The organism is Streptomyces mesophilus, assembly GCF_040300965.1.
Classification (GTDB): Bacteria; Actinomycetota; Actinomycetes; order Streptomycetales; family Streptomycetaceae; genus Streptomyces; species Streptomyces mesophilus_A.
In genome coordinates this window covers 1-56,123 of sequence record NZ_JBEPEW010000019.1, presented here as the reverse complement: position 1 = coordinate 56,123, position 56,123 = coordinate 1, and the positions used below count along the sequence as shown (strand labels likewise).

59 protein-coding genes, 1 tRNA gene and 1 pseudogene (1 of these 61 running past the window's edge) are annotated in these 56,123 nt (G+C 68.3%); 32 read left to right on the top strand and 29 right to left on the bottom strand.

The genetic code is table 11. The features are described 5' to 3' along the window. The 21 genes from ABT367_RS10140 to ABT367_RS10040 all read right to left on the bottom strand — a co-directional run. A protein-coding gene (locus tag ABT367_RS10140) for a F0F1 ATP synthase subunit delta (protein WP_352251501.1) crosses the window boundary here: on the bottom strand, positions 1-336 show its beginning. The gene continues 486 nt to the left of window position 1, outside the view; 336 of the gene's 822 nt are visible here — the first part of the coding sequence; its start codon is at positions 334-336; its stop codon lies beyond the left edge, outside the window. Continuing rightward, a complete protein-coding gene (locus ABT367_RS10135; RefSeq protein WP_165331956.1) occupies positions 333-893 on the bottom strand; it encodes a F0F1 ATP synthase subunit B in 561 nt (186 codons plus the stop codon). Before ABT367_RS10135 ends, ABT367_RS10140 begins: the two co-directional genes overlap by 4 nt. A 41-nt stretch (positions 894-934) precedes the next feature. Next, the gene (atpE, locus tag ABT367_RS10130; RefSeq protein ID WP_352251499.1) at positions 935-1,180 is read right to left on the bottom strand and encodes an ATP synthase F0 subunit C; all 246 of its coding nucleotides are present in this window, start codon (positions 1,178-1,180) and stop codon (positions 935-937) included. Between the two features lie 75 nt (positions 1,181-1,255). After that, positions 1,256-2,026: a F0F1 ATP synthase subunit A gene (gene atpB, locus ABT367_RS10125; RefSeq protein ID WP_165331972.1), complete on the bottom strand. Its 771-nt coding sequence runs from the start codon at positions 2,024-2,026 to the stop codon at positions 1,256-1,258. Between the two features lie 273 nt (positions 2,027-2,299). Next, on the bottom strand, positions 2,300-2,737 hold the full coding sequence (locus tag ABT367_RS10120; protein WP_352251497.1) for a hypothetical protein: 438 nt from the start codon (positions 2,735-2,737) through the stop codon (positions 2,300-2,302). A gap of 296 nt (positions 2,738-3,033) precedes the next feature. After that, positions 3,034-4,344 (bottom strand): MraY family glycosyltransferase, encoded by a 1,311-nt coding sequence (locus tag ABT367_RS10115; RefSeq protein WP_199545924.1) that lies wholly within the window; start codon positions 4,342-4,344, stop codon positions 3,034-3,036. A gap of 129 nt (positions 4,345-4,473) precedes the next feature. Continuing rightward, entirely contained in the window at positions 4,474-5,739 is a 1,266-nt protein-coding gene (glyA, locus tag ABT367_RS10110) for a serine hydroxymethyltransferase (protein ID WP_352251495.1), read from the bottom strand. A 218-nt stretch (positions 5,740-5,957) separates the two neighbouring features. Further along, on the bottom strand, positions 5,958-6,635 hold the full coding sequence (locus tag ABT367_RS10105; protein WP_165331960.1) for a protein-tyrosine-phosphatase: 678 nt from the start codon (positions 6,633-6,635) through the stop codon (positions 5,958-5,960). Beyond that, positions 6,632-7,279 carry an L-threonylcarbamoyladenylate synthase gene (locus tag ABT367_RS10100; RefSeq protein ID WP_352251493.1) on the bottom strand — a complete coding sequence of 216 codons (648 nt, stop codon included), beginning with the start codon at positions 7,277-7,279 and terminating at the stop codon, positions 6,632-6,634. Before ABT367_RS10100 ends, ABT367_RS10105 begins: the two co-directional genes overlap by 4 nt. Positions 7,280-7,334: 55 nt before the next feature. Next, entirely contained in the window at positions 7,335-8,180 is an 846-nt protein-coding gene (prmC, locus tag ABT367_RS10095) for a peptide chain release factor N(5)-glutamine methyltransferase (protein ID WP_165331962.1), read from the bottom strand. A gap of 93 nt (positions 8,181-8,273) precedes the next feature. Then, positions 8,274-9,353: a peptide chain release factor 1 gene (gene prfA / locus ABT367_RS10090; protein ID WP_352251491.1), complete on the bottom strand. Its 1,080-nt coding sequence runs from the start codon at positions 9,351-9,353 to the stop codon at positions 8,274-8,276. 102 nt (positions 9,354-9,455) lie between these two features. Next, positions 9,456-9,677, bottom strand: coding sequence for a 50S ribosomal protein L31 (rpmE, locus tag ABT367_RS10085; RefSeq protein WP_352251489.1), 222 nt, complete (start codon positions 9,675-9,677; stop codon positions 9,456-9,458). A 209-nt stretch (positions 9,678-9,886) separates the two neighbouring features. Beyond that, positions 9,887-11,020: an LCP family protein gene (locus ABT367_RS10080; RefSeq protein WP_352251487.1), complete on the bottom strand. Its 1,134-nt coding sequence runs from the start codon at positions 11,018-11,020 to the stop codon at positions 9,887-9,889. Positions 11,021-11,377: 357 nt separating this feature from the next. Continuing rightward, on the bottom strand, positions 11,378-13,093 hold the full coding sequence (locus ABT367_RS10075; protein WP_352251555.1) for a trypsin-like serine protease: 1,716 nt from the start codon (positions 13,091-13,093) through the stop codon (positions 11,378-11,380). 163 nt (positions 13,094-13,256) lie between these two features. Then, on the bottom strand, positions 13,257-15,233 hold the full coding sequence (rho, locus tag ABT367_RS10070; protein ID WP_352251485.1) for a transcription termination factor Rho: 1,977 nt from the start codon (positions 15,231-15,233) through the stop codon (positions 13,257-13,259). A 374-nt stretch (positions 15,234-15,607) separates the two neighbouring features. Continuing rightward, positions 15,608-16,525: a homoserine kinase gene (thrB, locus tag ABT367_RS10065; RefSeq protein ID WP_352251483.1), complete on the bottom strand. Its 918-nt coding sequence runs from the start codon at positions 16,523-16,525 to the stop codon at positions 15,608-15,610. 294 nt (positions 16,526-16,819) lie between these two features. Next, positions 16,820-17,896, bottom strand: a complete 1,077-nt coding sequence (thrC, locus tag ABT367_RS10060) for a threonine synthase (RefSeq protein WP_352251481.1) — start codon at positions 17,894-17,896, stop codon at positions 16,820-16,822. A 6-nt stretch (positions 17,897-17,902) separates the two neighbouring features. Further along, positions 17,903-19,195, bottom strand: coding sequence for a homoserine dehydrogenase (locus ABT367_RS10055; RefSeq protein ID WP_165331970.1), 1,293 nt, complete (start codon positions 19,193-19,195; stop codon positions 17,903-17,905). 182 nt (positions 19,196-19,377) lie between these two features. After that, positions 19,378-20,769 carry a diaminopimelate decarboxylase gene (gene lysA, locus ABT367_RS10050; protein ID WP_352251479.1) on the bottom strand — a complete coding sequence of 464 codons (1,392 nt, stop codon included), beginning with the start codon at positions 20,767-20,769 and terminating at the stop codon, positions 19,378-19,380. A gap of 16 nt (positions 20,770-20,785) precedes the next feature. Beyond that, positions 20,786-21,829: an ArgS-related anticodon-binding protein NrtL gene (gene nrtL, locus ABT367_RS10045; protein WP_352251477.1), complete on the bottom strand. Its 1,044-nt coding sequence runs from the start codon at positions 21,827-21,829 to the stop codon at positions 20,786-20,788. Positions 21,830-22,376: 547 nt separating this feature from the next. Beyond that, positions 22,377-23,594, bottom strand: a complete 1,218-nt coding sequence (locus ABT367_RS10040) for an MFS transporter (protein ID WP_352251553.1) — start codon at positions 23,592-23,594, stop codon at positions 22,377-22,379. Positions 23,595-23,901: 307 nt separating this feature from the next. On the opposite strand from ABT367_RS10040, the gene ABT367_RS10035 reads away from it, so the two are divergent. From ABT367_RS10035 to ABT367_RS10025, 3 genes and pseudogenes are all read left to right on the top strand, one after another. Further along, positions 23,902-24,462: a CGNR zinc finger domain-containing protein gene (locus ABT367_RS10035; RefSeq protein ID WP_352251475.1), complete on the top strand. Its 561-nt coding sequence runs from the start codon at positions 23,902-23,904 to the stop codon at positions 24,460-24,462. Positions 24,463-24,794: 332 nt separating this feature from the next. Next, positions 24,795-25,196, top strand: coding sequence for a hypothetical protein (locus ABT367_RS10030; protein WP_352251473.1), 402 nt, complete (start codon positions 24,795-24,797; stop codon positions 25,194-25,196). Continuing rightward, positions 25,197-25,564, top strand: a pseudogene (locus ABT367_RS10025) (tyrosine-type recombinase/integrase); the annotation flags it as partial. A gap of 60 nt (positions 25,565-25,624) precedes the next feature. On the opposite strand, the gene ABT367_RS10020 reads toward ABT367_RS10025, so the two are convergent. Beyond that, the gene (locus ABT367_RS10020) at positions 25,625-26,110 is read right to left on the bottom strand and encodes a hypothetical protein (protein WP_352251472.1); all 486 of its coding nucleotides are present in this window, start codon (positions 26,108-26,110) and stop codon (positions 25,625-25,627) included. 80 nt (positions 26,111-26,190) lie between these two features. Between ABT367_RS10020 and ABT367_RS10015 the strand changes: the two genes are divergently transcribed. Together ABT367_RS10015 and ABT367_RS10010 are read left to right on the top strand one after the other, a co-directional pair. After that, positions 26,191-26,535 (top strand): hypothetical protein, encoded by a 345-nt coding sequence (locus tag ABT367_RS10015; RefSeq protein WP_352251470.1) that lies wholly within the window; start codon positions 26,191-26,193, stop codon positions 26,533-26,535. A gap of 1,350 nt (positions 26,536-27,885) precedes the next feature. Continuing rightward, positions 27,886-31,071, top strand: coding sequence for an NACHT domain-containing protein (locus tag ABT367_RS10010; RefSeq protein ID WP_352251468.1), 3,186 nt, complete (start codon positions 27,886-27,888; stop codon positions 31,069-31,071). 801 nt (positions 31,072-31,872) lie between these two features. Here the strand turns inward: ABT367_RS10010 and ABT367_RS10005 are convergent. Beyond that, positions 31,873-32,295, bottom strand: a complete 423-nt coding sequence (locus ABT367_RS10005) for a hypothetical protein (protein WP_352251466.1) — start codon at positions 32,293-32,295, stop codon at positions 31,873-31,875. Between the two features lie 226 nt (positions 32,296-32,521). Here ABT367_RS10005 and ABT367_RS10000 point away from each other — a divergent pair, with 226 nt between their 5' ends. Beyond that, complete coding sequence (locus ABT367_RS10000) at positions 32,522-33,085, top strand: HD domain-containing protein (protein WP_352251464.1); 564 nt, start codon at positions 32,522-32,524, stop codon at positions 33,083-33,085. Between the two features lie 23 nt (positions 33,086-33,108). On the opposite strand, the gene ABT367_RS09995 is transcribed toward ABT367_RS10000, so the two are convergent. Both ABT367_RS09995 and ABT367_RS09990 read right to left on the bottom strand, forming a co-directional pair. Next, positions 33,109-33,579, bottom strand: coding sequence for an NUDIX hydrolase (locus ABT367_RS09995; protein ID WP_352251462.1), 471 nt, complete (start codon positions 33,577-33,579; stop codon positions 33,109-33,111). A gap of 34 nt (positions 33,580-33,613) precedes the next feature. After that, entirely contained in the window at positions 33,614-34,345 is a 732-nt protein-coding gene (locus tag ABT367_RS09990) for an XRE family transcriptional regulator (protein ID WP_352251460.1), read from the bottom strand. 156 nt (positions 34,346-34,501) lie between these two features. On the opposite strand from ABT367_RS09990, the gene ABT367_RS09985 reads away from it, so the two are divergent. The 14 genes from ABT367_RS09985 to ABT367_RS09925 all read left to right on the top strand — a co-directional run bounded on the left by ABT367_RS09985 (position 34,502) and on the right by ABT367_RS09925 (position 41,953). After that, positions 34,502-34,849 carry a hypothetical protein gene (locus ABT367_RS09985; protein WP_352251458.1) on the top strand — a complete coding sequence of 116 codons (348 nt, stop codon included), beginning with the start codon at positions 34,502-34,504 and terminating at the stop codon, positions 34,847-34,849. 5 nt (positions 34,850-34,854) lie between these two features. Next, positions 34,855-36,192 (top strand): FtsK/SpoIIIE domain-containing protein, encoded by a 1,338-nt coding sequence (locus ABT367_RS09980; RefSeq protein ID WP_352251456.1) that lies wholly within the window; start codon positions 34,855-34,857, stop codon positions 36,190-36,192. 82 nt (positions 36,193-36,274) lie between these two features. Continuing rightward, positions 36,275-36,448, top strand: coding sequence for a hypothetical protein (locus ABT367_RS09975; protein ID WP_352251454.1), 174 nt, complete (start codon positions 36,275-36,277; stop codon positions 36,446-36,448). Positions 36,449-36,474: 26 nt separating this feature from the next. Continuing rightward, entirely contained in the window at positions 36,475-36,642 is a 168-nt protein-coding gene (locus ABT367_RS09970; RefSeq protein WP_352251452.1) for a hypothetical protein, read from the top strand. Next, positions 36,639-36,818, top strand: a complete 180-nt coding sequence (locus ABT367_RS41440) for a hypothetical protein (RefSeq protein ID WP_434975438.1) — start codon at positions 36,639-36,641, stop codon at positions 36,816-36,818. The genes ABT367_RS09970 and ABT367_RS41440 overlap by 4 nt, the downstream gene beginning before the upstream one ends. 70 nt (positions 36,819-36,888) lie before the next feature. Beyond that, a complete protein-coding gene (locus ABT367_RS09965; protein ID WP_352251450.1) occupies positions 36,889-37,530 on the top strand; it encodes a DUF2637 domain-containing protein in 642 nt (213 codons plus the stop codon). A gap of 12 nt (positions 37,531-37,542) precedes the next feature. Further along, positions 37,543-37,731, top strand: coding sequence for a hypothetical protein (locus ABT367_RS09960; RefSeq protein ID WP_352251449.1), 189 nt, complete (start codon positions 37,543-37,545; stop codon positions 37,729-37,731). A gap of 24 nt (positions 37,732-37,755) precedes the next feature. After that, complete coding sequence (locus ABT367_RS09955) at positions 37,756-38,085, top strand: hypothetical protein (protein WP_352251447.1); 330 nt, start codon at positions 37,756-37,758, stop codon at positions 38,083-38,085. Between the two features lie 91 nt (positions 38,086-38,176). After that, on the top strand, positions 38,177-38,374 hold the full coding sequence (locus ABT367_RS09950) for a hypothetical protein (RefSeq protein ID WP_352251445.1): 198 nt from the start codon (positions 38,177-38,179) through the stop codon (positions 38,372-38,374). 5 nt (positions 38,375-38,379) lie between these two features. Further along, a complete protein-coding gene (locus ABT367_RS09945) occupies positions 38,380-38,625 on the top strand; it encodes a hypothetical protein (RefSeq protein ID WP_352251443.1) in 246 nt (81 codons plus the stop codon). Further along, complete coding sequence (locus tag ABT367_RS09940) at positions 38,622-39,032, top strand: hypothetical protein (RefSeq protein ID WP_352251441.1); 411 nt, start codon at positions 38,622-38,624, stop codon at positions 39,030-39,032. The genes ABT367_RS09945 and ABT367_RS09940 overlap by 4 nt, the downstream gene beginning before the upstream one ends. Beyond that, a complete protein-coding gene (gene repSA, locus ABT367_RS09935) occupies positions 39,025-40,401 on the top strand; it encodes a replication initiator protein RepSA (protein ID WP_352251439.1) in 1,377 nt (458 codons plus the stop codon). The genes ABT367_RS09940 and repSA overlap by 8 nt, the downstream gene beginning before the upstream one ends. Beyond that, complete coding sequence (locus ABT367_RS09930) at positions 40,398-40,583, top strand: helix-turn-helix transcriptional regulator (RefSeq protein ID WP_352251437.1); 186 nt, start codon at positions 40,398-40,400, stop codon at positions 40,581-40,583. Before repSA ends, ABT367_RS09930 begins: the two co-directional genes overlap by 4 nt. Beyond that, positions 40,580-41,953, top strand: coding sequence for a tyrosine-type recombinase/integrase (locus ABT367_RS09925; protein WP_352251435.1), 1,374 nt, complete (start codon positions 40,580-40,582; stop codon positions 41,951-41,953). Before ABT367_RS09930 ends, ABT367_RS09925 begins: the two co-directional genes overlap by 4 nt. Before the next feature lie 72 nt (positions 41,954-42,025). Here the strand turns inward: ABT367_RS09925 and ABT367_RS09920 are convergent, their stop codons facing one another. Both ABT367_RS09920 and ABT367_RS09915 read right to left on the bottom strand, forming a co-directional pair. After that, a complete protein-coding gene (locus ABT367_RS09920) occupies positions 42,026-42,325 on the bottom strand; it encodes a hypothetical protein (RefSeq protein WP_352251433.1) in 300 nt (99 codons plus the stop codon). A 218-nt stretch (positions 42,326-42,543) separates the two neighbouring features. After that, positions 42,544-42,615: transfer RNA gene (locus ABT367_RS09915), tRNA-Arg, on the bottom strand. A gap of 637 nt (positions 42,616-43,252) precedes the next feature. On the opposite strand from ABT367_RS09915, the gene ABT367_RS09910 reads away from it, so the two are divergent. Together ABT367_RS09910 and ABT367_RS09905 are read left to right on the top strand one after the other, a co-directional pair. Beyond that, a complete protein-coding gene (locus tag ABT367_RS09910; RefSeq protein WP_352251431.1) occupies positions 43,253-43,723 on the top strand; it encodes a response regulator in 471 nt (156 codons plus the stop codon). Between the two features lie 93 nt (positions 43,724-43,816). Beyond that, a complete protein-coding gene (locus tag ABT367_RS09905) occupies positions 43,817-44,806 on the top strand; it encodes a class I SAM-dependent methyltransferase family protein (protein WP_352251429.1) in 990 nt (329 codons plus the stop codon). A gap of 58 nt (positions 44,807-44,864) precedes the next feature. Here the strand turns inward: ABT367_RS09905 and ABT367_RS09900 are convergent, their stop codons facing one another. Next, the gene (locus ABT367_RS09900; protein ID WP_352251427.1) at positions 44,865-45,962 is read right to left on the bottom strand and encodes a Ku protein; all 1,098 of its coding nucleotides are present in this window, start codon (positions 45,960-45,962) and stop codon (positions 44,865-44,867) included. Positions 45,963-46,023: 61 nt separating this feature from the next. On the opposite strand from ABT367_RS09900, the gene ligD reads away from it, so the two are divergent. Beyond that, positions 46,024-46,923 carry a non-homologous end-joining DNA ligase gene (gene ligD, locus ABT367_RS09895; RefSeq protein ID WP_352251425.1) on the top strand — a complete coding sequence of 300 codons (900 nt, stop codon included), beginning with the start codon at positions 46,024-46,026 and terminating at the stop codon, positions 46,921-46,923. Between the two features lie 19 nt (positions 46,924-46,942). Further along, entirely contained in the window at positions 46,943-47,836 is an 894-nt protein-coding gene (locus ABT367_RS09890) for an ATP-dependent DNA ligase (protein WP_352251423.1), read from the top strand. A 181-nt stretch (positions 47,837-48,017) separates the two neighbouring features. Here ABT367_RS09890 and ABT367_RS09885 read toward each other — a convergent pair whose 3' ends face one another. Then, positions 48,018-48,821, bottom strand: coding sequence for a nuclease-related domain-containing protein (locus tag ABT367_RS09885; protein WP_352251421.1), 804 nt, complete (start codon positions 48,819-48,821; stop codon positions 48,018-48,020). A 114-nt stretch (positions 48,822-48,935) separates the two neighbouring features. On the opposite strand from ABT367_RS09885, the gene ABT367_RS09880 reads away from it, so the two are divergent. From ABT367_RS09880 to ABT367_RS09845, 8 genes are all read left to right on the top strand, one after another. Further along, positions 48,936-49,418, top strand: coding sequence for a protein-tyrosine phosphatase family protein (locus ABT367_RS09880; RefSeq protein WP_352251419.1), 483 nt, complete (start codon positions 48,936-48,938; stop codon positions 49,416-49,418). A 201-nt stretch (positions 49,419-49,619) separates the two neighbouring features. Then, complete coding sequence (locus ABT367_RS09875) at positions 49,620-49,862, top strand: hypothetical protein (RefSeq protein WP_352251417.1); 243 nt, start codon at positions 49,620-49,622, stop codon at positions 49,860-49,862. A 37-nt stretch (positions 49,863-49,899) separates the two neighbouring features. After that, the gene (locus ABT367_RS09870; protein WP_352251415.1) at positions 49,900-50,520 is read left to right on the top strand and encodes a class F sortase; all 621 of its coding nucleotides are present in this window, start codon (positions 49,900-49,902) and stop codon (positions 50,518-50,520) included. A gap of 62 nt (positions 50,521-50,582) precedes the next feature. Continuing rightward, the gene (locus tag ABT367_RS09865; RefSeq protein WP_352251413.1) at positions 50,583-51,335 is read left to right on the top strand and encodes a hypothetical protein; all 753 of its coding nucleotides are present in this window, start codon (positions 50,583-50,585) and stop codon (positions 51,333-51,335) included. Further along, on the top strand, positions 51,332-52,582 hold the full coding sequence (locus ABT367_RS09860; protein WP_352251411.1) for a HAMP domain-containing sensor histidine kinase: 1,251 nt from the start codon (positions 51,332-51,334) through the stop codon (positions 52,580-52,582). The genes ABT367_RS09865 and ABT367_RS09860 overlap by 4 nt, the downstream gene beginning before the upstream one ends. 116 nt (positions 52,583-52,698) lie before the next feature. Then, positions 52,699-53,079, top strand: a complete 381-nt coding sequence (locus ABT367_RS09855) for an SH3 domain-containing protein (protein WP_352251409.1) — start codon at positions 52,699-52,701, stop codon at positions 53,077-53,079. Between the two features lie 117 nt (positions 53,080-53,196). Then, positions 53,197-54,576: an FtsW/RodA/SpoVE family cell cycle protein gene (locus ABT367_RS09850; protein WP_434975437.1), complete on the top strand. Its 1,380-nt coding sequence runs from the start codon at positions 53,197-53,199 to the stop codon at positions 54,574-54,576. 28 nt (positions 54,577-54,604) lie between these two features. Beyond that, on the top strand, positions 54,605-56,123 hold a 1,519-nt coding region (locus ABT367_RS09845; protein WP_352251407.1), incomplete at its 3' end, for a penicillin-binding transpeptidase domain-containing protein.

Here is a 56,123-nt window from a genome sequence, read left to right as displayed (position 1 = left end):
AGCGGTCAGGTCCGCGGTGGCGGCGAGCTGCTCGAGCCCGTCGACCAGGTCGCGGGGGGATGACCAGCGGGACCGCACGAGACCCGCCACCAGGTCGGCGGTCTCACCGCTCACCTGGCCGCCGAGCAGACGCTCGGCGAGCTGGGCCTTGGCCTCACCGGACTGCGCCGGGTCGGTCAGGACCCGACGCAGCGAGACCTCGCGGTCGAGCAGCGCGGTGACCGAGGCCAGCTCGTCCGCGAGCTTCGCCGCGTCGACCGAGGTGTTGTCGGTCAGTGCGTCGAGACGCTCGCGTCCGGCGGCCAGTGCCTCGCGGCTGGCTCCGTGCGCAGTCATCGAGTCGCCTCTGCCTTCTCCTCGAGCTCGTCGAGGAAGCGGTCGATCACACGGCTCTGACGAGCGTGGTCGTCGAGGGACTCGCCGACCAGCTTGCCGGCCAGGGTCGTGGCGAGGGTGCCGACGTCCTGGCGCAGCGCGGACGAGGCGGCCTTGCGGTCGGCCTCGATCTGGGCGTGACCGGCGGCGACGATCTCCTCACGCTGCCGCTGGCCTTCCGCGCGCATCTCGGCGATGAGCGTGGCGCCCTGCTCCTGCGCCTCCTGGCGCAGCCGCGCGGCCTCGTGACGGGCCTCGGCCAGCTGGGCCTTGTACTGCTCGAGAACGGACTGGGCCTCGGCCTGCATGGCCTCGGCGTTCTCAATGCCGCCTTCGATCTTCTCGTGGCGCTCTTCCAGAACCTTGTTGATGTTCGGAAGGAGCTTCTTCCAGAAGAAGAAGAACACGATGGCGAAGGCGATGGTGCCGACCAGCAGCTCGGGGCCGGGCGGGATGAGCGGGTTCTGCTCCTCCGCGTGCCCGCCTTCCGCAGCCAGCTGCACAAGGGTGGCGATCACATCAGTGCCTTTCGTCGGGTGGGGCTGTTCGTCTCAGGCGATCAGGAGCCGTAGACGAACGGCATGACGATGCCGATGAGGGCGAGCGCCTCACAGAAGGCGAAACCGAGGATCTGGTTGGCACGGATCAGACCGGCAGCTTCAGGCTGACGGGCCAGGGCCTCGGTGCCCTTACCGAAGACGATGCCGACGCCGACGCCGGGGCCGATGGCGGCGAGACCGTAGCCGATGGAGCCGAGGGCCTTGATGTCACCCTGCAGAGCGGCGAGCTCAACGATCGCGGACATGCCGTTACTTCCTTCTCTTTCATGGACCGGTGGGGGTTGGCCACCGGGCGTCTAGGGGGTCGTGGTGGGGCTGGCTCAGTGGTGTTCGGAGACGGCGCCCTGGATGTACGAGCAGGCGAGGAGCACGAAGACGTACGCCTGGACGGCCTGCACGAAAAGCTCGAAAACGATCATCCCCATGGTCATGATGAACGAGACACCGGCGGCGGGGATGAGCCAGCTGTTCAGGAGGTACCAGGAGGCGACGGTGAACATCACCAGCATCAGGTGGCCGGCGAACATGTTGGCGAAGAGTCGGACCGCGTGCGTGAACGGGCGCACAAGCAGGTTCGAGAAGAACTCGATGAACGAGACCAGCCACTTGATCGGGCCGAGCGACGGGTCGTAACCGGTGACGTTCTTCCAGCCGCCCACGAAGCCGTGGCGCTTGAAGGTCAGCGGGACCCACACCAGATACACGATGGCCGCGAGGACCGCCGGGTAGGCGATGCTCGCCGCGACCGGGAACTGGGCCAGCGGGATCACCGACCAGATGTTCATGATCCAGATGAAGAAGAACAGCGAGACCATCAGGGGGACGAAGCGCTCGCCCTCCTTCTTGCCGAGGGTCTCGTACACGATGCCGCGGCGGACGAAGTCGTAACCCATCTCACCGAGCAGCTGAAGCTTGCCGGGGACGACCTTCGCCTTGCCGAAGGCAAGGGTGAAGAAGGTGACGACCACGAGCGTGCTGAGCAGCGCCAGCAGCATGATCTTGTTGAACTCGAACCCGCCGATCGTGAAGATCGGCTTGAAGAGGAACGAGTGGAGGCCCGGCGCCGGGAAGCCACAGCCGTTGTCGGCCATGATCCGACAGCTCCAGTCGAAGGCGAGCTGGGTCTGATCAGCACTCACCGCGGGCTCCTTCGGCGTGACGCATAGGTACGGCAACCTCGTTGTGTCGGCGCGGCGCGCAGCCGCGAGTCGGCACCGGACTGGTGTTTCGGATGTGGGGGCGGCAATCAGGCGTTGAGCCTCGCGATGGAACAGGCGTCAGCTCTAGTGCCCGCGCCCGCAGTGCCGCAGTTGGCACCGGACGATAGCAGGGTCTGCGACGGGTCCTTATCCCGGCCCTACCCCTCACGAGGAAGAGCCCGTCTTCTCACCCTTCGAGGCATCGGAGTGCCCCGGGTCGATGTAGAAGATCTTGGCCTTCTTGTGCGCGAAAGCCATCGCCACGACCCAGGTGAGGGTGCAGGCGACGATTGCGGCCGCGAAGACCTTGGGGTTGAACGCCGTGGTGTCCTTGAAGACCGCCACGAAGACGAACAGCACAAGCAGCAGCGTCACATAGAGCGCAAGACCCATTGCCTGGAACAGACTTGGCCAGTGTTTGGCCGTGTACTGCAGGCCGAGAATTCCGGCGCCCATGAAGACGATCACCACAAGCGCGCCGATGACACCGCCAAGTGCCCCCGTACCACCATCGATCACTCCACCGACGACCGCGGTGACTGCACCGACGGCGGCGGTTGGAAGGGCGATGGGCAGGAGGATGCGTGCGTCGAGAGACGGCATGGCGGCAGCTCCGCTTACTTGCTGGGGACGAGTGTCGTCATGGTCGAGCGTAGACCCGGGCAACGATCGAGCTTTCGGCCAACAGACCGTCGCACTACGGTCTTTCGGCTCTACCCCGGGATCTCGTGAACCGTATCACAAACTATTTGATGAGGTCTTTACCTGCGAAGTGTGCTGGCCGTCACACATGAGAGGTAACGCGCGCGTCTGGGCGGGACTTTGGGCCCAATGTCTGCTATTGCGCAAATTTCCATGACCGTTTTGCTGTGACTTCTGAGGCCGCTGTGTGGGATTCCCTACGTGTGCAGGCGGTCCTTGAAGCGGCTCCGGCCGCCCACCGCCGTCGCCCCGTTGACCCGGCCCACACCTGCGGCCACCGGCGTCGGCTGCTCCTCCTCGCCGGCCGGCCGCTCACTCTCGTATACGACGGAACCGGCCCTGCGGCGGCGGTAGCGCGGCGGTACGAAGGCCTCGGCCCAGCTGGGCGTCCTGGGCGTGAAGCGCGGCAACAGGAGCAGCACGAGACCGACCGCGCTCAGTGCCACGATCGCCAGGACAATCCACATGGACGCCGAGTGAACGGAGTAAAGGACCGCGCCGAAGGCGATCAGGGCCGACCAGAAGTACATGATCAGCACCGCGCGGCTGTGCGAATGTCCGATCTCCAGGAGCCGGTGGTGCAGATGTCCGCGGTCGGCGGCGAACGGCGACTGGCCGTTCCATGTGCGCCGGACGATCGCGAGGACGAGGTCGGCCATCGGCACCGCGATGATCGTGAGCGGCAGAAGGAGCGGGATGTAGACGGGCACCGTCTGGTGCACGGCCGCGCGCTCGGAGCCCGCGAACACCTTGAGGGCGTCCGGGTCTACCTGGCCGGTGATAGAGATCGCACCGCCGGCGAGCACGAGGCCGATGAGCATCGAGCCCGAGTCGCCCATGAAGATCCGCGCGGGATGCATGTTGTGCGGCAGGAAGCCCAGGCACATGCCCATGAGGATCGCGGCGAAGAGCGTGGCGGGTGCGGCGGCCTCGATGCCGTAGCCGTACCACATGCGATACGCGTACATGAAGAACGCGGTCGCCGCGATGCAGACCATGCCGGCCGCGAGTCCGTCGAGACCGTCCACGAAGTTGACGGCGTTGATGGTGATCACGACCAGGGCGACCGTGAGCAGCGTGCCCTGCCACTGGGTCAGCGAGACCGAGCCGATACCGGGGATGGGCAGCCACAGGATCGTCAGACCCTGCATGACCATCACGCCCGCCGCGATCATCTGGGCGCCCAGCTTGATCAGGGCGTCGATCTCGAACTTGTCGTCGAGGACACCGACCAGCCAGATCAGGGCCGCGCCGGAGAGCAGGGCCCTGGGTTCGTTGGAGTTCTCGAAGACCTCGTTGAGGTTCTCCAGATGATCGGCGACCAGCAGACCGGCGCACAGGCCGAAGAACATGGCGATACCGCCGAGCCGCGGCGTCGGTTCGCGGTGCACGTCGCGCGCACGGATCTCGGGCATCGCCCCGGCGACGATGGCGAACTTCCGCACCGGCCCGGTCAGCAGATAGGTCACCGCGGCCGTGACGCAGAGCGTCAGCAAATATTCACGCACGGGCTTCCCCACAGGTATCGCTGGCCATCTCAGCCCCACACCCTAGCTTCGGTGGCATACGGTTGGGGACTTTCGGGTAGCGACGATGGTTGCACGCTTGACTGTGTCTGGCCCCGCGTCTACCCCGTACTAGCCGGTGTAGGGCGGAAACCTCCGCACCAATTCCCGCACTTCTTCGCGTACGGTCCGGCCCTGCGGCTCCTGCGTTCCGCGCAGCGCGGCACCGAAGAACCCGGCGATCCGCGCCATCTCCACCTCGCCCATGCCCTGTGTGGTGACGGCCGCCGTGCCCAGGCGCAGCCCGCGTACCTCGCCGTGAGGCAGCGCACATGTGTCGAGGACGACGCCCGCGCCGGCGAGCAGCCCCCTGGCCTCTTTGGCGTCGAAGCCGAGCGGGGTCGGGTCGGCGATCACGAGGTGGGTGTCCGTGCCGCCGGTGGTGATCGCGAAGCCCTCGGCGGCGAGGCAGTCGGCGAGCACCCGGGCGTTGGCGACCACCTGATGGGCGTACGCGGTGAAGGCCGGTGTCGCCGCCTCGCCGAAGGCGACGGCCTTGGCGGCGATGGTGTGCATCTGGGCGCCGCCCTGGGTGAACGGGAACACCGCCCGGTCCACCCGCTCGGCGAGCTCCTCGCCGCACAGGAGCATGCCGCCGCGGGGGCCGCGCAGGACCTTGTGCGTGGTGGCACAGACGACATCCGCGTACGGCACGGGGTTGGGCGCCGCTCCCCCGGCGACGAGACCGATCGGATGCGCGGCGTCGGCGATCAGATACGCGCCCACCTCGTCGGCGATCTCGCGGAAGGCCGCGTAGTCGAGATGGCGCGGATACGAGATGGAGCCGCAGACGATCGCCTTGGGCCTGTGGGTGACGGCGAGCTCCCGTACCCGCTCGTGGTCGAGCAGTCCGCTCTCCTCGTCCACCCCGTATCCGATGAAGTCGAACCAGCGCCCTGAGAAGTTGGCGGGCGAGCCGTGGGTCAGATGGCCGCCGTGCGGCAGACCCATGGCGAGCACCTTGTCGCCGGGGCGCAGGAGCGCGGCGTACGCGGCGAGGACGGCCGAGGATCCGGAGTGGGGCTGCACATTGGCGTGCTCGGCGCCGAACAGGGCCTTCGCCCGGTCCACCGCGACCCGTTCGGCGACGTCCACCAGCTCGCAGCCGCCGTGGTGGCGGTTGCCGGGATAGCCCTCGGCGTACTTGTTTGCGAGCGGTGAGCCGAGCGCGGTGAGCACCGCGGGCGAGGTGAAGTTCTCGGCGGCGATCAGCTGGAGTCCGCTGCTCTGGCGCTCGAGTTCGGCGAGCAGGATCTCGGCGAGCTCGGGGTCCTGCCGACGCAGGGCGTCGATCCCCGTGGACGCTCCGCTGATGCTGGCTGCAGTGGTGACCGACATGTGCGGCTCCGGGCCCGAGGGTGGGGTGTGGCGGCACTTTCCAATGTAGGGGCGGGCGCGGGTGCTCGCGCGGTGTCTGCGGACATGCGGTCGACGCACGGGCGAAGTGCCCCTCGGGCTGCGTCAGGAGTGCGCCACGGCCGGCGTCCGGCGTACCCCGCAGCCGGCGTCCGGCGTTCGTCACGGCGTACGTCAGGCGAGCCGCCACGACGTACGTGTCAGGCGTGCGCCGTCAGCCCCGTGAGCGCCGTCACCACGGGCTCGAGCGCCTGGTTGATCTCGTCGCCCACCGAGCGGAAGTACGTCAGCGGCGCTCCGTACGGGTCGTGGACCTCGTCTGCCTCGATGGACGGGGCGAGGAGCCACCCGCGTAGAGCCGCGGCAGCACGGACCAGGGCACGGGCGCGTTCGACCACGCCTTCGTCGAGAGGGTCGGGCAGGGTCGCCGGATCTATGGCCCGTACGAGACGGGTGAACTCCTTCAGGGTGAAGGTCCGCAGGCCCGCGGAGTGCCCCATCGAGATGACCTGCGCGCGGTGGTCGCGCGTGGCCGTGAGCACCAGGTCGGCCCGGATGACGTGCTCGTCGAGCAGCTCGCGCCCCACGAACCCCGAGGCGTCCGCCCCGAATTCGCCGAGCACGGTCGCCGCGTTCGCCTCCATCGGGGCCCCTTCGTGGCCCCAGGTCCCCGCGCTCTCCACGATCAGGCCGCCGGCGGCCTCGGGCCCGATCCGGTGCGTCAGGGCATGCCGCGTCAGCCGCTCGGTCATCGGCGAGCGGCACACGTTGCCGGTGCTGACGTGGAGGATGCGGAAGGTTTCTGCAGGGCCTTCGACGGTCGAGAAGCCCGTGAAGCTCGAAGAAGCCGCTATGCCACGCCCCTCAGGGGCCGTCAATTCGCCACCTCGAGGTCGGGTACCACCTTGCGCAGCTCTTCGGCGCTCAGCGCACCGGCCCGCAGCAGCACCGGCGTCTTGCCGGTCACATCGACGATCGAGGAGGGCACGATGCCGGGCGTCGGCCCGCCGTCCAGGTACACGGAGACCGAGTCGCCGAGCATCTCCTGCGCGGCGTCGCAGTCCTCGGGCGCCGGGTGGCCGGTGAGGTTGGCGGAGGAGACGGCCATCGGGCCGACCTCGGTGAGCAGTTCGATGGCGACCGGGTGCAGCGGCATCCGGATCGCGACGGTGCCCCGGGTGTCGCCGAGGTCCCACTGCAGCGACGGCTGGTGCTTGGCGACCAGGGTCAGGGCGCCGGGCCAGAACGCGTCGACGAGCTCCCAGGCCTTCTCCGAGAAGTCGGTGACCAGGCCGTGCAGGGTGTTCGGGGAGCCGATCAGAACGGGCGTGGGCATATTGCGGCCACGCCCCTTGGCCGCGAGCAGATCGACCACGGCCTCCGAGCTGAACGCGTCCGCCCCGATGCCGTACACGGTGTCGGTGGGCAGCACGACGAGCTCGCCGCGGCGCACGGCGGAGCCGGCCTCGCGCAGGCCGGTGGCGCGGTCGGTCGCGTCGTTCGTGTCGTATCGCCGTGCCATTACTCCCCAGCCCCTTCGTCGTACGTACGCAGCAGGAATGTCAGCGGAACAGTCATCACGGCATCGCCTTGCGGGCGGTGGCGAAGCGAGGCCGGTTGTTGAGGTCGGGGTGGTCGGCCGCGTCCGCCCAGCCCCGCTCCTCGGTGAAGATCCACGGCACCTGGCCGCCCTGGGTGTCGGCGTGCTCGATCACGACGACGCCGCCCGGGCGCAGGAGCCGGTGTGCGGTGCGCTCGATCCCGCGGATCAGGTCGAGGCCGTCCTCGCCGGAGAAGAGCGCGAGTTCGGGATCGTAGTCCCGTGCCTCGGGCGCCACATACTCCCATTCGGTGAGCGGGATGTACGGCGGGTTGGAGATCACCAGATCGACCTGGCCGTCCAGGTCCGTGAAGGCGTCACGGGCGTCGCCCTGGCGCAGATCGACCCGGGAGCCCTCGACGTTCTTACGGGTCCACACGAGCGCGTCCTCGGACAGTTCGACCGCGTGCACGCGCGAGCGCGGCACCTCCTGCGCGAGGGCGAGCGCGATGGCTCCCGACCCGGTGCACAGGTCCACGATCAGCGGCTCGACCACATCCATCGCGCGCACCGCGTCTATGGCCCAGCCGACCACGGACTCGGTCTCGGGCCGTGGCACGAACACCCCTGGCCCGACCTGCAGTTCGAGGTAGCGGAAGAAGGCGCGGCCGGTGATGTGCTGCAGCGGTTCGCGGGCCTCGCGCCGGGAGATGACCTCCCAGTAGCGCGCGTCGAAGTCGCCGTCCTTGACGTTGTGCAGCTCTCCACGCTTGACGCCGTGCACATACGCGGCGAGCTCTTCCGCGTCGAAGCGCGGCGAGGGCACACCGGCGTCGGCCAGCCGCTGGGTGGCCTGGGCCACCTCGGCGAGCAGAAGGTTCACGCGCCGTCCTTCCTGGGATTCACAGCCGTATCGCGAAAGCCGTATGAGCCGTATGCCTGGTCTGAGCCGTCTGTCTGGTCCGCGTCGTCCGCGTTACGAGGCGTCGGCCAGCTTGGCCGCCGCGTCCGCGTCCACACAGGCCTGGATCATCGCGTCGAGGTCTCCGTCGAGCACCTGGTCCAGGTTGTACGCCTTGAAGCCCACGCGGTGGTCGGAGATCCGGTTCTCCGGATAGTTGTACGTGCGGATCTTCTCGGAGCGGTCCACGGTGCGGACCTGGCTGCGGCGGGCGTCCGCCGCCTTGGACTCGGCCTCCTCCTGCGCGGCGGCAAGCAGCCTGGAGCGCAGGATACGCATGGCCTGCTCCTTGTTCTGGAGCTGGCTCTTCTCGTTCTGGCAGGAAGCGACCACACCGGTGGGGACGTGCGTGATGCGGACGGCGGAGTCGGTGGTGTTGACGGACTGGCCGCCGGGGCCCGACGAGCGGTACACGTCGATCCGCAGATCGTTCATGTTGATCTCGACGTCGACCTCCTCGGCCTCGGGCGTGACGAGCACACCGGCCGCGGAGGTGTGGATACGGCCCTGGGACTCGGTCGCGGGCACGCGCTGCACGCGGTGCACCCCGCCCTCGTACTTCAGGCGCGCCCAGACGCCCTGGCCGGGCTCGGTCGCCCCGTTGCCGCCCTTGGTCTTCACGGCGACCTGGACGTCCTTGTAGCCGCCGAGCTCGGACTCCGTGGAGTCGATGATCTCGGTCTTCCAGCCCACCCGCTCCGCGTACCGCAGATACATGCGCAGGAGGTCACCGGCGAACAGCGCGGACTCGTCGCCGCCCGCGCCGGCCTTGATCTCCAGGAGTACGTCCTTGTCGTCCGACGGGTCGCGCGGGACCAGGAGAAGGCGCAGCTTCTCGGTGGTCTCCTCGCGCTGCTGCGTCAGATCCTTGGCCTCGGCCGCGAAGTCCGGATCGTCGGCCGCGTACTCCTTCGCGGTCTCGATGTCCTCGCCCAGCTGCTTCCAGGAGCGGTACGTGGCCACGATCGGGGTCAGCTCGGCATAGCGCTTGTTGAGCTTGCGCGCGTTGGCCTGGTCCGCGTGCACCGACGGGTCGGCGAGCTTCTTCTCCAGATCGGCGTGCTCGCCGATGAGGTCCTCGACCGCCTCGAACATCTCCGGGCTCCTGTTTTCGTGCGGAAAGTGGGCTGAGCGAGAAAAACGCCGGCCCCGGTCGCCCCCACGAGGGGTGCGACCGAGGACCGGCGCTGGGGCTCGCTACTTCTTGGCGGAGCCGGCCTTGCCGAAGCGGGCCTCGAAGCGGGCCACACGGCCACCGGTGTCGAGGATCTTCTGCTTGCCCGTGTAGAACGGGTGGCACTCGGAGCAGACCTCGGCACGGATGGTGCCCGACGAGATCGTGCTGTGCGTGGTGAACGACGCGCCACAGGTGCAGCTGACCTGCGTCTCGACGTACTCGGGGTGGATGTCGCGCTTCAAGGGTGTCTCCTAGTTTCGGGAGGGCACCGGGTCGCAGACGCGGGATGCGGGTGCGTGAACCGGGGCCGACGTACCAGTTTGCCAGGACTGGCCGTATCTCCCAAAACCGGGGCGGGGGCCCAGGTATTCCCGGGAGCGTTTTGGCTGGTCAGGCGGTCTTGACGGCAGTCGGTGCGATACGGGGATCAGGCACCGTCACAGGTCGCGGATCAGTTGCTGTTCACGTAGGACCCGGCATCGCCCTTGTCGCCGGCCGAGTCCTTGGTGGCCGCGGCGGGGATGGGCTTGTCGGCCTTGAGCGCGTCCCAGACCATCTGGGACTGCTTCTCGAGCGGCACCACACGGTTCGGGTCGGCCGGGTCGTAGATCACCGGCATCGTGACCATGTGCATGTCCTTGGCGTCGATCGTCTTCAGCCCGTTGGCGAAACCGATCAGACGGTTCACCGAGTCGAGGTCGGAGTCGACGGTGGTGGCCTTGGTGGCGGTGTCCGCGAGGTCGTACAGCTTCTTGGGGCTGGAGAACACCCCGACGTCCTTGATCTGGTTGATCAGGGCCTTGATGAAGGCCTGCTGCAGCTGTATTCGGCCCAGGTCTCCGCCGTCGCCGACGGCATGCCGGGTGCGGACCAGGCCGAGCGCCTGCTCACCGTCGAGCGTGTGCTCGCCGGCCGGGAGGTTCAGATGGCTGTCGGGGTCGGATATCGCCTTGGTGGTGGTGATGTCCACGCCACCGAGGGTGTTGATCAGCTTCTTGAAGCCGGAGAAGTCGACCTCGACGTAGTGGTCCATGCGGATGCCCGACATGGACTCGACGGTCTTCACGGCGCAGGCCGGGCCGCCGACCGAGTACGACTCGTTGAACATCTGGCGCTTGCCACCGGGGTCGGTGCCGCCGTTGTTCGTGGTGCACGCGGGCCGGGTGACGAGGGTGTCCCTGGGGATGGAGACGATGCTCGCCTTCTTGTGGCCCTCGTACACGTGCAGGATCATCGCCGTGTCCGAACGGGCGCTCTCGCCGTCGCCGCCGCCGTACTTCGCATTGTCACCGGCGCGGGAGTCCGAGCCGAGGACGAGAATGTCCATCGAACCGTTGTCGACGTCCTCGGGGCGGTCGGTGCCGAGCGCCGCATTGATGTCGACGCCGTGCAGATTCCCGTTGAACTTGTAATAGAGGTAGCCGAGCCCGGCGCCGCCGAGCACGACGACGCCCGCCGCGGTCCAGGCCGTGATCACCAGGGCCTTGCGGCGGGTGCTGCGGGGCTTGCGCCGACGCCCCTTGGCGCCGCGCCGGCCGCTGGCCGGTCCGGCGTTCTCGGGGGTGGTGTCGCTCGCGTCGGGCATGTGCTCCTCAGTCCTCGGTCCGCCATATGTCAGACGTCCTGTCCGCAAAAAGGGTTGCACAGGGTCATAAGAGGTTCTTAAGAGCGAGCCGTGAACGGGCTGTGCCGGGGCTCAGGGCCGAGTTCCCACATCACAGTCCGGAAAACCTGCGTTCACCTGCTATTTCATCCAGTTTCCCACAGCCGGCCGAAAGGACTAGCGGGGGCGGATTCTGTGGCGAAGGTCTCGCGGTGTGACCTCTCCGTGACCGCCGCGAAGGACCGAAGTCCCGGCCGCACACGCACCGGCGCCCCCGCCACGAGTCGTGACGGGGGCGCCGGCGGACGTGCTGTGTGCTGTGCGTTTCCGGCCTGAATGTCAGGCGACGGTGTACATCGAGCCCCAGCCGCTGTTGAGCTTCACCGACGGGGCGAAGATCTCCGTGGTGCCCTTTCCGGTGCCCTTCAGGAGGTACAGCGAGCCGCTGGTCGAGCGGGCGACGAGGTCGGCCTTGCCGTCCCCGTTCACATCACCGGGGGTGACGAGCAGGTTGTACGCCGCCCAGTTGGAGCGCACCTTCACGGGCGCCTCGAACGGAGCGGTGGACTTGCCGGTGCCCTTGACCAGGTACAGGTCGTTGGTGCCACCGCGCCGGACCAGCAGGTCGGACTTGCCGTCGTTGGTGTAGTCACCGTTGCCGCGGACCTGGTTGTAGACCTGGTAGCCGGTTGCCGCCTTGGTCGCCGTGGCGAACGTGCCGTTGCCGTAGCTCGGGTACACCATCAGGTCACCGGTCGACGTCACGGCGACGATGTCGCCCTTGCCGTCGCTGTTCACATCGCCAGGAGCGGCGAAGGCGCGCACCGTCTTCCAGCTGCTGAAGATCTTCGTCTTCACATACGTGGAGCTGCTGACCGAGCGGTGCAGCCAGTAGACGTTGCCCGTCGAAGCCTCACGCGCGATCAGGTCCTCGTAGCCGTCCCGGTTCAGGTCCGTCTGCACGATGAAGTTGTACGCGCTGTACGAGCCCGGGAAGGTCTTGCGCGCGGCGAGCGACTCACCGAGCGAGGTGTAGGTGTAGCCGGTGCTGCCGGTGGTGCGGGCGAAGATGTCGGCCTTCGTGTCCCGGCTGAAGTTGGTGTCGTTGATACGCGGCTGGATGGCCGGGGAGTACGTCGAGACCTTGGTGTAGGCGTCGTACGTACCGGTGACGTTGCATACCCGCGTTCCCTGGATCGGTCCCCAGGAAGTGATGCCGACGATGCGGCCGCTGACGATCAGGGGACCGCCGGAGTCTCCCTTGCAGGTGCCCGTGCCGGTCGTGTCATCGCCCGTGCCGCCCGCGCCGGCGCAGATCATGTGGCCGGGCTTGTACTGGACCGGATCACCCGGCCCAGTCAGGCCCGTCGCGCACTCGGCGTCGGAGCGCAGGGGCTGGTCGAGGCGCTGCAGGACGTTCGCGAGCCGACCGGTGTCCGCGTCACCCGTGGTCAGACCCCAGCCGTAGGTGGTGGCGGTGGTTCCGGCGGCGTAGCGAGCCGTGTCGCCGTACGAAGCGGGCTGAGCCGTCTTGTACGGGAGCGGCTTCGACAGCGTCAGCACCGCGACGTCGTTGTCGATCGTGGCCGGGTTGTAGGAGCCCGCACGGTACACGCGGGAGACGTTGACCGCCGTCCCTTCGCGGTCACTGCCGGTCCCGCCGACCAACTTTGCGGTACCGCCGAGGACCAAGCCCCGGCCCGCGTAGTCCATGACGCCGTTCTCGTCGGTGACGCAATGTGCCGCCGTGAGCACCTTGTTCGGGGCAATGAGGGTGCCGCCGCAGGTGAAGTAGTAGAGGCCGTCGTTATCCCACTCGAAGAGGAGCTGCACCATCCAGGGCGCGCTGCTGTGCGAGGTCGAGGTACCGCCGATGATCTTCGGGGACGCCGAGGCCGTCTCGACCACCTCCACGCCCTTCGGCGGCAGGAACTGCGGCCCGCTTTCCTCGGCCTGAGCAGTAAGGGCCAGACCTCCCCCGAGCAGAGCCAGAGCCGCGACACCCGCGGATATGAGTCTGCGCATCTTCTTCACTGGTCTGCCGTGACGCGACATACGCACGCAATTCTCCTGCAATTCAAGGGATTTCAGAGAGTGCCGCGTGGGGGGATGGGAACGGCTGGCCGATATTACATGCAGAAATCCGCCCCGTCACTCGAGTGACGGGGCGGATTTCCGGGATTTCCGGGGCAGTTGGGACTTCTGACCTCAGTAGAGATCAGTCGTTGTTGCCGTTGCCCATGCCCGGGGTCGTCTTCTGGATCTGGAGCAGGAACTCCGCGTTGGACTTCGTCTGCTTCATCTTGTCCAGGAGCAGCTCGATCGCCTGCTGCTGGTCGAGCGCGTGCAGCACCCGGCGCAGCTTCCAGACGACACCCAGCTCATCGCTGCCCATGAGGATTTCTTCCTTACGGGTACCGGACGCGTCCACGTCCACCGCCGGGAAGATGCGCTTGTCCGCGAGCTTGCGGTCGAGCTTGAGCTCCATGTTGCCGGTGCCCTTGAACTCCTCGAAGATCACCTCGTCCATGCGGGACCCGGTGTCCACCAGAGCGGTGGCGAGGATGGTCAGCGAGCCGCCGTCCTCGATGTTGCGGGCCGCACCGAAGAAGCGCTTCGGCGGGTACAGGGCGGTCGAGTCGACACCACCGGACAGGATGCGGCCGGAAGCCGGCGCCGCCAGGTTGTACGCACGGCCCAGACGCGTGATCGAGTCGAGCAGCACGACGACGTCGTGGCCCAGCTCGACGAGGCGCTTGGCGCGCTCGATGGCGAGCTCCGCGACCGTGGTGTGGTCCTCGGCCGGACGGTCGAAGGTCGAGGAGATGACCTCGCCCTTGACCGAGCGCTGCATGTCGGTGACCTCTTCCGGACGCTCGTCGACCAGGACGACCATCAGGTGGCACTCGGGGTTGTTGTGCGTGATCGCGTTGGCGACCGCCTGCATGATCATGGTCTTACCGGTCTTCGGCGGAGCCACGATCAGACCGCGCTGGCCCTTACCGATCGGCGACACGAGGTCGATGATGCGGGTGGTCAGTACGCCCGGGTCCGTCTCCAGGCGGAGGCGGTCCTGCGGGTACAGCGGGGTGAGCTTGTTGAACTCCGGGCGGCCGCGGCCCGATTCGGGCGCCATGCCGTTCACGGAGTCGAGGCGCACGAGCGCGTTGAACTTCTCGCGGCGCTCGCCTTCCTTCGGCTGGCGCACCGCACCGGTGACGTGATCGCCCTTGCGCAGACCGTTCTTACGGACCTGGGCGAGCGAGACGTAGACGTCGTTGGGGCCCGGCAGGTAGCCCGACGTACGGATGAAGGCGTAGTTGTCGAGGATGTCGAGGATGCCCGCGACGGGGATCAGGACGTCGTCCTCGGAGACCTGGACGTCGGGGCCGCCCATCTCGTCACGGCCACGGCGCCCACGGCGGTCGCGGTAGCGGCCCCGGCGACCGCGGCGTCCGCCCTCGAAGTCGTCGTCGTCCTGCGGGCCGTTGTTGCGGTCCTGACGGTCCTGTCGGTCCGACCGGTCCTGGCGGTCCTGCCGGCCGCCGCCCTGCTGACGCTGGCCCTGCTGCTTGCCGCCCTGCTCGTCGCGGTTGCGGTCCCGACCGCGGTCACGGTCACGGCGGTTGCCGCGCTCACGACGGCCCTCGGCGTTGTCCTCGCCCTTGGCCTCGGACTTGTCGGAGGCCTGCTCGGACTTCGCCTCGGTCCTGGTCTCGCCCTTGGCCTCGGCGGTCACGGTCTCCGGGCTGCCGGCGTCGGCGGTGGCACGACGGCGGCGGCGTTCGACGGGAGCGTCGTCGGAGGCCGGCTGACCCGGAATCTCGATCTGCTTGGGAGCGGAGGCCTCGACGGCCTTCTCCTCGGCGGCGGCCGGCTTCTCGGCGGCGGCCGCGTCCGTGCGGGCCTTGGAGGTCGCCCGGCGCTTCGGCTTGGACTCGGTGCTGCTGTCCCCCGACGCCTTCGCCGGGGCGGAGCCGCCGGCCTGAGCTTCCTTGATGACCTCGATCAGCTGGCTCTTGCGCATCCGCGCCGTGCCCCTGATCCCGAGGCCCGATGCGACCTGCTGCAGCTCGGCCAGCACCATGCCCTCGAGGCCGGTACCGCGGCGCCGCCGCGTGGTGGGCGCGGCAGAGGCGTCCGTGGCGGGCGCGGCGCTGTCACTCACGCCCATCAGATCGGTGGTGTCGCTCACGAAGGGTCCTTCCCTGGAGCGGACGTCGGCCTGTCTGGCTCGGCGACCGGTTGTGCTGTCCGGCGGTGGTCCTCAGGTACGGACCTGCCGGGGCGGTGGTCCCGCCTCAAGCGGCGGAAGAGTCTGTGGTGACGGCGATTCCCGAAGCTGTGCCACCCGTACGTGCTGTGTCACTGGGCTGGGTCACACCGGTTCCGGAGCGTGCTCGCCAAAGGTCAGTGCAGTGCACAGAGCAGTTGGGGAAGCTCCCGGAAGGAGGGTTGTCCCGAGACGGGACAGGAAGCACCACGCCATTCATACGTCGGGTGCAGACTTGAGGTTAACACTACCGGATCCAACAAACATTCCCCCTCTCCTGCTCCGGCATACGTGTGTCAGGACGCAAGCGGCAACACGCTCGCTCCGCCGGAATCAAGGGCCAGACGGTTGGCCGCCCACCCCTCGCCGGCGACCTGGGCGACCTTGTCGGCCGTCGCTTCATCGACCAGCGCGAGCACCGTGGGGCCCGCGCCGGAGATCACTGCGGGCACGCCGTCGGCGCGCAGCCGCTCCACCAGGGCGGCGCTCTCCGGCATGGCCGGGGCGCGGTACTCCTGGTGCAGACGGTCCTCGGTGGCGGGCAGCAGCAGCTCGGGGCGCCTGGTCAGGGCCTCGACGAGCAGGGCCGCGCGGCCCGCGTTGGCGGCCGCGTCGACGTGCGGGACGCTGCGCGGCAGCAGGCCGCGTGCCGTTTCGGTGAGGACGGGCCTGGACGGGACGAAGACCACCGGAACGACGGAGTCGGCCGGGTCGAGCCGGATCGCGCGGGCCGCGCCCGCGTCCATCCAGGCCAGGGTGAAGCCGCCGAGCAGGCAGGGCGCGACGTTGTCGGGGTGGCCCTCGATCTCGGTGGCGAGCTCGAGCAGCGCGGTGTCGTCGAGCTTGGCGTCGCCGCCTATGGTCACGGCGCGGGCGGCCATGATGCCGGCGCAGATGGCGGCCGAGGAGGAGCCGAGGCCGCGGCCGTGCGGGATGCGGTTGGCGCAGACGACCTCGAGGCCGCGCGGCTGTCCACCGAGCAGGTCGAACGCGGTGCGCAGCGCGCGTACGAGCAGATGCGACTCGTCGCGCGGCAGGGTCTCCGCTCCTTCGCCCGCGATGTCCACGTGCAGACCGGAGTCGGCCACGCGCACGACGACATCGTCGTAGAGCCCCAGCGCGAGGCCCAGGGCGTCGAAGCCCGGGCCGAGGTTTGCGCTGGTGGCGGGGACGCGCACCCTTACGGCGGCGGCGCGGAAGGCGGGACCGGCCATCGCTCGCTGACTCTCCTTGCTCGTACTGCGGGATTGCTCACGGTGGTGCTGGGGTTCGCCGGGACTTCTCCGGCTGTACGAGAGGTACGTACGGGAGAGGTTCCGGCACCCGGAGGCCGACAACAGGCGGCACGGCCGCTCACGACTGGCATATGCGGCGGGCGGGTTTGGTACAGCCTATCGAAGGAAGGTTCTGTGGCGACATAGGGCGCACAGGAGGCGCACGATGCGTGTCGCAAGCCCCTTGTGCACCCCCTGCGCGGACTTGAGGCGTATGCCCCAGGTCCTCAAGTGCTAGGCGAGACCCAGCCGTTCGGCGGCGGCGGCCGCGTCGACCGGGACGGTGACCGGCTGCGGAGCGCCCGCGACGGCCCAGTCCGGGTCCTTGAGACCGTTGCCCGTGACGGTGCAGACGATGCGCTGCCCCTTGCCGAGCCTGCCGTCCTCGGCGGCCTTGAGCAGACCGGCCACGGAGGCGGCCGAGGCGGGCTCCACGAAGACACCCTCGCGGGAGGCCAACAGCTTGTAGGCGCGCAGGATCTGACGGTCGGTCACATCGTCGATGAAGCCGCCCGACTCGTCGCGCGCGGCCTCCGCGTACTGCCAGGAGGCCGGGTTGCCGATCCGGATCGCGGTGGCGATCGTGGAGGGGTCCTTCACGATCTCCTTGCGCACGATCGGGTTGGCGCCGGAGGCCTGGAAGCCCCACATGACCGGCGTGTGCGTGGCGATGCCGTCGGCCGCGTACTCGCGATAGCCCTTCCAGTACGCGGTGATGTTGCCCGCGTTGCCCACCGGCAGGACATGGATGTCGGGGGCGTCGCCGAGGCGGTCCACGATCTCGAACGCGGCGGTCTTCTGGCCCTCGATACGCACCGGGTTGACCGAATTGACCAGCGCCACCGGGTAGTTCTCGGACAAGTTTCGCGCCAATACGAGGCAGTCGTCGAAGTTGCCGTCCACCTGCAGGATCTTCGCGCCGTGCACGAGGGCCTGGCCCATCTTGCCGAGCGCGATCTTGCCCTGCGGTACGAGGACGGCGCTGACCATGCCGGCCTTGCCGCCGTACGCGGCCGCGGAGGCGGAGGTGTTGCCGGTGGAGGCGCAGATGACGGCCTTGGCGCCCTCCTCCTTGGCCTTGGAGATCGCCATCGTCATGCCGCGGTCCTTGAAGGACCCGGTCGGGTTGGCGCCCTCGACCTTGAGGTGGACCTCGCAGCCGGTGAGTTCGGAGAGCACCTCCGCGCGTACGAGCGGAGTGCCGCCCTCGCCGAGCGTGACCACGGGCGTCGCCTCGCTGACGGGCAGCCGGTCGCGGTACTCCTCGATGATCCCGCGCCACTGGTGGGCGCCGGTAGAGGTGGCGGTCATGTCTGGTTACTCCCCTTCGACACGCATGATGCTGGCGACACCCCGCACGGTGTCGAGCTTGCGCAACGCCTCGACGACCCCGGAAAGGGACGCGTCGGACGCGCGGTGGGTGACGACGACGAGGCTCGCCTCGCCGTCCTTCCCCGACTGACGGACCGTATCGATCGATACGCCGTGCTCGGCGAAGACCGTCGCGACCTGGGCGAGGACACCCGGCTTGTCGGCCACGTCGAGGCTGATGTGGTAGCGCGTGACGACCTCGCCCATCGGGCTGACCGGGAGGCGGGTGTACGCGGATTCGCCGGGTCCGGTGGACCCGTCGAGCTTGTTGCGGCAGACGGCCACGAGATCGCCGAGCACCGCGGACGCGGTGGGCGCGCCGCCGGCGCCGGGCCCGTAGAACATCAGCTGTCCGGCGGCCTCCGACTCGACGAAGACCGCGTTGTACGCCTCGCGGACGGAGGCGAGGGGGTGGCTGAGCGGGATCATCGCCGGGTGCACGCGAGCCGTGACGGACTCGCCGTCCTCGGCGCGCTCGCAGATCGCGAGCAGCTTGATGGTGCAGCCCATCTGGCGCGCGGAGGCGAAGTCGGCGGCGGTCACCTCGGTCATGCCCTCGCGGTACACATCGTCCAGGCGTACGCGGGTGTGGAAGGCGATGCCGGCCAGGATCGCGGCCTTGGCGGCGGCGTCGAAGCCCTCGACGTCGGCGGTCGGGTCGGCCTCGGCGTAGCCCAGGGCGGTGGCCTCGTCGAGGGCCTCCTGGTAGCCGGCACCCGAGGAGTCCATCTTGTCGAGGATGAAGTTCGTGGTGCCGTTCACGATGCCGAGGACCCGGTTGACCTTGTCGCCCGCGAGGGACTCGCGCAGCGGGCGGATCAGCGGGATCGCGCCGGCCACGGCGGCCTCGTAGTACAGGTCCTCGCCGTGGTCCTCGGCCGCCTTGTGCAGGGCGGCGCCGTCCTGGGCGAGCAGCGCCTTGTTCGCGGAGACGACCGAAGCGCCGTGCTCGAAAGCGGTGGTGATCAGGGTGCGGGCCGGCTCGATGCCGCCGATGACCTCGACCACGACGTCGATGTCGCCCCGTTTGACCAGGGCGGTGGCGTCGGTGGTGACCAGCGCGGGGTCGATGCCGGCGCGCACGCGGTCGGGACGGCGCACGGCCACGCCCGCGAGCTCGACGGGGGCGCCGATCCTGGCTGTGAGGTCGTCCGCGTGCGTCGTCATGATGCGGGCTACTTCGGAGCCGACGACTCCACAGCCAAGGAGCGCCACCTTCAGCGGACGCGTACGCATCATCCGACCTCGATTCTTGAACTTCTGCGGTTGGTCCAGTCTCACGCACCGGACCCGGGTTTCCGTCCCGGGTCCGGATAATGAGACGTCGATTTCATTTCGATGAGCACCGCGGGCCGGAAATCCGGCGTCCGCAGGGCCTTTCCTGCCGTGTGTCTTACGTGAGGGGTCCCACTTCGGAACGGTCAGCCGACGTCGAGGGAGAGCAGGTCCTCCTCCGTCTCGCGGCGGATGATCACGCGCGCCTCGCCGTCGTTCACCGCCACGACCGGGGGCCGCAGCGCGTGGTTGTAGTTGCTCGCCATCGAGCGGCAGTACGCGCCCGTCGCGGGCACCGCGATCAGGTCGCCCGGGGCCAGGTCGGCCGGCAGGAACGCGTCCTTGACCACGATGTCGCCGCTCTCGCAGTGCTTGCCGACGACGCGGGAGAGCATCGGCTCGGCGGTGGAGGTGCGCGAGACGAGGGCGACGCTGTACTCGGCGTCGTAGAGCGCGGTGCGGATGTTGTCCGACATGCCGCCGTCCACACTCACGTACGTCCGCAGGCCCTCGAGGTGCTTGATGGTGCCGACGCGGTAGAGCGTGAACGCGGTCGGGCCGACGATGGCGCGGCCCGGCTCCACGGAGATACGGGGCGTGCTGAGCCGCGCGGTCTCGCACTCGCGCGTGACGATCTCGGCGAGGGCCTTGGCGATCTCGTGCGGCTCGCGCGGGTCGTCCTCGCTGGTGTACGCGATACCGAGGCCGCCGCCGAGGTCGATCTCGGGGAGCTCGACGCCGTGCTCGTCGCGGATCTGGCCGAGCAGCTGGACGACGCGGCGGGCGGAGACCTCGAAGCCGGCCATGTCGAAGATCTGCGAGCCGATGTGGCTGTGGATACCGAGGAGTTCGAGACCGTCGAGCTTCAGCGCGCGCCGTACGGCCTCGGCCGCCTGGCCGCCGGCGAGCGCGATGCCGAACTTCTGGTCCTCGTGCGCGGTCGCGATGAACTCGTGGGTGTGGGCCTCGACGCCGACCGTCACGCGGATGAGGACGGGCTGGCGCTTGCCGAGCCGCTGGGCGATGTGGGCGACGCGGGCGATCTCCTGGAAGGAGTCGAGGACGATCCGTCCGACACCTGCCTCGACGGCGCGCTCGATCTCCGCCTCGGACTTGTTGTTGCCGTGGAACGCGATGCGCTCGGCGGGCATCCCGGCGCTCAGGGCGATGGTCAGTTCGCCGCCGGAGCAGACGTCGAGGTTGAGGCCCTCCTCGTACAGCCACTTGACGACCGCGCGCGAGAGGAAGGCCTTGCCCGCGTAGAAGACATCGGCCTGGGTGCCGAAGGCTTCGCGCCAGGCGCGGCAGCGGGCGCGGAAGTCGGCCTCGTCCATGAAGTACGCGGGCGTGCCGAACTCCTCGGCCAGGCGCGCCACTTCGATGCCTCCGACGGTCAGGGCGCCGTTCGCGTCGCGCGTGACCGTACGGGACCAGACCTTGGGGTCGAGGACGTTGAGGTCGGCGGGCGGGGCGGTGTAGTGGCCCTCGGGCAGCACGTCGGCGTGGCGGGGCCCGGCGGGGTGGGCGGAACGGCTCATCTCTTCTGTGTCTCTCTCAGAGGTGTTCGGGGGCGTCGATGCCGAGCAGGGACAGGCCACCGGCGAGCACCGTCCCGGCGGCTTCGGCGAGCGCGAGCCGGGCGCGGTGGGCGGCCTCGGGTTTCTCATCGCCTTGCGGCAGGACGGCCGGCTGCAGGTCGAGGAGCGCGTCGGCGACCGCGGTCAGGTGACGGGTGAGGCGGTCGGGGGCGCGGTGGTGGGCGGCCTGGGCGAGGACGCGGGGGTGGTCGGCGAGGGCGGCCTGGAGGGCCGATTCCTGTTGTACGGGGCCGGGGTCGGCGGTGAAGCCCAGGTCGGCGGCGTTGCGGGTGAGGGCGTGGGTGCGGGCGTGGGCGTAGCGGACCCGGAAGAGGGGGTTGTCCTCGTGCTGCACCAGGAAGTCCTCGGTCATCCGGGGACGGTCGTGGGCCGCGGCGCCGAGCAGGGCCCAGCGGGTGGCGTCGGGGCCGAGCCGCGGTGCCGGTTCGGGCGCGGGCACGGGTTGCGTGAGCGCCAGGCCGGGGGCGGGCGGGGTGCCGTGGGCGTCGATCCGGATGCCGAGGGCCGCCCACTCGGCGGGTGGCTCCTGCTCGCACGTACTGCGGACGAGGGCGCCTTGGGAGAGCAGGATCCGCCGCAGGGCATCGCACCAGACGGCGGCGCGCAGCTCGCGGCGGAAGTGCAGCTGCACGATCCGGCCGGTGGGGCCGGGGGCGTAACCGTAGCGGGTGCCTGCCGCGAGGATCTCCCGTACGACGGACTGGCCCTGGCTCCGATCGCTGTCGAGCGTGATGTTCAGGAAACCGGGGCCGGTGATCTCGACCTGGGTGATCCCGGGCTCGCGGGTGAGCTCGTCGGCGAGCAGCTGCGCGATCTCACGCGGAGGGCGCTTGGCGGCCCCCGCGAGCTGCAGCGCGGCGTTGGTCGCGTAATCCCCGCGCCCGCCGGGCCGCGGCCGCTCGACCACGATCCGCTCGGGCACACCCGCACCCAGCTCCCCACGCTCGACGGCGCGGCGCACCGCGCGCAGCACGGTGCGGGAGAGATCGGCGGGGGTCACGGGACAAGCGTAGGGGAGGTGGGGGGTGGGTAGGCGAGTCGGTTTCGGATGGGGAGACGGGGGGTGGGGGTGGGGGTGCGTGGTTGGGGCTGTGTCGGGGGCGTGGTTGGGGGGTGTGTCGGCGGGGCTGGGGGTGGGGGCTGGGGCAGGGCTCGGGGGGGGTGGGGTTCGGCTGGGGGCTGCGGCTGGGGGGCTTGGTACAGAGTGGCGCCGGATGGCCGGGCCGGGGGCCGGGGCACGGGGGCAGGGGGCAGGAGTCCGCGGGCGAGTGGCGGTGACATTCGCTGCGGCGTGGCGCTCGTTGTTGGCGGCTCGTCGTCCGCCATCCGTCATCCCCCGCTCGCTGCTCGCGTTCACTGCCCGCTGCCCGCTGCTCGCGTTCGCTGCTCGCTGCCCGCCCCCCCCCCCCAGCAGCAAAGGCCTCCCCTGCCCCATCCCGGATCCGCCTCGCCATCGGACCCTGTCCGCTCGCCCGCCTATCCGCCCAGCAGGCCAGGCGTCGCCCGGCCCGCCGATCCGGACCTACGGAATCCGGACGCGTCGCGGCTCACGCCTTCAGGCGGTCCGGCGTGACCGTGCGCAGGAACGGCACGATCGTGAACGCGGTGGCGAGCGCGAAGACGGCGAACGCCGCGCGCAGACCGGCAAGTTCACCGATCAGGCCCATGAGCGCGGCACCCAGCGGCATCGCTCCCCAGGTGAACAGGCGGGACGCGGCGCCGAACCGGCCGAGCATCTCGTCCGGCACCAGACGTTGCGTGATGGTGCGCGAGTTCACGGTCCACAGCGTGCCGCCCATGCCGCCGAGGAACGCACCGGCCGCCACGGCCCACACCTGAGTGGTCAGCGCCGGCAGCGCCGCCATCGCCGCGGTGCCGACGAGATCGGCGAACATCGCCCAGCGCATCCCGAGGAGCCGGTTGACGGTGGTCACGGTGAGCGCGCCGACGAGTCCGCCGACTCCGAGTGCGCTCAGGACGATCCCGTACTGGCTCGGTGTCAGGCCCATCTCCTGCTTCGCGTACAACGGGATCACTGCGAGCCAGCCGCCCCAGACGCCGCAGAGAACGGTCAGGATCAGCGCGAGCGTACGCATCAGGCGGTGGCGCCACAGGTAGCGCACGCCCTCCGCGATCTGCGCGTTGACGGAGACCGGCGTGCTGGTGTCGCGCTCGGCCCGGAAGCGTCCGGCGAGCAGCAGCAGGACGAGGGCGGCCGCGGCGTACGCGATCCAGGTCACCCCGAGGGCCAGCCCGGTGCCGGCGGCGAAGAGCAGACCGCCGACGAACGGGCCCGCGAACTCCTGGCACACCGTCTCGGCGCCGGACACCCACGCGTTGGCCCGCTCACGCCCGTCGGGCCCGACGGCCGCCGGAACGATGGCGGACCCGGCCGTACCGGCGATCACATCGGCCACACCGAGGACCGCACCGGCGGCGAACAGCGCGGCCAGGGGCAGGCTGCCGCCGGCGGCGCCGACCGTGAGCCAGCCCATCGCGGCGAGCCGCAGGCCGTTCGCGCCCCAGAGCAGCCGCCGTCGGTCGAACCGGTCGACGAGCACGCCGACATGCAGAGCGATCAGCAGCCAGGGCGCGGTGAGCGTCAGCGAGACGGCCGTGACCTGCGCGGGTGACGAGGTGAGTTGGGCGGCGAGCAGCGGCAGGGCCATCTTCATGACGCCGTCGGCGAGATTGGTGGCGGCGGTGAAGCCGACGAGGACGGCGATGTTGCGCCGGTTCGACTGCTGGGGTCCGGGACCGGCCATCTGCGGTTGTACGGGCTGCGGTTGCACGGGCTGCGGTTGTACGGGCTGCGGTTGTACGGGCCGCTGCTGCCCGGCCCCGGGCTGTTGCACGAGCACCTCGGCCGCCATCCCCACCCACCCCTAACCATCGCTCAGTCATCACTCAGTCATCACTCAGCCATTGCTCAGCCATTGCTCCGACTGACTAACCACCTATCGCGTTTACCGGTGAGATGAGCCTGACATGGAAACCCGCGGCCTTGCAACCGGCAAAACGGATAGCCGGTAAGATGGCTGAAGCGCGACGGAACGTCGAAGGGTGGAGCCGATGCTCGAACAGCCGACCGCGGCCGCACTCGTGGAGGCCTTCGCCAACACGGTCGACGTGGAGGAGGAGAGCGACGAGATCGCCACCCCGGCCGGCCTCGCCGCCTGGCTGCACAGCCGCGGCCTGCGCGACTCAAGGACCGCCGTACCGGCCGCGACCCACGCGTCCTACCTGTCTCTGCGCGCCGGGATCCGCGAACAACTGGGCGCCCACGTCGGCGACACCCCGAACCCCGATCACCTGGCGGCCGCCGACCAAGTCCTGGCCGACCACCCTGTCCTGGTCACGTCGAGCGGCTCCCTGCTCGCCACCCCCGACCTGCCGCCGGACCGCCGCCCCTTGGCCCAACTGGCCATCGCCTGGAACCAGTTGACAACAACAGGCGACGCCTCCCGCCTCAAACGCTGCGCGGAACACACCTGCGCCTGGGTCTTCTGGGACATCTCCAAGAACCGCAGCCGCCGCTGGTGCTCCATGAAGGTATGCGGCAACCGCAACAAGTCCCGGGCTTATGCGGCTCGGGTGCGGGGGCAGGAGGAAAATGACCCCGCGCCGAACTAGAGCGCGAACGGCTCGTAGGCCAACGCCCGATCCACGACCTTCTCAGCGGTCAACTCAGGATCCATAGTCCTGGTGGTACTTGGGGTTTCTGGGGTCCTGCCTGCACTCTGCTCGGCGAGACCGAAGGCCGGACCGGGGCGTCGGCGCGGTGTCGGCGTACACGCGTCCTGGCGGGCGTGCATCTGTCGGCGGAAGGTATCGGCACCTACGCTGATACCGGCGGCCGGCGAGCGGAGCGAGCCTCTTGATGGGCGTAGGGAAATTTTGTCCGCGTCACTGATCTTGGGCTGTGTCCTACTTCGCTTGATGCTTGACGCATAGGGTGGCGCGTCATGGGCTGCCTCACCGATGACCTTCCGTTGCTGAAGTTGCTGTGCGCCGCTGACGAAGTGCGGATTCGCGGCGAACTTGAGTCGTCGGGCCCTCACGAGAACGCTCCCGACGCGGTCGTGAACACATATGTGGTCGACGGCGGTCGGTTGCTCCTCACTCTCTGGCACGGCCGGCTGCATGAGGTGATCTACCAGACCCCGGCGGAGTCCGGAGAGGACGCATCGCGGCGCAATGACCGGCTGTTCGCACACTACGGACAGGGCGACGGCTGGGCCGAGATACTCGACAACGGTTTCGGCAAGACCTATCGCCGTACCGATCAGCAGCGGTACGCGTTGTGGAGCTACGCGATGGACATCCTGACCTTCGGCACGATGGAATTCCATCAGGTCAAGTGGTAGCTGCCTGCCCTTCTCGTCGCGCCCCTTCATGAGCACCTGCAGGTGTTCGGCACCGCGCCGGACGGACGGCCCTTCACCAACGAACGCGGCGGCATCGTCGGCTCCTCGACGTACTACCGCGTCTGGCGGGAAGCTCGCCTGCTGGCCCTCCCACCGGCCGCCGTGGCCTCCCCGCTGGCCGCGCGCCCGTACGACCTACAGCACTCCGCTCTGTCGACCTGGCTCAACGCGGGGGTCGACGCGACCGGGGTTGCCGCGCGTGCGGGCGACAGTGTCGAGGTACTGCTGAGCGGTATGCCAAGTGCTTGGGCGGTCGACAGGGAGTCGCCAATCGGCGCATTGAGGATCTGCTCCGAGAATACGAGTAAGGACCTGGGCTTCGGTCCCCCGTCGTGGAGCCCTCTACGAACTGCCACCGTCGGCTTCAGTCACCTGGCCAGCGGCTCGGCGAGGAGGACGACTCGATCAGCCTCCACATCGAAGCCGAGGATCGGATGGCCAGAGTCGCCCTCCCGATCCATCAGCACCGGTTTGCCCAGCCGCCGCCCGATCTCCCGAAGGAAGCCGCAGAACACGTCAAGTCGCTCCTGGCTTTGCAACTCCCGCAGGTCGACGTCGAAGTCGACTTCATCGTCGGCATGGAAACGGAAGATCGTCAGCACGTCGGCAGTCGGCCAGACCCGCAGGCTCGGGCATTCGGCATCTGCCGGGCGGGACAGCGCGACCTCCGCCCGGGGCACCGGAAGTACCGTCTCCCCTTCGGAGTACTGGCACTTCCAGCCTCTCTCCGCGACAAGGTCGAGGACCGCCTGCCAGTCCTCCGCCGAGGCATCTGGGACACGCACGTCCGGCAGCGACCCCATCAAGTCCGGGTCGAAGAAGCACTTCACGTCATCCCACAGCAGATCAGCCACCTCGCCATGCTGCCCGGCTCCCCAGCCCAACGCACCCCCGTTAGGGGCGCCCAGCTCGACGGATGTCGGATACTCCGCCCGTGGACATATCCGATGACGGCCAGCGTCTGGATCCGCGCTGGATCGACGTCAGCAACAACATCTCCGGGGTGGTGCAGAACTGCCGAGACAGCGGTGCCGTGGCTGCTGCCTTCGTCCGAGCCGGCTGGTCATCGCGTTCGTCGTCTTGGTCCGGATACGAGGTGGAGAACGGCTGGGCTCAGATCGAGCTTGATCCCGTGGAAGGGCGAGAGGTCTTGCTGAATGGCGTCATCGACCCGCAGCACCTCGACGATCTTGCAGGCGTGCTCCGCTGCCTCAGCCGCGAGTTCGTTTTGGAGCTCTATGACGACGCCGGTGCCTTGGTGCGGGAGATCCGAGCCTGAGGCATGCGGCGGGGCCCTCGGATTCGTCTGGGGCCTTCGCCGTTTCCAGGGCGGACCCGCGGAAACGTCCCAAGATCCATCCCGCAAATGCGCCGCAGCGACCGACATAGTGCTGCTCAGGGCCGCATCTGCCTGCGCATACGCGAAGACCCCGGCCTCAGCGTTTCCGCTGGTGACGGGGTCTTTAGGCACCTTCTGCGAGGTGCCCCCGGCAGGATTCGAACCTGCGCACACGGCTCCGGAGGCCCTTTCGCCTCACGGATAACGTGCTGGTCAGCAGCTTGATCAGGCCATTTTCCTCTGGCTCTGTCCACAGATAGTCCAGACACCAGCAGCCTCGAATATGGCGTCGACCAGCCTTGAAGTGATGCTGCGGCGTGGTCGAAGGAATCGAGCTTGGTGACGTAACTCGGCCCGGTCGCAGGTCCTCTCAGGTTGCGCTGGCTGTGCGCCCTTGCGGGGAACCTGACTGCACGTCACCGTCGAACTCTGGCAGTTGCCTCTGACAGTGCCGCGAGTACGAGGGGGAACGATATGGGGGACCTGAGCGCCAGCACACCATGGTCATGGAGCGTCTTCGGCGAGCTGGCCGTGCCACTGGCTAGGCGAATCCCAGAGTGCATTGGCAGGGCCCATGAGCGCGCGCGAGACGGCCACCGGGGCGTGGGTACACAGACCCTGGAAGCTTACGGGCATGGGCTGCACGCCTCGCAGTACGAGGAGTTGGCAGCGGGACTCGCAGACATTCCTGGGGTTGAGGCTGTACGGCTGCAGGCGCGAACGGTAATGGTCGTCGCCGGCCAGGTGCTCTACCCGATCCGTTACGCAAAGCGGGATGTGCCAGTAACGGTGGCTCGCCTTCGCCGCGCGGTCGGCCTCCGAGCTGACCTCATACGACGCCACGGGCCCGAGCCGATGCAGGCAGAATTGGATCTCGGGCTCGAGAAGTTTCAGGAGCAAGAGTTCCACAAGGACCTAGGTCAACTAGCCTCGGACGCCGGCCTAGTTCTCCTGGCGTACGCATGTGCCATGAACGCCGGGGTTATGCGCCTTGAGTGGGGCGATGCAGAGCTGCGTCGTGGAGACCGACACCTCATCTGGCACAATCACGAGCCGCTGAACCTGCCGACCAGTAGAAAGTCAGCCTGACCTGGTCCTTTGACCACGAATCAGTGGCCACACCGGGCTGGGCACCTGGCCTGCACTAGCTCCGGCATCAGCCCGCACTGAGCGGCTGTCCGTTGCCAACCGGCCGGATAGCCGCTGGCTGCGGCGCTCACTTCAGCCAACCAGACACGCTGCCATCTGGTTTGCACTAAGTTCAGTGCTCTTGCCAAGGAGGGGAGTCGGATGCTGGAGCTGGTGGCTGCGAAAGTCGCAGGTGCGGTGCTGGGGGCGGCGACGAGCGCGGCAGTACGAGCCACGATGCCAACCCCCGGAGCGGGTCTCGCCAGAACGCCTCGGCGTCGCTTGCGCTTCTCTAAACCGACGACTGTCGAGCAGAGAGATGTCGAGCACCTAGCAAATCACGTTGCCAAGAAGTTGCAGAATTACGTCGACCGCGAGTTCCCCGGAATCTCCGAAAATGAAACCTCTGCAGTAATGCTTCTCGTCGGAGACAGCTTTGCAGCTTCCAGAGTGGACATCTGGGACGTTGATCTAGACGCGGAAGCATACGCGCGTGAGGTTATGGGGCAGGCATCCAGATTACGCAGAAACGCGCGCCTGTCAGAAGATGCCGATGTGTATTTTGAAGTATTGATACACCACACCTCACTGCACGTGGTTCAATTCATCACATCGTGGCCAACTTTTTGCGCACGAGCGGATGTGGAGCAGCTTCAACGCCTGCGATCTGTAACAACAACACTTGAGAGAGTGCACGAAAAGATGGGCGCCGACTTACGGACCCAGGATCTCGATTTCGAGCAGAACTACACTGCTCTCATCATCGACGCACTCGATCGCATGGAAATATTCGGACTAGATCTCGCCGAAAGGTCGAGACGGTCCTATAATCTCACTTCCGCTTACATCACTCTGAGCGTGGCCCCTGCTTCCCAAGTCACCCAGATTGAAGACGGTCTTTTTGGCGCAGCGATCACCCCTGGGGTTGAGTCAGAGTCGGCAAGACCTCGAAGTGGTGGCGCCTTAGGAATGCGCGCGGAGACAGCCATCTCTTCGTACAAAAGAATTCTGTTGCGCGGCGATGCCGGATCCGGCAAAACTACCCTTCTGCGGTGGCTTTCAGTCAATTCCGCGCGACGAAGCCTCGCTGGCGAGCTCAACGAGTGGAACACGTTAGTTCCCTTCATTCTCCCATTGCGAAGATTCGCCAATGGTGAACTCCCCAGCCCGAGTAGGTTCTTCCCTGAAGTAGGCACGCACTTGGCAGAAGAGATGCCAGAAAAGTGGGTGCATCGGGTGCTCCGTGCAGGTCGAGGACTTGTATTGATTGACGGAGTTGACGAACTCCCATCAGAGCAGCGCGATTCAGCAAGAAATTGGCTCAGAGAACTACTGAGAACCTACCCTGCTGCACATTATGTGGTTACATCTCGGCCAGCGGCCGCTGAAACTGATTGGCTTGCGCAAGACGGGTTCGTAGCTCTCGATATGCTCCCGATGAGCCAAAAAGACGTAGAGAGCTTCATCAGACATTGGCACGACGCGGCTCGCGAGATCGAGGCTGATCAAAAGGAAATCGATACGCTGAATCAGGGGCAAAGAGATCTTGTAGCCTCCGTGAGGGAGGAACGCCAGTTGAGGCGTCTTGCCTCTAACCCCCTGCTATGCGCGCTCCTGTGTACGTTGAATCGCGATCGACACTCACAACTCCCGAAAGACAGGATGGAGCTATATCGCGCCGCACTCGATATGCTGCTGCTGAGAAGAGATCGCGAGCGCAAAATAAACTACCCCGAGCCGTCGAATCTAACAGATTCGCAAAAGAAGTCCATTCTTGGCAGTTTCGCACACTGGCTTATCCGCAATGGGCTGAGTGATGCTGCAGAGGAACAGGCTGTACGGCAGGTTGGATTCTCGCTACAGACCATGCCATCGGTGACCTCGGGTGAGTATGACATATTCGACTATCTGCTTGTGAGGAGTGGCTGCCTACGACGCCCAGTCGAAGGCAGGATCGACTTTGTTCACAGGACCTTTCAAGAGTTCCTGGCAGCCGCACGCATCGTGGAGATTGATGACCTTGAAAACCTCCTGCTGAACGCTCACCTCGACCAATGGCACGAGGTCGTAGTGATGGCAGTGGGGCACGCACGCCCCCGTGAACGCTCGATGATTCTGAATCGTCTGCTTGACAGGGGTGACCGGGAACCGGAGCACCGGAGCCGACTCCACTTGCTGGCTGCTGCTTGCCTTGAAACTGCTGGCGAATGCGACCCAGAAGTCTATGAAAAGGTCAAAGACTCCACTGCTCGTTTGATCCCACCTCGCCGCATGTCTGACGCAAAAGACCTGGCATCGGCCGGCGAGATGGTGATTCCGCTGATTCCAGAAAGAAGGTTGCCCGCCGGGGAGGCTGCGGCAACAATCCGCATGGCCGCAACGGTCGGCGGCGACGCGGCGCTGTCACTGATTGCACGTTATGCACGTGATGAGCGAGTGACTGTCAGACGTGAACTGGAGAGAGCCTGGCAGTACTTCGAGACGGATGAGTACGCAAAAAAGATTCTGGCTCAGGCACCTGAGTCCTGGACCAAGCTAAGCATCGCGCTTCCAGAGATGTTGAACTCCCTGAGGTACCTGCCCTCACTCCGGTCGCTTGATGTATTCTGTCCAACTGAAAACTTGGATTGGTTGCCAGAATCACGCCAGCTCCGTGAGCTCATTCTAAGACGTTCAGTTCACAAGTTTGATTATGAGGATCTCCTGAAATGCCCTGCCCTTGAGTCGGTGATTCTCAATTTAGGGCACGCTGAGGGCGATTTCACCTCACTGGGTGGCCTAACGTCACTTAAGCGCCTCCTGGCGATTCTGGGAAATTCTGGGAACTTGACCAATTTTCCATCGCTCCCAGAACTGGTGGATCTATACCTAGTCGGTGTTCCGCGTTTCGATTTTGGATGGCTCCCATCCGCGACACCCAAGCTCGCATCGCTCACGATCGAAACAGATCATGACGTCAACTTTGCGAGCATCAAAGAGCTGCCGGATCTTGTGGCCTTGAATGTGTGGAACCCTGGCGACCACCACGCGCATGTGGTTTCTACGTTGCCCACTCTCCGGACTCTGGGAATTCGGGGAGACAATCTAGATTTTCGTCGAGCGGCTGATTTCTTGAGCCCCAATCTACGCGCCTTTAATTGGACGCCGTATAGACCTACTGCGACAGAAATCGATCTAGAGCCGTTTCTCGATAGAGAAGATCTGAGGATGCAGATCAACACGTATGACGGCATTAGGTTGATCGGCTTGGACGACCCGCGAGTGGAAGCCGAGACTACGGATCGGAACCAGGACGGAACCGTCACGTATTGGATTTGGGTCAACCCGAAACCTACACGGCAGCATTAGGCCGGATCTGCGGCTTTGGCCGGTGTCCTGCCTGGTTTGGGGTCGGGCATGATCAGGGGGCCGTACGCTGGTTGGCCACTCGGGCAGGTTTGTGAGCCTGCCCCTAGGTAGCACGAGTGGCCCCCTGGTCTTGCTCGACGCGGGTCCCGGACCTGGGAGGTGGGTAAAGCCGCAGATCCGGCCGCCCCCGCCGATGGGCAACGACCATGGAAGCGGGTCCGTCGACAGCGCACCGCCGCCGCGATCCGGCCTTAGTCGAAGCACAACGCGTCTTTGACCTGCACGTATGGCGCCCCCATGCCCCCTTTGACCATGTGTTTCTCGCCCCTTGCGGGCGCGGGTGGTCGCCGACGCGCGCCCCCACTGGCGTAGACATGGTGGAGGGCGCGCGTCGGCGCCCGCCCGGCGCCGCCGCGCTGTGCGCGGCCCTCAATCCCTGTGATTGATCCTTCTGGACTTGGACCAACTTCGTTGTCCTGGTGGTACTTGGGGTTTCTGGGGTTCTGCCTGCACTCTGCACTGCGAGATCAACCGGCGCTCTTCTTCCCTCTCCCAGGCCGGATCGCGGCGGCGGGGCGATGCCGACGCGCACGCGTCGCCATGGACGTGATCCTTTAGGCGGGGTCGATCACGGCCCCCGAGGGAAGTCCACAGACCCCCGGTCGGCGAGCGAAGCGAGCTCTTGATGATGTAGGGAAACTTTGTCCGCGTCGCCTCACGCGCCAAGATCGCTACCTCTCGGTGCCTCCTGGTGCAGTACAGGCGGTTGCCCGACGGGCTGGATGCGCCGGGCGGCTTCCGCTACTCGCGGCTGAGGGTTTGGTATTTCCCGTATGAAGGATCTCCCACGAGGGCCCGCATTTTCGGATGCGCCTTCGAGCCGCCGAATTCCCACGGGCTGCCGTCGCAGACGCTGGTCCCCAACTTCTGCGCTTCCTTGTCGTCGGGATACAGCCACCACGTGCCGGTGCCGCTGCACTCCGACACCTTGACGACGTTGTCGGTTTCGTTACTGAACACAGCAAGGTTGGTGACGACGACGGTGCCATCGTCCTTGAAGTGCAGGGTCCCGGTCCCGGTATCGCCCTCGGTCCAGGTGCCTACGATGTCGGCCCGAGACAGTGTCTGTTGCTGCCATATGCACCCCGTGGCCAGCGTCAACACCGCGACCGCCAAGACCACTCCACGCATCCCCGCAGCGACTCGCCCTCGTTCGTCACGCATGACTCCCCCTTGCGCACGTCAAAGCCTGGTGGCTTCGCTCACCAGATCGTCTGGCGCTCACGCTGCCACGAAAGTTGAACATGTTCAACTCTGCTCAGAGTGCGCTGACGGCCCCACTCCACACCGCATTGAGCGGTGCACCTGGTCGCTCGCCTAGAAAGCCATGATCCGGAGCGGCTGGCCCCGGGCTGTCGGCGACCTGCGCTGCTCGACTACGGTGCTTTCCATGCCATCTGCACTCGATACGCCGCAAGGAGCCGCCGAGTTGGCCGGGGCCTTGCTGCCTCCCCTCGGGAATCGCTGGTTGCACACCCAGGCCGTAGCGGCAAGGGCGGAGGAAGCGGGTCCGGCTGTGCCTGCCGAAGAGCGGGATCTCCTCGTGGCTGCGGCTTGGCTGCATGACATCGGATACGCGCCCGAAGTGCGGGAGACCGGATTCCATCCGCTCGATGGGGCCCGCTACCTGGCGTCTCTCGGCGCTCCTGATCGACTGGTGCGCCTCGTTGCTCACCATTCCGGCGCGGTCTACGAAGCGGAGCAGCGCGGTCTCGCCGCCGAACTTGCGGTGTACGAGCGCGAGGATTCGCCGCTCCTGGATGCTCTGATCTATGCCGACATGACGACGGGCCCCGCCGGCCAGCGGTTCGTTTTCGACGAGCGCATCGATGAGATCCTCGACCGCTACGACATCCGCAGCGACGTGAACGCCTCTATCACCAAGGCACGTCCCTATCTCGGTGCCGCCGTCGAACGGACCCAGGATCGCCTAAGCCGCGGGGCAGAGGTCTAGAGGGCGCACGGCGAGCAGGCCCCTCAACCAATGTAGGGCTGGGGCCTGTTGGCCAAGCCGTGCTCGATGCGCATGCGCATCGACGGGTGGATGTTCAGCTCGTCCAGCTTGCTCGGCGGCACGAACGCGACTTCCTTGCTCTCGCGGCTCGTCCGAAGTTCACCCCCGACGATGCGGGCCGTGAAGCAGATCGAGAACTGCTGGCGCACCTCGCCATCGTCATACGCCATGACGTGCGCGGGGTTTGTGTAGAGCCCGATCAGTCCCGTCACCTCGACGTCGAATCCGGTCTCTTCCTTGGTCTCTCGAACCGCCGCGTCAGCGACGGATTCACCGACATCAACGCCACCGCCCGGCAGCGCCCAAAGGTCGTTGTCGGTCTTGTGGATGAGCAGGACCTCGCCGGCCTCGTTGAGCGCGACCGCCGTTACGGACGGGACGATGCTGTTCGCTTTCGGAGCGTTCGGATCGTTGAAGTAGTCGATGCGGGCCATGACTCAAGCCTCGCACGGTCGTCGGCTTCTGCGGCTACGCGGTTCGTGCGCGCTCCCATGCGTAGTCGAAGCTCTTCATGTAGTGGCGGAACGTCCGGGCCCCGGGGATGTACCGGAAATGCAGGACCGGGTTCTGCCCGGCGGGCGCTCCGAGCACGTGCGGGTTGACCAGCACGTCTTCGTCGAAGCGGTAGATCGAGTTGTAGAGGATTGTGTCGTGCAGCCGTAGTTCGACTCCGGGCATCCCGAGCGCCGGCTCAAGGTAGCGGCGTGTGATGCGGGCGCGTGCGGCCAGATCGCTCCCGATGCCTTCCTCTTCGCCTCGCTGGCGCACCATCTCCGAGTCGGGGTCACCGATCAGGAGCCGGACCTCCGCGCCGCTCTTGGCCTTCTCGGCCAGCTGGTCGGCGAAGTCCGGGTGGCTGTCGAAGAGGAACAGCCCGGCGTACACCAGGATTTCGATGTTGGTCGTGGCGCGGTCGATGAGCGTGGACCACAGGGCGGTGGGAACGGCGCCCCTGTGGGGGTAGTACGTGATGAGCTCGGACGCGCTGGCGGTCTCTGCCTGCTTCTCGACGGAGGGCCAGAGATAGACCTCATCGGCATCCAAGAACCCCGCGGCCTTCCATCGGTGGCCTCGATGCGGTGTTCGGTCCGTGGTGATCCATCGTTCTACGGTCTTCGGATCCACCTGAACGTGCTCGGCGAGCGACTGGATCGTCTCGCCCTTCGCTGAAATCGCGGCGCGTAAGCGGTCGTTGGCCATCGCGGGTCCTCCTAGGACACCCGGGGACGTTTTGACCGTAGCGCAGACGTCCCTAAGCGTCCATACAGGCCGTGATGCGTCCACTACATCTCGCGGTTCTCTGATCTAGCTGCCGCAACTGCGGCCCAACTACCCGCTAGATCAGGAGACAAGACGATGCGTCAGATTCCTGTGGACACGAACGCGATGACCGTGATGCTGATCCAGGTCCCGGAAGAGAAGGTCAAGAACCGGGAGACCGGCGAGGTCGCGACGGACCGGCAGTCGGGCAAGACTCTGTTCAACGTGAACGTGGCTGTGATCGTGGATGGCCGTCCGGACGCGCTGACCGTGGTGGTCGCCGAGGACGGTATCCAGTCGGACCTGGTGCCGGGTATGCCGGTGGAGTTCCCTGGCCTGGTCGCCCGCCCGTGGGAGAACGACTTCGGGCACGGCATCAGCTACCGCGCGATCGCGGTCACCGCGAAGGACCTGACCCTCGCCGGCTCCAACGGCAAGGCGTGATCGCCATGCCGCTGACCGAGCTCGTGCTCTTCGCCTTCGCGCTGACGGTGCTGGCGCTGGTGACTAGGGTCAAGTTCCCGGCTGTGTACTGGTCTCTGTTTGGCCTTCCCGCCGCCCTGTACCGGGTGTGCTCGGCGTACCGGCAGACCATGGAAGCATGCGAGCTGACCGTGTCTCCGCCGTGGTGGAAGGTCTTCGCGAAGAAGGCGGTGGGCAAGGAGACCGCTCGCCCCGGGATCCCGAGGATCCGCGCGATACGGCCAACCACGACCGGGCTGCGTCTGAGGTTGCGGCTCCCGGCGGGCCTGGCCCCCGAGCACGTGGTCAACTCCGCCGAACGGCTGCGTCACGCCTGGGCCATGCACTCCGCCCACGTGAGCGAGGTCAAGCCCGGCATCGTCGACCTGCGGATGACCGGGATGGACGTCCTCGGCACCGTACGAATGCCGCGCCGGCTGGTGCCCGGACCGCTCTCCGCGATCGTCGCCTTGCGTGAGGACGGGCAGCCCTTCGTCCGTAACTACCGAGAGGTCCCGCACGCGTTGACCATGGGCGCGTCCGACTCCGGCAAATCCATGTACCAGCGCTGCCTGATCAAGTCACTCGCCCCGCTGGAGGCAGCCCTGGTCGGGATCGACTGCAAGCGCGGTGTCGAACAGGGCCCGTTCGGCCCTCGGTTGTCCGCTCTGGCCACCAATCCCGACCAGGCTGAGGGTCTGCTGGATGCGCTGGTCCAGGAGATGGAGGATCGTTACGACCTGCTCTGCCTGCACCAGGGGATCTCGCCCGGCACCCTGCTTGAGGACATCACGTCCGACATCTGGGGCCTGCCCGCCAAGCTCCGCCCGATCCCGATCGTCGTCTTGATCGATGAGGTCGCCGAACTGTTCCTGATCGCCTCGAAGGTCGACGCACCGCGCAGGGATCGGATCGTCACTCAGCTTCTGCGGCTTGCGCAGCTCTCCCGTGCGGTGGGGATCTATCTGGAGATCGCCGGGCAGCGCTTCGGTACGGATCTCGGCAAGGGCGCTACCGCGCTGCGGGCTCAGCTCACCGGGCGTGTGGTGCACCGCTGCAACGACAAGCAGACCGCCGAAATGGGTCTCGGGGACATCAGCGACCTGGCCGTACCCGCTGCCACCGCCATTGCTCCGGAGCGACGAGGGACCGCGATCGCAGGGGACACCTCAGGCGGCTGGACCCGTATCCGCACTCCGATGACCACGCTCGGTGAAGCGGCGGCCGAGTGCCGCAAGTACGCACACCTCACCCCGAGCCTTCCGGTCCTGGAGCCGTTCCGCCCCGTCGCCTTCGAGGCACCGGCGCCGGCTCCCGCCTCGTAACACCTTCCTGCATCGCACGGTCGGCGTGACCGCCTTCGCGCCAACTCCCTACCCCCGCCATGCCCGAAACCCGAGGAACGCCATGCTCCACTCGCTGATCACGATCGTCGCCCGGGTCCGAGGAGCGTTGAGGCGCCGTGCTGCCAAGCCGTACGGGACGGCTGAGCTGACGCGCCACGACGAGTTGCTGACTCGCCTGGAAGCCTCGTCGCGGGCAGCCGAGATCGATCACCGACTGCGTGCCTGGGACCGGTGAGCGTGATGTGTGATCACTGCGGCGACTTGAACCGCACGGTGCTGATGCTCGGCTTCCTCGTGGCGTACGCCGAACAGCCCGGCCACGACGAAGAGTTCGCCGATGTGGTCGGTGGAGCGCTCGCCATGTCGCTGCCGCTCGACAGCGCCCGGCCGTATCTCGGCCTGCCGCCCGAGTCCGGATCGGAGCAGTGACCGTGGCCTCCAAGAAGCCCCGCACCGACCCGCCGGCTCCTGCGAAGTGCAAGCCCTGCAAGGGCACCGGAGAGGTCTCCCGGACTGTCCGCGTCGGCCGCAAACACCGACCCGTCGGCGAACAGACCGGCATGTGTCTGAGCTGCTTCGGCACCGGCCACGCCCCCACCGAATAGCTCGCTGTCGCCGGGCGGCCGGCCTTCGAGTCCCGCCCCGCGACGGCCCAACCCCTTGGAAGGAGGACCCGTGAAGCGCTCGCCGTTCCGACTCGACTTCGTACTCGTACAGGCCGTGATCGCCGGGGCCCTGTCCTTCGCCCACCTGCACGACATCGCCCACGCTGCCGGCCAGGACGGCTGGAAGGCCTGGGCCTACCCCATCTCCGTCGACCTGCTGCTCGTCGCCGCGTGGCGCCGGCTCCGCACCGGACACACGCCGCGTCTGGCCTGGTCCTGGTTCCTCGTGGCCCTGGTCGCCTCGCTCGGTGCGAACGTCGCCACCGCCGGATTCCTCGACCTCGAGCAGCCCCCGGCCTGGCTGCGGGTCCTGGTCGCCGGCTGGCCCGCCCTCGCCTTCCTCGGCGGCACCCTCCTGGCTCATGCCCCCGGCACCGAAGAGCAGCCGAAGGCGGTACCGGCGGTGGAGATCGAGCGTCACGAGCCTCGTGATCCACACCCTGTGGACACAGATTCCCAGCGCGAAGAGCCCGCCGCTGTGCAGGAGTTGCCGCCCGCGGTCGCCGTGCCGGACGCACTGCTCACGCAGGCCCGAAAGATCGCCGACGCTCACCGTGCCACGACCGGCGACGAGATCGACGCCGACACCCTCAGCGCCCGCCTTCGGGTCCCCGCCCCGATGGCCGCCGCCATCACCACCCAACTCGCCTGAAAGGAACCGGCCGTGTCCGTCCCGCTGTGGCTCTTCCTCCTGATCGTCGGTTGGCTCGGCGTCAAGCTCTTCCGCCCACCACTGTGGCTGGTCGCGGTGCTCCTGCTCGGCGGCTACCTCCTCGCCGACACCTTCCTCGCCCCCGCGATCGACTCCGGCACCGAGACCGGCACCAACGTCGTCAACGAACCGCCCAAGTGACCTTGCCCAGAAGGGAGAACCGCCGTGATCCGCCCCGATGCACAACTGCGCGCCGGCCACATCCCGGCCGACTTGATCCCGCCCGGCACCGACCCCCGCACCGTGGTCATCGTCCACACCGCGCCCCGCTCATGGACCGGCCCGGTGCTGCTGATCCTGGCAGGCACGGTCGGCGTCTGCGCTCTGGTCTACATCACCACCGCGGCCGTGCTGTCCCTGCTCCAGGTGGCTGCGACCACAGCCGTTGCGCTCAAGGCTGCGATCCCTGTCCTGATCGGCGGCGGTGGGCTCATCTCGTTCGCGATCAAAGCCCCGAAGTCCGGCGGCAATCGACCGCCACTGAAGAAACGCTGACCTGCCCCCGGGACGGCCTCAACCGCCAAGTATCCGCCGCCCGGACGGCACGGCCCCTACCCGATCACTCAAACCGGAAGGAAGAACCATCATGCCCGACCGCCAGAACACCCCTGCCCAGATCTGCAAGGACTGCGACGGCTTCGCTTCCGTCGCCGTGACCCTCGGTGGACGTGATCGGCACGGCCACCTGCGCACCATCACCGCGCACTGCAAGGGCTGCGACGGCATTGGCACTCAGGCCCAGACCGCCAGGAAGCCCGATGCGCTGATCAGCGTGGGGCGGTGACAGCTATGGGGCTCCTGAACTGGAACTCCGGCCAGCACTACGACCACACCGAAGACTGCGCCTGCACCCAATGCGGCAAGCCCACCCCGTTACGCGCCCACTCCGGCGAACCAGTCCACAAGATCTGCGCAGAGGACTGGAACGACCACAACCTCAACGCCCCGCGCCACCTGCACGAAGAACGGGACCTCGGCACCACGCGCTTTCACTCCGATCAGCCACGCAAGAAGTGCAAAGGCGGTGCCCGATGACCGCGCGCCCCGAGATCCGCGCGCTCACCCTGTGGCAGCCCTGGGCGTCCGCCATGGCGTATGGCACCAAGCGCATAGAGAACCGCCGTTGGGCCACCGACTACCGGGGCTGGGTCCTCATTCACGCCGGCCTGACCACCGACCGTGAGGCATACGGTGTGCCGCTCGCCCGGCCGTTCCTGAAGCGCCCTCAGCCTCGAGGCGCGATCCTCGCCGTGGGCCGGCTCGTCGACTGCCACGCGAGCGACGGCTACTGCACCTTGTGGTCTGCCCCCGGACAGTGGCACTGGAAGTTCACCGACCTGCGCACCCTCGCCCACCCCCTGCCCTGGGCCGGCGCACGCGGACTGTGGACCCCCACACCCCAACTCATTGCCTCCGTCCGGGAGGTGATCGCCCATGCCTGACACGAACACCCTTGATCCGATGGTTCTCGCGGACGTGCTGCGGGTGGCTTCCGCCCCGGACTTCGAGCAGTGGCGCGAGCAGATCCGGCGTACCGGTGGCTGCTCGAACCCGATTCACCTGACGGGCTGGTCGGTGGTCAAGGACAAAGCCACGGGCCAGGTGCTGCACCACACCGACACCGGGGAACAGCCCGGAGGCCGGCTTCGGGTCGCCTGCGGGAATCGCCGCGCTTCCCGCTGTGAGCCGTGCGCTTATCTGTATGCCGGAGACGCCTACCGAATCATCCGCGCCGGACTCGCCGGAGACGACGCCATCGGCATCCGCGAGGAGATCCGAGAGCGCCCCCGGGTCTTCCTGACCCTGACCGCGCCCTCGTTCGGACGCGTGCACAACATCCCCGACACCGGGGCATGCTGCCGCTGCGGGATCCACCACGCGAAGGACGATCCCGCCCTCGGCACGCCGCTCGACCCCGAGACCTATGACTACGCCGGCGCCGTGCTGTTCAACAACCACGCAGGCGAGCTGTGGCACCGCTTCATCAACCGGCTCCGCCGCGAGCTCGCCACCCGCGCAGGCATCACCCAGACCGCATTCCGCGAGACCGCACGCCTGACCTTCGCGAAGGTCGCCGAATTCCAGGACCGCGGCGCCATCCACTTTCACGCCGTGATCCGCATCGACGGCCCTGACGGACCCGATACCGAACCACCTTCCTGGGCCACCCTCGATCTGCTCACCGACGCGATCCACGCGGTCCGCAAGCACCCGTACGTCTCGGTGACCGTGCCTGCCACAGGCGACCAGCCGACCCGTGTCCTGCGGTGGGGCAAGACGTTCGATGTCCGGCCGATCAAGGCGTTCGGCACGGATGATGTCAGTGAGGGCAAGGTCGCCGCTTACGTCGCCAAGTACGCCACCAAGGCGGCCGAAGCGACTGGGACTCTGGACCGGCGTATCGACGAACTGACCGAACTGGACCGCGCCCACGTGCCCGAGCACGCAAGCCGACTGATCCGGGCCTGCTACGACCTTGACCCGATCTACCCCGACCGCAAGCTCTGGGCCTGGGGCCACATGCTTGGCTTCCGCGGCCATTTCCTCACCAAGTCCCGGGCCTACTCGACCACCTTCGGCGAACGCCGTGGCGTCCGCGCCGAGTACCGCGCGGAGCAGCAACGCCAAACCCTCGGCCTCCCGGAGCCGGACACCACCCTGGTCCTGGCCCACTGGCAGTACGCCGGCCACGGCCACACCCCCGGCGAATCCGCCCTCGCCGCATCGATCGCCCACGACATCGCCCTCAACCGCGAAACCGCCCGCGAAGAACGGCAAGACCTCCCCGGACCGAGGAGGCATCAGCCATGAAGGACGAGCTGATGACCGTGCCACAGGTACTGGCTGAACTCGGCGGAGTCTCGCGCCGCACCTTCTACCGATGGCGTGAACTCGGGCTCGCTCCCACAGCCTTCAAGCTCCCCAACGGAGAGCTGCGAGTGCGACGAAGCGACTTCCAGACCTGGCTGCGGAAGCTGGAGGAAGCCGCGTGAAGTCCCTGGACGTCAAGGTCTGGAGCGTTCGGAAGCGGGACACCAAGACCCCTTCCTACGGGGTTCGCTGGTACGTGGCAGGCAACGTCTTCTCGGACACCTTCCGCACCAAAGCCCTAGCCGACCACTACCGCTCGAAGCTCATGCGAGCCATGCGGGACGGCGAGGAGTTCGACTCGGAGAGCGGCCTCCCTGCCTCGTTGCAGGAGGAGGCGGCCAGTGTCACTTGGTACAGCTTCGCGCTGCGCTATCTCGCGATGAAGTGGCCGCACGCCGCTCCGAACACGCGGGATGGCATCAACGAGTCGTTGACCAGCATCACCTTGGCCCTCCTCGACGAGCGAGCCGGCCGCCCCTCCGACACGAGCCTGCGGCGCGCTCTGCGGAACTGGGCCTTCGTCCTCCCGGGGCCAGACGCTCGGGAAGTTCCTGACGACGTGCTGAACGTGCTGCACTGGGTCGCCAAGGCGTCACGGCCCTTGGCCGATCTGGCGGACCCCGCGGTCGCCCGCCAGGTCCTCGACTCGCTCAAGCTGAAGCTCGACGGCACGGCTGCGGCTGCCGAAACCGTGCGACGCAAGCGACGCACCCTGGTCAACGCCGCTGGCTACGCGGTGGACCTCGGGGAACTGCAGGAGAACCCCATCACAGCCATCCGTTGGCAGAAGCCGAAGGTATCCAATCAGGTGGACCCTCGGGTGGTCGCCAACCCCGAGCAGGTCCGCAACCTGCTTACGGCTGTCTCCTACGTTGGCGGCTATCGGCGCGCCCGTGGTCGGCGGTTGGTCGGCCTCTTCGCCTGCATGTACTTCGGAGGCCTCCGGCCGGCTGAAGCGGTCGGCCTTGCCGAGACCGATCTTGCCTTGCCGGATCAGGGATGGGGCTCCGCGCTGCTGCATCGCACGCGCCCTTCCGTCGGGCGGAAGTGGACCGACACAGGCGAGACCCACGACGACCGTGGACTCAAGAACCGTCCCACCGAGGACGTCCGGCGCGTGCCGATTCCGCCTCAACTCGTTCGCGTGCTTCGCGAACACCTGGACACCTTCGGCACGGCTACAGACGGGCGGCTCTTCTTCAGCGAATCAGGGGCCGTCGTACCCTCCTCGACCTACTACCGCGTGTGGCAGGAGGCCCGTGCCCTCGCGCTCCCCACCGCGGTGGCGGCCTCACCGCTCGCGAGCCGGCCGTACGACCTTCGGCACTCCGCGCTTTCCACCTGGCTCAACGCCGGCGTCGACCCCACAGAGGTCGCTGAGCGCGCAGGCAACAGCGTCGAGGTCCTGCTCACCCGATACACGAAGTGCCTCGACGGGCGTCATGAGGTGGCCAACCGGCGCATTGAGGAACTGCTTCGCGAGTACGAGTGACCTCCCTGCCCGGGGAGACAGAGGCCTTCTGGCGTCCGTACTGACGCAGCGGGGCCAAGCCAACCTGCGGCCTCAGTCCCCGAGAAACCACAGGTAGAGGGCCTGTCCGTTGAGAACTACCTGTCCCAGTTCGGCGAGCTCTCGCGCGAACTCGTCGGTCACCACGCCCGACGGCAGTCGCGGTAGCTCGTCCAGCAACGTCACCACCTGCCGGTGGTTGAACATGGTGTCTGCGTAGGGCAAGAGGTGCCCGAACATCGGAAATGCCGACTGATCGAGCCCGGCCAGCTCCCCGCTCCAGACCACCGCATGCCGGCTGTGGACCTCTATCGTGCCGTTCTCGTCGCGGACCTGGACGTTGATCATCGTCATCGCCAGAGACTACGACCCCGTGACCCGCCGCACAGACCCTGCTAGAAATGCGTGGGCCCACCTGCGGAAACGCTTCAAGATCCCGTCCACAGGTCGTCCACAGGACCCGACATACGGCCGCTTTGAGCGGCACAGAGCTGCGTTCGGCTGCAAACGCAAGAAGACCCCGCCTTCAGCGTTTCCGCTGGTGACGGGGTCTTTAGGCACCTTCTGCGAGGTGCCCCCGGCAGGATTCGAACCTGCGCACACGGCTCCGGAGGCCGTTGCTCTATCCCCTGAGCTACGGGGGCGTGTCAGGCGCTGCTTGAGCGGTGACGGGTAGAACCCTACCAGCTCACCAGGGGTGCACCGGAACCGGATTTCGGGGGTGCTGCGGTGTGGGTTCGGGGCGGTCCCGGCCCAGGGATCGAGGTGCGTCCGGGCCGGGGTTCGAGGTGCGTCCGACCCCTGGGTTCCTCAGTGGGCTGGGCCCTCCATCCTCAGCGGCCCGGTCCCCCCTTCGGTGGGTTGGGTGACCGCCCTCGGCGGGCTGGCCCCTCCGTCCTCGGCGGCCCGGGTCCCCGCCTTCGGTGACCTGGGTCCCCGTCCTCGGTGGACTGGGCCCCGCCCCGGCGGCCAGGTCCCTCCCTCGGCCGCCCGTGTCCCCGTCCTCAGTGAGCCGGCCCCTCCATCCTCAGCGGCCCGGTCCCCCCTTCGGTGGGTTGGGTGACCGCCCTCGGTGGGCTGAGCCCTCCATCCTCGGCGGCCCGGGTCCCCGTCTCGATGGCCCGGGCTCCCCGCCCTGGGGCGGCCCGGGTCCCCGCGCTCGATGGGCCCGTCCCCGCCCTCGGCAGCCCTGCCCGCAACGCCCCCCACCCCACCACCCCGTATACGCGGAAGTAGCGAAAACCCGGACGCGGTGGGCGGGGCGGACCTACCCTCGGTTTTGTGCCAGGGGCGTCCGGCCGGGTGCTTGTTGTGGACGACAACAAGGTGATCCGGCAGTTGATCAGGGTCAACCTCGAGCTGGAGGGCTTCGAGGTCGTGACCGCGGCCGATGGTGCCGAGGCGCTGGACATCGTGGAGCAGGTCAGGCCCGATGCCGTCACGTTGGATGTGGTGATGCCGCGGCTCGACGGGCTGCGGACGGCGGCGCGGTTGCGGAACGATCCCGGGACGCGTGAGCTGCCGCTCGTCATCGTGAGTGCGTGTACTCAGTACGAGGTGGAGAGCGGGCTCGAGGTCGGGGTCGACGCGTTCCTGGCCAAGCCCTTCGAGCCGGCGGAGCTGGTGGCGCTGGTCAGGCGGCTGGTCGAGCAGGGGCGCGGCTCCGACGCGGAGGCCCCGGCGGAGACGTCCGCGGCGGCCCAGGACACGCGGGCCAAGCCCAAGGAGCGCGCCGGGCGCGGTCGGCGCTGAGCCCGGCCCCCTGAGGCATCCGCAGGGCTACCCACGCCCCGACGAGTATCCGTACGGATTCCCGGCGCCGACCCGCGCCGCGACCGTGGATGTATGACTCCTCAGATCGCAAAGGCCGTAAAGACGGAGAAGGGCGCGAAGGCCGCGAAGGCCGTAAAGGCCGTGAAGGCCGTAAAGGCCGCAAACATCGCTAAGGCCTCCAAGAGCGCCAGGAGCGCCAAGACCACTCAGGCTTCGCCGACGGCGCGCGTGACGCCGCCCGGGCCGTTCGGGCGAGTCAAGTGGGCGGCGAACAGGGCCCTGTTGAAGAGTGTCGGGCGTCTGAGCAAAGGCGTCCGGATCGGTTATCGGTACGGGTTCGACAGCGGGACCATGCTCGATTACGTGTACGTGAACAAGGCGCAGGGGGCGCTGGGGGTCGGGGCGCTCATCGACCGGATCTTCCTCAACGCCGTCGGGTGGCGGGCCATCCGGGCTCGCAGGGCGCTGCTGCTCGCGACGCTGGACGAGGAGATTCTCGCGCGGGGCGGAAGCGGCGGACAGGACGGACGGGGCGGGAGTGTGTTCGTCCTCGATGTGGCCGGCGGACCCGGGCGGTATCTGCAGCAGCTGATCGCCGGGCATCCCGAGGGCCGGGTGCGGGTCGAGTGCCGGGATCTGGCGGAGGCCGGGCTGCGGCAGGGGGAACTGCTCGCCCGGGAACGGGGGTTGAGTGCGGAGGTCATCGCGTACGAGGTGGGGGACGCACTGGATCCGAAGCCGCCGTCGTCCGGGGCGCCCGATGTGATCGTGGTGTCCGGGCTGTACGAGCTGCTGCTCGATGAGCATCGGATCAGGGAATCCGTCCAACGGCTGCGGGGGCTGCTCGCGCCCGGTGGCTCATTGGTGTTCACCACGCAGACGCGGCACCCGCAGCTCGACTACATCGCTCACGTACTGCCCAATCGGGACGGGGAGTTGTGGGAGATGGAGTGCCGGAGCGTGGAGGAGGCGGAGCGGTGGGCGCGGGACGCCGGGTTCGGTGAGGTGGAGAGTGCGATGGAGGCGGTGGGGTTGTTCGCGGTGACCGTCGCGCGGGGGTGAGACGCGGGTGAGGGACGAGGGGTGAGGGGGCGAGGGACGGTCCGCGCCGCGGGTGAGTTCAGGCGGACTTCCTCTTCGCCCCCGCGGCGCTCTTCGACGCCGACTTCTTCGAAGCCGTCTTCTTGGTCGCCGTCTTGGTCGCCGTCTTGGTCGCCGTCTTGGTCGCCGTCTTGCTCTCTGTCCTGCTCGTCGACTTCTTCGCTGTCGACTTCGTGGCCGTCGACTTCGTGGCCGTCTTCTTCGACGCTGTCTTCTTGGCCGTGGAAGCCGTCGACTTCTTGCCTCCGACCTCCTTCGGCGCCGCCGCGGCCGACCTCTTGCGCGACTTCAGCTGGGTCACCTCGGCCACCTCGCCGTCCGAGCCTGACGACTCGCCGCGCGCCTCCTTGGCCGCCCGGACACTGCTCTCCAGGGCCGCCATCAGGTCGATCACCTTGCCGCCGCCCGCGGGCTCCGCGGGCGCCTGGGCCACGGCCTGGCCGCCGCCCGTCTTCGCGGCGATCATCTCCTCGACCGCGATGCGGTAGTCGTCGTGGAGGGTTTCGATATCGACCTCGCCGAGCGTCTCCATCAGGGCGTCCGCGAGGTCCAACTCGGCGTCGCGGACCGTGACATGGGTGTCGGGGGCGACCTCGTCCGCGGCCCGGATCTCGTCGGGCCAGAGCAGTCCGTGCATCGCGATCGCGTTGTCGACGACGCGGAGCATGCCGAGTCGCTCGCGGCCGCGGAGGGCGAATTTGGCGATCGCGACCTTCTGGCTGCGCTTCAGGGCCTCGCGGAGAAGGGTGTACGGCTTGGCCGCCGGGACCCCGTTCGCGGCCAGGTAGTACGCCGTGTCCATCTGGAGCGGGTCGATCCGTTCGGCCGGGACGAAGGCGACGATCTCGATGGTCTTGGCCGTGGGGATCGGGAGCGACGCCAGGTCCTCGTCCGTGATCGGGATGATCGAGCCGTCGGCGTCCTCGTACCCCTTGCCGATCTCCTGGGACGTGACCTCCTTCTCCTCCAGCTCGCACACCTTGCGGTAGCGGATCCGGCCGCCGTCGGCGGTGTGGATCTGGCGGAAGGAGACGTTGTGGTTCTCGGTGGCGTTGACCAGCTTGATCGGGATGCTGACCAGGCCGAAGGAGATGGCGCCGTTCCATATGGATCGCACGTTTTGCCCCTTCCACGGGAATTCGGCAGGTTCATACGGTCTTACGTGGGATTCTTATCGTATGACGCCGATCACAGAGGTGGAGGGGCGGCGCCTCGCGCTCTCGAATCTGGAGAAGGTGCTTTACCCCGCGCACGGCTTCACCAAGGGCGAGGTCCTTCACTACTACGCGGTGACGGCCGGATCGCTGCTCGCGCACCTGTACAACCGGCCGGTCTCCTTTCTCCGCTTCCCGGACGGGCCCGATGGCCAGCGGTTCTTTGCGAAGAACGTGCCGCCGGGGACGCCGTCGTGGGTGCGGACGGCCGAGGTTCCGCGTCGCTCCGAGGGCCGTACCGCCAAACAGGTTGTCGTCCAGGACATGGCCACCCTGATGTGGGCCGCGAACCTGGTCACCGAATTCCATACGCCCCAGTGGCAAGTGGACGCTCCCGGCAAGGCGGACCGGATGGTGTTCGACCTCGACCCCGGGGAGCCTGCCACCATCGTCGAGTGCTGTGAGGTCGCGCTCTGGCTGCGGGAGCGGCTCGAGTCGGACGGGCTGAACGTGTACGCCAAGACCTCCGGGTCCAAGGGGCTGCATGTGCTCGTACCGCTGCAGCCGACGCCGTCCGAGAAGGTCTCCGCGTACGCGAAGGAGCTGGCGATCGAGGCCGAGCAGGAGCTGCCGGGACTCGCGCTGCACAGGATGACCAGGGCGCTGCGGCCCGGGAAGGTCTTCGTGGACTACAGCCAGAACGCGGCGGCGAAGACGACCGCGGCTCCCTATACGTTGCGGGCGCGGCCTCTGCCGACGGTGTCCGCCCCCGTCACCTGGGAGGAGGTCGAGGGCTGTGAGCACCCCGATGACCTGGTGTTTCTGGCGAACGACATTCCGCCGCGGCTACGGGAGCACGGGGATCTGCTCGGCCCGCTGATCAATCTCAACCGGGCCGGCAAGCTGCCCCGGGGGTTCCGATGAGCACGGGAAGGGTGTCCCGGTGAAGCCGCCCGTGACGCTGGCGCCGCCCGTGAAGGTCGCCCTCGCCGAGTCGGTGAGTGCGCTGCCCGAGGGCGCGGGCGGCTGGGCGTACGAGCCGAAGTTCGACGGGCACCGGATGGTGCTCTTCCACGTCGGCGGGCAGGTGCGGCTGCAGGCGCGGTCCGGGCGGATCGTCACCCGCTCCTTTCCCGACATCGCTCAGGCGGCGCGGGCGCTGCCCGAGGGGACCGTGATCGACGGCGAGGTCGTGGTGTGGACGGACGGGCGGGTGGATTTCGCGGCCGTACAGGCCCGGGCGATGTCGACGCCCGCGCGGGCCGCGGAGCTCGCGCGGACGCTGCCCGCCTCGTATGCGGCCTTCGATCTCCTGGCCCTACGGGGTGAGGATCTGCGTCCGGCCCCGTACACGCGGCGGCGCGAGGAGCTTGTCTCGCTGCTCGCGCCGCTCGGGCCGCCGCTGCAGGCCGTGCCGATGACCACGGACCGCGAGCTGGCCCTGAGCTGGTACGAGGGGCTGCGGGACACCGGGATCGAAGGGCTTGTGGTCAAGCGGCTCGATCAGGGGTACCGGGCGGGGCGGCGGTCCTGGCTGAAGCTGCGGCACAGCGATACGCGCGATGCGGTGGTGGTCGGGTTCACCGGGCCGCCCGCGCGGCCGCAGGCGCTGGTGCTCGTGCTGCCGGACGACGACGAACCGGTGCTCTCGAGTCCCCTGTCGCCCGGGGTGCGGGCCCAGGCGGCCGGGCTGCTGCCGCCCGCTCAGGGCACGGGTGAGCTCAATGCGGTGGGGCTCGGGGATGTGACGTATCGGAGCGTGGTGGGCGGGCCGGTGGTGGAGGTGCGGCAGCAGGTCACACGGCATCAGACGGTGGCGGTCGTACGGTTCCGGTGAACTGAGCGGTCGGGTGCGGGGCCAGGTCCAGCTGTCAGGCCACGGGTGCGCAGCCAGGTCCAGGCTCAGGCCCACGGGTGCACAGCCAGGTCCAGCTGTCAGGCCCATGGGTGCGCGGCCAGACCCAGCGGTCATGTGCGCAGCCAGGCCCAGCGGTCACGTGCGCTGCCGAATCCGCCGCTCACGTGCGCAGCCAGGTCCGCCTGTCCCGCGCCTGTGCGTACAGCGTCTCGATGTCCGTCGGTTTGTAGACGCCGGCGAGGGTCGCGAAGGTGGTGAGGTCCGTGTCCTCGACGACGCGGGCCTCGCGGAGCGGACCGCGCAGATCGACCGCCGTCGCCGCGACCACCGCGAGGACCGGGCGGACCTCCGTGGTCAGGGCCAGGCAGGCGCGGTCGGCTTGGTGGCGCAGGCGGCCGAGGAGCGGTTCCGCCTGGGCGCGGCCCACCGTGACCTCGGGGTCCGTGACGCGGACGCGGTGCTTGGCGGCGTGCAGGGCGTGCAGCGCGAAGACGCCGCCCGGGCCGATCAGGAGATGGTGCAGCAGGCCCCCGCCCGGGAGCGGCAGGGAGTGCAGGACGCGCCAGCCCGCCGGTTCCAGGCGGTCCAGGGTCTCGCCGACCGCCTGCTGAGCGAGCAGGTCGCGCCGGCGCTGGTCCGAGCGCAGCCGGCGGACCGGGGTCGGGTCGCGGTCGAGGGCGATCAGAAGCGCCTCGCCGGGGCGGTTGGGGGCCAGGTCGTCGTCGGGATGCAGGGCGAGGCGGGCGAGTTCGGCGCCGGTCGGCACGGGCGGGGCGCCCACCGTGACCGGGCCGGTCAGATAGGGCCCGAGGGCCCTGAGCACCTCTTGCCTGCGCTCGTCCCTGAGGAGATTGACCCGGCCGGCCTCGCGGTCGTACCAGGCGATGTTCCTGCCGTCCGGGAGGAGTACGTAGTAACGCTCGTGTCCATGTCGCCATGTGGGTACGACCCGCAAGTCGGTCATGCCGCATCACCCCACGACCATGGGAACAGCTCGGCCCGGTCCGGGCAATAACCCGGTCGGGCCCGGAACCGTTCGAAAGTACCTACGCTGGAGGGGACTTGAGGGGGTTTGCCGATGCCCACCAAGCTCTCGTTCTCGGAGGTGCCCTCGCCGCGCCGTCGTTGGGACGAGATCGTGCCCGGGCTCTCCATGGGCGGACATGAGATGCGGGAGCAGGACGGGCCGGTCGAATCCGTCGTCGTGGGCGCGGAGTTCGAGGTCGTCTGCAGTCTTCATACGATCCCGGGCCACGGCCCCTCCCCCGGCGTCGAGCACCACGTCCTGGACATCCCGGACGCCGCGCTGAGCGAGGAGCAGCTGGCCGAGGTGCGCCGGATGGTGTGGTGCGCGCATGCCTCGCTTGCGGCCGGGCGTTCCGTCCTCGTGCGCTGCTACAGCGGGTACAACCGGTCCGGTCTGGTGGTGGCCGGGGTCCTGATGCTCGGCGGATACGGGGCCGAGGACGCGGTCGCGCGGATAAGGGAGCGGCGGTCGCCTTATGCGCTGCACAACCCGCTCTTCGTGCAGTACCTGGTCAACGGGATGCTCAGCGAGTGAGGCCTGGGCGCGGCTCACGGCGGGGTCCGTCGCCGGTTGAAGGCTGAAGCCGCCGGTTGAAGGCTGAATAAGTAACGGCTCTGTCCGGACAGCTATGGGCCGCCGTTACACAGCTGCCGAATTGCCGCAATGGCGGACACATACCTTCGAATACGTCAGCCCGTCCGGTGGCCTCAGCAGCCCGCGTCGTAAGGACCCCTCGTGAGCACTTCCCGTCGCACTCTCGTCCGCACGCTCGCCGTCTCCGTTCTCACCGGCGGTGCGCTGCTGATGCCCGCCGCCGCCTCCTTCGCGGCCGCGCCGGCCTCCGATCTGTCCACGCACACCGAATCCCCCGCACTGCTCGCCGCGGGCGGCGGTGTCGCGGCGGCCGGTGCCGCGGGCCTCGGCTTCGCGATGCTGCGCCGCGGCCGCACCGACGGCTGCGACCGCACCGAGAGCTGACCCGACCCCGCCGACCTGCCCCCCACTGGAGCACTCCGTGACCACCCCCACCCTCCCCCGCCGCACCACCCGCATAGCCGCCGCGTCCGTCCTGACCGTCTCGCTCGGCGCCGGCCTCTTGGCCTGCGGCCAGGGCGCGCAGCCCGGCCCGGACGTGAAGGTCGCCAACACCGCAACCACCCAGGCCGCGCAGGCCCCGCAGCCGCTGAAGCAGTCCAAGCCGACCGGTCTGCGGATCCCGTCGGCCGGTGTCGACGCCGCGTCGATGCTCGATCTGACCACGGACGCGAGCGGCGAGCTGAAGGTGCCGCCGGCCGACAAGGCGGAGCTGCCGGGCTGGTGGCAGGACGGGCCGACGCCCGGCGAGAAGGGCGCGGCCGTCCTGGTCGCGCACTACGACACCGCCAAGGGCCCGGCGCTGATGAAGAACGTCAAGGACATCAAGGTCGGCGACGCCGTCGACGTCCCCCGCGCGGACGGCACCACGGCGCACTTCAAGGTCCGCGAGATCGAGCAGGTGAACAAGAGGGACTTCCCCACCAATAAGGTGTACGGGGAGACGAACCGCGCCGAGCTGCGGCTCCTCACCTGTGGCGGCGGACTGAAGGACGGCCACCGCACGGACAACATCATTCTCTACGCCGACCTGGTGCAGTAGCAGCGACCGACGGAGCTGCGACCGACGGCCAGGTGCGGTGACCGCCGACCCGGAGTGCCGATGTGAAGCCCCGTTCCGCCGCTCTCGTGCTGCCCGCCGTCGCCCTGCTCGCCGCGACCGCGGTGGGCTGCGGCAGCGCGGGCGGGCTCACGAGCGCGGGTGCGACCCCGAGTGCGGTGGGTCCGGCACGGCTGTGGCCCGAGCTGCCGCCCGCGAAGAGCGACACCCAGGACGATCTCGGTGACGTCAAGCCCGAGGTCGTACCGGGGATCGAGGTGCCGGACGGCGACCTGCACCGGGTGAACGCGCTCGCCGTGGTGCAGGCGGAGGTGCGGGCCCACCCCGACGAGGCGACCGGGCAGGACGCCATGCCCGCCGAGATCCGCACGAAGATCCTCGACTGCAAGGGGAAGGCCGGGGACAAGGGCTGCCCGGTGATGACCGCGTACTACCGGGACCTGACCGGCAGCGGGAAGGACGAGCTGATCGTCGGGATCGATCTGGGGGACCGGGACGCGTACGGGATCGGCATCCGCGCGTATACGCAGGACGAGGGCCATCTCGTACGGATCATGTCGACCACACAGCCGGTGATCAGCGCGGAGCTGGCCGGACGGGATCTGATCCTGCGCTCGCCGGCCCAGTTCGCCGGGTACGAGTTCCGGGATGTGTGGTCCTGGGACGGGTCGGCGCGGTCGATGCTCCCGAAGCGGATGGAGATCGTGCGGGCACCCGGGGCGAGCGCACCGCCCGGGCTCTCCTCCGCGGCCCCCTCCGCCCCCACGGCCTCCCCCTCCGCGGCGGCCACCCCGTGAAACCCCGCTTCCCCTCCTGGACCGCATCCCTGACCTGGAAGGCCGCGGTCTTCATCACGGTCATGTGCTGTGCGCTGGCCGCGATGCTCGGCGCCTTCGTGCATGTCGCGGTCACCGGCCAGACGGTCGGCAACGCGCGCGAGAAGGCGCTCACGAAACTGCAGGACGTCACCCGTTTGTACGAAGCGGGCGACCGGCTTCCGCCCGACTCCGGGATCGATCTCGCGGACCTGCCGGGCTCGCTGCGCGACCTCGCCCTGCAGGGCAGACGCGGCACCATGGTCGCCGAGTACGACGGCCGGCCCATGATGTGGGCGGCGGGCCCGGCGGACAGCGGCCAGGTGGTGGCCGCGGGCATCGACTACGCGCAGAGCGCGCGCACCATCGAGGGCCTGGACCGGGCGATCGCCGTCTCCTCGGTCCTGGCGATCGGGGCGACGCTCCTGGTGGGCGCGTTCGGCGTGACCCGTGTGACGCGGCGGCTGCATCAGACGGCCACGGTCGCCCGCCGGATCAGCGCCGGCGATCTGGACGCGCGGGTCAACGACCCCCGTACGAAGGATCCCGACCGCGCCCCGGACGAAGTGGCCACCGTGGCGGGGGCGTTGGACACCATGGCCGCCTCGCTGCAGGGCAAGCTGGTGAGCGAGCAGCGGTTCACCGCCGATGTCGCGCACGAGCTGCGGACCCCGCTGACCGGGCTGCACGCCGCGGCCGAACTGCTGCCGCCGGGGCGTCCCGCCGAGATGGTGCGCGAGCGGGTGCAGACGATGCGGACGCTCACCGAGGACCTCCTGGAGATCTCGCGTCTCGATTCACGGCGCGAGGAAGTCGACCTGGACTCCCATGAGTTGGGGCCGCTGGTGGAGCGGGCCGCGCAGGGTACGGACACGCGGGTCGAGGTCGTACGGAACGTGCGGATCGAAACCGACCGGCGGCGCCTGGAACGGGTCCTCGGCAATCTGATCGCCAACGCCCATAAGCACGGCCGCCCTCCGGTCCTCGTGACCGTCGACGGCCCGGTGGTCAGCGTGCGGGACCACGGTGACGGCTACCCGGACTATCTGGTGGAGCACGGGCCGCAGCGGTTCCGTACCGAGGGCGGCGCCAAGGGACATGGGCTCGGCCTGACCATCGCGGTGGGCCAGGCGCGGGTCCTGGGTGCGCAGTTGAGGTTCATGAACGATCCGGACGGTGGGGCGGTGGCCCGGCTGACGCTGCCGCACGAGGACCGCGAAGAGGCCTGAGTCCTCGGTGCGCTGGAAGCCGAGTCCGCTTCTCGGCGCGCCCTGAGTCCGTTTTGCGTACTTCCGGGTCCGCTCCTAGCGTGATCACACCGGTTCGCCCCTTCGAGGAGGCCCTCATGTCGCTCCGGTCCACCGCCCTTCGTGTGGGCATATCCGTCTCGCTCGGCGCGCTCTGCGTGGCCGGGGCCGCGGTCCCTTCGTCCGCACAGCCGCAGACCACCGTCCGGGCGGCACCCGGGGACCCCGGCAACAACCCGCCGCCGAGCTACACGGGCCGCATCAGCGCCCGCAACGGGCTGATCCTGCGCGACTCCCCGACCCGCGGCAGCCGGATCGTCCGCACCGAGCCGTACGGCGCGATCGTGCACATCTTCTGCAAGACGCGCGGCGAGAACATCCAGGGCAACGACCGCTGGTACCAGCTCACCGACGGGACCTGGGCCTGGGGCGCGGCCTACTACATCGACAACATCGGGCCCGCGCCGCGCTGGTGCTGAAGGTCCGGCCCCGCCTGGTGCGGAGAGCCGCCCGACGGCTGGGCCGACTCACCCTCGTATGACAAAAACGCCCGGACAAAGCGGGATATCGTCCCCGCCCATTGCTACCGTCCGCGCATGACCGGATCGACGGCCGACTTCCAGGACCTGGCGGAGCTCACCAACCCGCAGGACGCCGCCGTCACCGGGGCCGGGCCGATGCGCAGGCGCGGGGTCGAACTGGCGCTGCTCTTCCTGGCCGTGGGCCTGAGCGTCTGCGGCTATGTGTCCGTCGGCCTCGCACGGCACGGTGTGGTCCCGCCGGGCGCGGCCGGCTACGGAGCGGGGCTCGGTGTGCTCGCGCTGCTCGCGCATATCGCGGTGCGGCTGCGCGCGCCGTACGCCGATCCGCTGCTGCTCCCGACCGCGGTGCTGCTCAACGGGCTCGGGCTCGTGCTGATCTACCGCCTCGACCAGGAGACCCCGCACGACCAGGCCGCTCTGGCCCAACTGGTGTGGTCCACGGTCGGGGTGGGGCTCTTCATCGTGGTCGTGCTCGCGCTCAAGGACCACCGGGACCTGCAGCGTTACGCGTATCTGTCGGGCCTGGCCGCCCTGGCGCTGCTCGCGGTGCCGATCTTCTTCCCGCCGGTGAACGGGGCGCGGCTCTGGGTGCGGATCGCCGGTCTGTCCCTGCAGCCGGGCGAGTTCGCGAAGGTTCTGCTCGCGGTGTTCTTCGCGGCGTATCTGGCGGCGAACCGCAGCGCGCTCGCGTACGCGGGCCGGCGGGTGCTGTGGATGCGGCTGCCGACGGGGCGGGTGCTCGGTCCCGTCGTGGCGATCTGGCTGGTGAGCGTCGCGGTGCTCGTGGTGGAACGGGACCTCGGCACCTCGCTGCTGTTCTTCGGGCTCTTCGTGATCCTGCTGTTCGTGGCCACGGGACGTAAGGGATGGCTCGCGGTCGGGCTGCTGCTCGGGGGCGCGGGGGCGTACGCGGCCGCGCGCTTCGAACCCCATGTGCACACCCGCGTGTCCGACTGGCTGCATCCGCTGGCCTCGATCGAGGCGGGCGAGGGGCCGAACCAACTCGCCCAGTCGCTCTTCGCGTTCGCTGCCGGCGGGATGCTCGGCACCGGGCTCGGCAAGGGCGAGTCGATCCTGATCGGCTTCGCGGCCAAGTCCGACTTCATCCTGGCGACGGCCGGCGAGGAGCTGGGGCTCGTGGGCCTTTCCGCCGTCTTCGTGCTGTACGGGGTGCTGGTGGCGCGCGGTTACCGGGCGGGGCTCGCGCTGCGGGACGCGTTCGGGCGGCTGCTCGCGGTGGGGCTGGCCTCGATCCTCGCGCTCCAGGTGTTCGTGATCGCGGGCGGGGTGATGGGCCTGATCCCGCTGACCGGTATGGCGATGCCCTTTCTCGCGCAGGGCGGTTCATCCGTGGTGACCAACTGGATCATGGTGGCGCTGCTGATCCGGCTGAGCGATTCGGCGCGCAGACGTCCCGAGGAGGGATCCGAGTGACCCGCCAGATCCGTCGGGAGGGATCCGAGTGACCCGCCAGATCCGCTGGGCGGCGGCTTTCTGTCTGCTGCTCACGGCGCTGCTGCTCCTCAACGCGGCGCGTATCCAGCTCGTCCAGTCCGCGACGTACGACGACAATCCGGCCAACCGCCGCCAGGCCATCGCGCGTTACAGCCAGCCGCGCGGGGACATCTACGTCGACGGGCGGCCGGTCACGGGGTCCAAGGACACGGGCGAGCAGCTCCGCTATGAACGCACGTACAAGAACGGTCCGTTGTACGCGCCGGTGACCGGCTACGCCTCGCAGGTGTACGGATCGACCTTCCTGGAGAACTCCGAGGACCGCATCCTGGCCGGCACCTCGCCCCTGCTCGCGCCGCTACCGCTGTGGGGCGACCTCACCCGGGAGCTGCAGCCGGGCGGGCGGGTGCACACCACGATCGTGCCCGCGATGCAGCGGGCCGCGTTCGACGGGCTCGGCGGCAGGCAGGGGGCGGTCGCGGCGATCGAGCCGTCCACTGGCAAGATCCTGGCGCTGGTCTCGACTCCCTCGTACGATCCGGGACTTCTGTCGGGCAACGACGTGACGGCCGCGAGGAACTGGTCCCGGCTGAACGCGGCCGCGAGCAAGCCGATGCTGAACCGGGCGATCCGGCAGACGTACCCGCCGGGTTCGGCGTTCAAGGTGGTGACGGCGGCCGCGGCACTGGACGCGGGAGTGATCACGGATGTGGACGCGCCGACGGATTCGCCCGACCCCTATCGGCTGCCCGGCACGTCCACCTCGCTCGGCAACGAGGTCAAGGGCTGCGAGAACGCCTCTCTGCGCCATGCCTTCACCTGGTCCTGCAACACGGTGTTCGCCCGTCTCGGGGTCGATGTCGGGCTCGGCGCGATGGCCGGAACGGCGCAGCGCTTCGGCTTCAACACCCGGGGGCTGCGCATCCCTTCACCCGTGGCCACCAGCAACTTCGACACCTCGATGGACCAGCCGCAGCTGGCGCTGTCCTCGATCGGGCAGTACGACACCACGGCCACCCCGCTGCAGATGGCGATGGTCGCCTCGGCGGTCGCGTCCGGCGGCGAACTCATGGCCCCCTATCTGGTCGACCGCACGACGGACGCCTCCGGCGACACCGTCTCGCTCCCCCAGCCGCGCTCGCTGCGTCAGGCCTTCAATCCCGCGACGGCCTCGGTGCTGCGGGAGTTGATGGTCGAGGTGGTCGAGAAGGGAACGGGCCGCAACGGGGCCATTCCGGGCGCGGTGGTCGGCGGCAAGACGGGCACGGCCCAGCACGGCTACGGCAACACGGGCCTCCCGTACGCCTGGTTCATCTCCTGGGCGCAGCCCGCCGATTCCGCGACCCCGGCGGTGGCCGTGGCCGTGGTGGTGGAGGACGCCTCGGCGGTACGCGACGACATCAGCGGCGGCGGCATCGCGGCACCCATCGCCCGCGCGGTGATGGAGGCGGGGCTGGCGCGGGCGGGGCGGTCGGAGCCGGGTCAGCGGGGGTGGCCGGGGCGACAGGAGGAGTGGCCCCAGCGGC

What these genes read in the sequence shown, in the direction of transcription:
- atpE (WP_352251499.1), bottom strand. Translation starts at nt 1,180, where the DNA reads ATGTCCGCGATCGTTGAGCTCGCCGCTCTGCAGGGTGACATCAAGGCC.
- atpB (WP_165331972.1), bottom strand. Translation starts at nt 2,026, where the DNA reads ATGGCCGACAACGGCTGTGGCTTCCCGGCGCCGGGCCTCCACTCGTTC.
- ABT367_RS10120 (WP_352251497.1), bottom strand. Translation starts at nt 2,737, where the DNA reads ATGCCGTCTCTCGACGCACGCATCCTCCTGCCCATCGCCCTTCCAACC.
- glyA (WP_352251495.1), bottom strand. Translation starts at nt 5,739, where the DNA reads ATGTCGGTCACCACTGCAGCCAGCATCAGCGGAGCGTCCACGGGGATC.
- ABT367_RS10100 (WP_352251493.1), bottom strand. Translation starts at nt 7,279, where the DNA reads ATGGCACGGCGATACGACACGAACGACGCGACCGACCGCGCCACCGGC.
- prfA (WP_352251491.1), bottom strand. Translation starts at nt 9,353, where the DNA reads ATGTTCGAGGCGGTCGAGGACCTCATCGGCGAGCACGCCGATCTGGAG.
- ABT367_RS10080 (WP_352251487.1), bottom strand. Translation starts at nt 11,020, where the DNA reads ATGCCCGACGCGAGCGACACCACCCCCGAGAACGCCGGACCGGCCAGC.
- ABT367_RS10075 (WP_352251555.1), bottom strand. Translation starts at nt 13,093, where the DNA reads ATGTCGCGTCACGGCAGACCAGTGAAGAAGATGCGCAGACTCATATCC.
- thrB (WP_352251483.1), bottom strand. Translation starts at nt 16,525, where the DNA reads ATGGCCGGTCCCGCCTTCCGCGCCGCCGCCGTAAGGGTGCGCGTCCCC.
- thrC (WP_352251481.1), bottom strand. Translation starts at nt 17,896, where the DNA reads ATGACCGCCACCTCTACCGGCGCCCACCAGTGGCGCGGGATCATCGAG.
- ABT367_RS10055 (WP_165331970.1), bottom strand. Translation starts at nt 19,195, where the DNA reads ATGATGCGTACGCGTCCGCTGAAGGTGGCGCTCCTTGGCTGTGGAGTC.
- lysA (WP_352251479.1), bottom strand. Translation starts at nt 20,769, where the DNA reads ATGAGCCGTTCCGCCCACCCCGCCGGGCCCCGCCACGCCGACGTGCTG.
- ABT367_RS10040 (WP_352251553.1), bottom strand. Translation starts at nt 23,594, where the DNA reads ATGGCCGGTCCCGGACCCCAGCAGTCGAACCGGCGCAACATCGCCGTC.
- ABT367_RS10035 (WP_352251475.1), top strand. Translation starts at nt 23,902, where the DNA reads ATGCTCGAACAGCCGACCGCGGCCGCACTCGTGGAGGCCTTCGCCAAC.
- ABT367_RS10030 (WP_352251473.1), top strand. Translation starts at nt 24,795, where the DNA reads ATGGGCTGCCTCACCGATGACCTTCCGTTGCTGAAGTTGCTGTGCGCC.
- ABT367_RS10010 (WP_352251468.1), top strand. Translation starts at nt 27,886, where the DNA reads ATGCTGGAGCTGGTGGCTGCGAAAGTCGCAGGTGCGGTGCTGGGGGCG.
- ABT367_RS10005 (WP_352251466.1), bottom strand. Translation starts at nt 32,295, where the DNA reads ATGCGTGACGAACGAGGGCGAGTCGCTGCGGGGATGCGTGGAGTGGTC.
- ABT367_RS10000 (WP_352251464.1), top strand. Translation starts at nt 32,522, where the DNA reads ATGCCATCTGCACTCGATACGCCGCAAGGAGCCGCCGAGTTGGCCGGG.
- ABT367_RS09995 (WP_352251462.1), bottom strand. Translation starts at nt 33,579, where the DNA reads ATGGCCCGCATCGACTACTTCAACGATCCGAACGCTCCGAAAGCGAAC.
- ABT367_RS09990 (WP_352251460.1), bottom strand. Translation starts at nt 34,345, where the DNA reads ATGGCCAACGACCGCTTACGCGCCGCGATTTCAGCGAAGGGCGAGACG.
- ABT367_RS09985 (WP_352251458.1), top strand. Translation starts at nt 34,502, where the DNA reads ATGCGTCAGATTCCTGTGGACACGAACGCGATGACCGTGATGCTGATC.
- ABT367_RS09980 (WP_352251456.1), top strand. Translation starts at nt 34,855, where the DNA reads ATGCCGCTGACCGAGCTCGTGCTCTTCGCCTTCGCGCTGACGGTGCTG.
- ABT367_RS09975 (WP_352251454.1), top strand. Translation starts at nt 36,275, where the DNA reads ATGCTCCACTCGCTGATCACGATCGTCGCCCGGGTCCGAGGAGCGTTG.
- ABT367_RS09950 (WP_352251445.1), top strand. Translation starts at nt 38,177, where the DNA reads ATGCCCGACCGCCAGAACACCCCTGCCCAGATCTGCAAGGACTGCGAC.
- ABT367_RS09945 (WP_352251443.1), top strand. Translation starts at nt 38,380, where the DNA reads ATGGGGCTCCTGAACTGGAACTCCGGCCAGCACTACGACCACACCGAA.
- ABT367_RS09940 (WP_352251441.1), top strand. Translation starts at nt 38,622, where the DNA reads ATGACCGCGCGCCCCGAGATCCGCGCGCTCACCCTGTGGCAGCCCTGG.
- repSA (WP_352251439.1), top strand. Translation starts at nt 39,025, where the DNA reads ATGCCTGACACGAACACCCTTGATCCGATGGTTCTCGCGGACGTGCTG.
- ABT367_RS09930 (WP_352251437.1), top strand. Translation starts at nt 40,398, where the DNA reads ATGAAGGACGAGCTGATGACCGTGCCACAGGTACTGGCTGAACTCGGC.
- ABT367_RS09920 (WP_352251433.1), bottom strand. Translation starts at nt 42,325, where the DNA reads ATGACGATGATCAACGTCCAGGTCCGCGACGAGAACGGCACGATAGAG.
- ABT367_RS09905 (WP_352251429.1), top strand. Translation starts at nt 43,817, where the DNA reads ATGACTCCTCAGATCGCAAAGGCCGTAAAGACGGAGAAGGGCGCGAAG.
- ligD (WP_352251425.1), top strand. Translation starts at nt 46,024, where the DNA reads ATGACGCCGATCACAGAGGTGGAGGGGCGGCGCCTCGCGCTCTCGAAT.
- ABT367_RS09885 (WP_352251421.1), bottom strand. Translation starts at nt 48,821, where the DNA reads ATGACCGACTTGCGGGTCGTACCCACATGGCGACATGGACACGAGCGT.
- ABT367_RS09880 (WP_352251419.1), top strand. Translation starts at nt 48,936, where the DNA reads ATGCCCACCAAGCTCTCGTTCTCGGAGGTGCCCTCGCCGCGCCGTCGT.
- ABT367_RS09855 (WP_352251409.1), top strand. Translation starts at nt 52,699, where the DNA reads ATGTCGCTCCGGTCCACCGCCCTTCGTGTGGGCATATCCGTCTCGCTC.
- ABT367_RS09850 (WP_434975437.1), top strand. Translation starts at nt 53,197, where the DNA reads ATGACCGGATCGACGGCCGACTTCCAGGACCTGGCGGAGCTCACCAAC.